This is a genomic window from Pseudomonas sp. NDM (assembly GCF_003105095.1).
Taxonomy (GTDB): Bacteria; Pseudomonadota; Gammaproteobacteria; order Pseudomonadales; family Pseudomonadaceae; genus Aquipseudomonas; species Aquipseudomonas moraviensis_A.
Genome location: NZ_QETJ01000021.1, coordinates 1 through 55,587, shown reverse-complemented (window position 1 = coordinate 55,587; position 55,587 = coordinate 1). Strand labels below are relative to the sequence as shown.

General features: G+C 59.4%; 56 protein-coding genes and 2 tRNA genes (1 of these 58 only partly in view). 33 read left to right on the top strand and 25 right to left on the bottom strand.

The window, feature by feature from the left end; translation table 11 throughout:
* From DCO47_RS07850 to DCO47_RS07835, 4 genes are all read left to right on the top strand, one after another.
* Positions 1-794, top strand: the 3' portion of a protein-coding gene (locus tag DCO47_RS07850) for an MFS transporter (protein ID WP_116657856.1). Its footprint begins 538 nt before the window's first position; 794 of the gene's 1,332 nt are visible here — the last part of the coding sequence; the start codon falls outside the window, past its left edge; its stop codon occupies positions 792-794.
* A 193-nt stretch (positions 795-987) separates the two neighbouring features.
* Positions 988-1,722: a hypothetical protein gene (locus DCO47_RS07845; protein WP_116657855.1), complete on the top strand. Its 735-nt coding sequence runs from the start codon at positions 988-990 to the stop codon at positions 1,720-1,722.
* A gap of 85 nt (positions 1,723-1,807) precedes the next feature.
* Positions 1,808-2,446 carry a LysE family translocator gene (locus DCO47_RS07840; protein ID WP_042608161.1) on the top strand — a complete coding sequence of 213 codons (639 nt, stop codon included), beginning with the start codon at positions 1,808-1,810 and terminating at the stop codon, positions 2,444-2,446.
* A 156-nt stretch (positions 2,447-2,602) separates the two neighbouring features.
* Positions 2,603-3,106, top strand: coding sequence for a DUF4142 domain-containing protein (locus DCO47_RS07835; RefSeq protein ID WP_042608160.1), 504 nt, complete (start codon positions 2,603-2,605; stop codon positions 3,104-3,106).
* Between the two features lie 170 nt (positions 3,107-3,276).
* Here DCO47_RS07835 and DCO47_RS07825 read toward each other — a convergent pair whose 3' ends face one another.
* Positions 3,277-3,687 (bottom strand): low affinity iron permease family protein, encoded by a 411-nt coding sequence (locus tag DCO47_RS07825; RefSeq protein ID WP_016771301.1) that lies wholly within the window; start codon positions 3,685-3,687, stop codon positions 3,277-3,279.
* A 176-nt stretch (positions 3,688-3,863) separates the two neighbouring features.
* On the opposite strand from DCO47_RS07825, the gene tam reads away from it, so the two are divergent.
* Complete coding sequence (tam, locus tag DCO47_RS07820) at positions 3,864-4,634, top strand: trans-aconitate 2-methyltransferase (protein ID WP_064362613.1); 771 nt, start codon at positions 3,864-3,866, stop codon at positions 4,632-4,634.
* A 130-nt stretch (positions 4,635-4,764) separates the two neighbouring features.
* Here the strand turns inward: tam and DCO47_RS07815 are convergent, their stop codons facing one another.
* Positions 4,765-5,493, bottom strand: a complete 729-nt coding sequence (locus DCO47_RS07815; RefSeq protein ID WP_116657853.1) for a trans-aconitate 2-methyltransferase — start codon at positions 5,491-5,493, stop codon at positions 4,765-4,767.
* A gap of 429 nt (positions 5,494-5,922) precedes the next feature.
* On the opposite strand from DCO47_RS07815, the gene DCO47_RS07810 reads away from it, so the two are divergent.
* Positions 5,923-6,282 carry a DUF6124 family protein gene (locus tag DCO47_RS07810; protein WP_039760852.1) on the top strand — a complete coding sequence of 120 codons (360 nt, stop codon included), beginning with the start codon at positions 5,923-5,925 and terminating at the stop codon, positions 6,280-6,282.
* Positions 6,283-6,349: 67 nt separating this feature from the next.
* Here the strand turns inward: DCO47_RS07810 and DCO47_RS07805 are convergent, their stop codons facing one another.
* From DCO47_RS07805 to DCO47_RS07760, 9 genes are all read right to left on the bottom strand, one after another.
* Complete coding sequence (locus DCO47_RS07805) at positions 6,350-6,706, bottom strand: type II toxin-antitoxin system HigA family antitoxin (protein WP_042608155.1); 357 nt, start codon at positions 6,704-6,706, stop codon at positions 6,350-6,352.
* Complete coding sequence (locus DCO47_RS07800; RefSeq protein WP_116657852.1) at positions 6,706-7,008, bottom strand: type II toxin-antitoxin system HigB family toxin; 303 nt, start codon at positions 7,006-7,008, stop codon at positions 6,706-6,708. Before DCO47_RS07800 ends, DCO47_RS07805 begins: the two co-directional genes overlap by 1 nt.
* A 175-nt stretch (positions 7,009-7,183) precedes the next feature.
* Positions 7,184-7,591 carry a type II toxin-antitoxin system HicB family antitoxin gene (locus DCO47_RS07795; RefSeq protein WP_064362606.1) on the bottom strand — a complete coding sequence of 136 codons (408 nt, stop codon included), beginning with the start codon at positions 7,589-7,591 and terminating at the stop codon, positions 7,184-7,186.
* A gap of 35 nt (positions 7,592-7,626) precedes the next feature.
* Positions 7,627-7,806 carry a type II toxin-antitoxin system HicA family toxin gene (locus DCO47_RS07790; protein ID WP_082367752.1) on the bottom strand — a complete coding sequence of 60 codons (180 nt, stop codon included), beginning with the start codon at positions 7,804-7,806 and terminating at the stop codon, positions 7,627-7,629.
* 437 nt (positions 7,807-8,243) lie between these two features.
* Positions 8,244-8,317: transfer RNA gene (locus tag DCO47_RS07780), tRNA-Gly, on the bottom strand.
* Positions 8,318-8,475: 158 nt separating this feature from the next.
* The gene (locus tag DCO47_RS07775) at positions 8,476-9,360 is read right to left on the bottom strand and encodes an alpha/beta fold hydrolase (RefSeq protein ID WP_116657851.1); all 885 of its coding nucleotides are present in this window, start codon (positions 9,358-9,360) and stop codon (positions 8,476-8,478) included.
* A gap of 316 nt (positions 9,361-9,676) precedes the next feature.
* Positions 9,677-10,369, bottom strand: coding sequence for a pseudouridine synthase (locus DCO47_RS07770; protein ID WP_083353378.1), 693 nt, complete (start codon positions 10,367-10,369; stop codon positions 9,677-9,679).
* A gap of 33 nt (positions 10,370-10,402) precedes the next feature.
* Complete coding sequence (locus tag DCO47_RS07765) at positions 10,403-10,633, bottom strand: cysteine-rich CWC family protein (RefSeq protein ID WP_064362599.1); 231 nt, start codon at positions 10,631-10,633, stop codon at positions 10,403-10,405.
* Positions 10,626-12,113, bottom strand: a complete 1,488-nt coding sequence (locus tag DCO47_RS07760) for a sensor domain-containing diguanylate cyclase (protein ID WP_042608152.1) — start codon at positions 12,111-12,113, stop codon at positions 10,626-10,628. Before DCO47_RS07760 ends, DCO47_RS07765 begins: the two co-directional genes overlap by 8 nt.
* Before the next feature lie 370 nt (positions 12,114-12,483).
* Between DCO47_RS07760 and DCO47_RS07755 the strand changes: the two genes are divergently transcribed.
* The 4 genes from DCO47_RS07755 to DCO47_RS27455 all read left to right on the top strand — a co-directional run bounded on the left by DCO47_RS07755 (position 12,484) and on the right by DCO47_RS27455 (position 20,719).
* Positions 12,484-12,888 (top strand): hypothetical protein, encoded by a 405-nt coding sequence (locus DCO47_RS07755; RefSeq protein ID WP_065615200.1) that lies wholly within the window; start codon positions 12,484-12,486, stop codon positions 12,886-12,888.
* 196 nt (positions 12,889-13,084) lie between these two features.
* Positions 13,085-14,329, top strand: a complete 1,245-nt coding sequence (locus DCO47_RS07750; protein ID WP_116657850.1) for a glycosyltransferase family 4 protein — start codon at positions 13,085-13,087, stop codon at positions 14,327-14,329.
* A 1-nt stretch (position 14,330) separates the two neighbouring features.
* A complete protein-coding gene (locus DCO47_RS07745) occupies positions 14,331-15,185 on the top strand; it encodes a hypothetical protein (RefSeq protein WP_065615199.1) in 855 nt (284 codons plus the stop codon).
* 2 nt (positions 15,186-15,187) lie between these two features.
* The gene (locus tag DCO47_RS27455) at positions 15,188-20,719 is read left to right on the top strand and encodes a calcium-binding protein (protein WP_116657849.1); all 5,532 of its coding nucleotides are present in this window, start codon (positions 15,188-15,190) and stop codon (positions 20,717-20,719) included.
* 68 nt (positions 20,720-20,787) lie between these two features.
* On the opposite strand, the gene DCO47_RS07735 is transcribed toward DCO47_RS27455, so the two are convergent.
* Positions 20,788-21,900 (bottom strand): enoyl-CoA hydratase/isomerase family protein, encoded by a 1,113-nt coding sequence (locus tag DCO47_RS07735; RefSeq protein WP_116657848.1) that lies wholly within the window; start codon positions 21,898-21,900, stop codon positions 20,788-20,790.
* 132 nt (positions 21,901-22,032) lie between these two features.
* On the opposite strand from DCO47_RS07735, the gene ung reads away from it, so the two are divergent.
* On the top strand, positions 22,033-22,725 hold the full coding sequence (gene ung / locus DCO47_RS07730; RefSeq protein WP_116657847.1) for a uracil-DNA glycosylase: 693 nt from the start codon (positions 22,033-22,035) through the stop codon (positions 22,723-22,725).
* Positions 22,726-22,815: 90 nt separating this feature from the next.
* Here the strand turns inward: ung and DCO47_RS07725 are convergent, their stop codons facing one another.
* Genes DCO47_RS07725 through DCO47_RS07710 form a run of 4 tightly spaced genes read right to left on the bottom strand, consistent with a single transcriptional unit; the run spans position 22,816 to position 26,851 of the window.
* Positions 22,816-23,850: an AbrB family transcriptional regulator gene (locus tag DCO47_RS07725; protein ID WP_064362588.1), complete on the bottom strand. Its 1,035-nt coding sequence runs from the start codon at positions 23,848-23,850 to the stop codon at positions 22,816-22,818.
* Entirely contained in the window at positions 23,843-25,357 is a 1,515-nt protein-coding gene (locus DCO47_RS07720; protein WP_042608145.1) for a tripartite tricarboxylate transporter permease, read from the bottom strand. The genes DCO47_RS07725 and DCO47_RS07720 overlap by 8 nt, the downstream gene beginning before the upstream one ends.
* A gap of 1 nt (position 25,358) precedes the next feature.
* Entirely contained in the window at positions 25,359-25,817 is a 459-nt protein-coding gene (locus tag DCO47_RS07715) for a tripartite tricarboxylate transporter TctB family protein (protein WP_039760883.1), read from the bottom strand.
* Positions 25,818-25,873: 56 nt separating this feature from the next.
* Entirely contained in the window at positions 25,874-26,851 is a 978-nt protein-coding gene (locus DCO47_RS07710; RefSeq protein WP_042608144.1) for a tripartite tricarboxylate transporter substrate binding protein, read from the bottom strand.
* Between the two features lie 448 nt (positions 26,852-27,299).
* Here DCO47_RS07710 and DCO47_RS07705 point away from each other — a divergent pair, with 448 nt between their 5' ends.
* On the top strand, positions 27,300-27,971 hold the full coding sequence (locus DCO47_RS07705) for a response regulator (RefSeq protein ID WP_034153139.1): 672 nt from the start codon (positions 27,300-27,302) through the stop codon (positions 27,969-27,971).
* On the top strand, positions 27,964-29,349 hold the full coding sequence (locus DCO47_RS07700; protein ID WP_064362586.1) for a sensor histidine kinase: 1,386 nt from the start codon (positions 27,964-27,966) through the stop codon (positions 29,347-29,349). Before DCO47_RS07705 ends, DCO47_RS07700 begins: the two co-directional genes overlap by 8 nt.
* 86 nt (positions 29,350-29,435) lie before the next feature.
* Here the strand turns inward: DCO47_RS07700 and DCO47_RS07695 are convergent, their stop codons facing one another.
* Entirely contained in the window at positions 29,436-30,257 is an 822-nt protein-coding gene (locus DCO47_RS07695; protein WP_042608142.1) for an HDOD domain-containing protein, read from the bottom strand.
* A 34-nt stretch (positions 30,258-30,291) separates the two neighbouring features.
* Positions 30,292-31,233 carry a folate-binding protein YgfZ gene (locus tag DCO47_RS07690; RefSeq protein ID WP_116657846.1) on the bottom strand — a complete coding sequence of 314 codons (942 nt, stop codon included), beginning with the start codon at positions 31,231-31,233 and terminating at the stop codon, positions 30,292-30,294.
* Positions 31,234-31,383: 150 nt separating this feature from the next.
* On the opposite strand from DCO47_RS07690, the gene DCO47_RS07685 reads away from it, so the two are divergent.
* Positions 31,384-31,638: a succinate dehydrogenase assembly factor 2 gene (locus DCO47_RS07685; protein ID WP_007911418.1), complete on the top strand. Its 255-nt coding sequence runs from the start codon at positions 31,384-31,386 to the stop codon at positions 31,636-31,638.
* Positions 31,622-32,074 (top strand): protein YgfX, encoded by a 453-nt coding sequence (locus DCO47_RS07680; protein ID WP_064362582.1) that lies wholly within the window; start codon positions 31,622-31,624, stop codon positions 32,072-32,074. The genes DCO47_RS07685 and DCO47_RS07680 overlap by 17 nt, the downstream gene beginning before the upstream one ends.
* On the opposite strand, the gene nadB is transcribed toward DCO47_RS07680, so the two are convergent.
* Positions 32,043-33,659 carry an L-aspartate oxidase gene (gene nadB / locus DCO47_RS07675; RefSeq protein ID WP_064362580.1) on the bottom strand — a complete coding sequence of 539 codons (1,617 nt, stop codon included), beginning with the start codon at positions 33,657-33,659 and terminating at the stop codon, positions 32,043-32,045. The two genes, DCO47_RS07680 and nadB, sit on opposite strands and share 32 nt — an antisense overlap.
* Positions 33,660-34,216: 557 nt before the next feature.
* Here nadB and rpoE point away from each other — a divergent pair.
* From rpoE to DCO47_RS07655, 4 genes are all read left to right on the top strand, one after another.
* The gene (gene rpoE, locus DCO47_RS07670) at positions 34,217-34,798 is read left to right on the top strand and encodes an RNA polymerase sigma factor RpoE (RefSeq protein ID WP_003172477.1); all 582 of its coding nucleotides are present in this window, start codon (positions 34,217-34,219) and stop codon (positions 34,796-34,798) included.
* A 30-nt stretch (positions 34,799-34,828) separates the two neighbouring features.
* On the top strand, positions 34,829-35,416 hold the full coding sequence (locus DCO47_RS07665; RefSeq protein WP_008077804.1) for a sigma-E factor negative regulatory protein: 588 nt from the start codon (positions 34,829-34,831) through the stop codon (positions 35,414-35,416).
* Positions 35,417-35,424: 8 nt separating this feature from the next.
* On the top strand, positions 35,425-36,390 hold the full coding sequence (locus DCO47_RS07660; RefSeq protein ID WP_065615194.1) for a MucB/RseB C-terminal domain-containing protein: 966 nt from the start codon (positions 35,425-35,427) through the stop codon (positions 36,388-36,390).
* Positions 36,391-36,598: 208 nt separating this feature from the next.
* Positions 36,599-38,032 (top strand): DegQ family serine endoprotease, encoded by a 1,434-nt coding sequence (locus tag DCO47_RS07655; protein WP_042608136.1) that lies wholly within the window; start codon positions 36,599-36,601, stop codon positions 38,030-38,032.
* 78 nt (positions 38,033-38,110) lie between these two features.
* On the opposite strand, the gene DCO47_RS07650 is transcribed toward DCO47_RS07655, so the two are convergent.
* The gene (locus tag DCO47_RS07650; protein WP_042608135.1) at positions 38,111-39,544 is read right to left on the bottom strand and encodes a M48 family metalloprotease; all 1,434 of its coding nucleotides are present in this window, start codon (positions 39,542-39,544) and stop codon (positions 38,111-38,113) included.
* 97 nt (positions 39,545-39,641) lie between these two features.
* Here DCO47_RS07650 and DCO47_RS07645 point away from each other — a divergent pair, with 97 nt between their 5' ends.
* Both DCO47_RS07645 and DCO47_RS07640 read left to right on the top strand, forming a co-directional pair.
* A complete protein-coding gene (locus tag DCO47_RS07645; protein ID WP_064362576.1) occupies positions 39,642-39,881 on the top strand; it encodes a sulfurtransferase TusA family protein in 240 nt (79 codons plus the stop codon).
* Positions 39,882-39,913: 32 nt separating this feature from the next.
* A complete protein-coding gene (locus tag DCO47_RS07640) occupies positions 39,914-40,984 on the top strand; it encodes an AI-2E family transporter (protein ID WP_041478862.1) in 1,071 nt (356 codons plus the stop codon).
* Between the two features lie 121 nt (positions 40,985-41,105).
* Here DCO47_RS07640 and DCO47_RS07635 read toward each other — a convergent pair whose 3' ends face one another.
* Positions 41,106-41,579, bottom strand: coding sequence for a peroxiredoxin (locus DCO47_RS07635; RefSeq protein WP_039760907.1), 474 nt, complete (start codon positions 41,577-41,579; stop codon positions 41,106-41,108).
* Between the two features lie 10 nt (positions 41,580-41,589).
* A complete protein-coding gene (locus DCO47_RS07630; RefSeq protein ID WP_042607411.1) occupies positions 41,590-42,150 on the bottom strand; it encodes a glycine cleavage system protein R in 561 nt (186 codons plus the stop codon).
* A gap of 328 nt (positions 42,151-42,478) precedes the next feature.
* On the opposite strand from DCO47_RS07630, the gene dapA reads away from it, so the two are divergent.
* The 8 genes from dapA (at position 42,479) to DCO47_RS07585 (ending at position 49,364) form a co-directional block, all read left to right on the top strand.
* Positions 42,479-43,357, top strand: coding sequence for a 4-hydroxy-tetrahydrodipicolinate synthase (gene dapA / locus DCO47_RS07620; protein ID WP_083353369.1), 879 nt, complete (start codon positions 42,479-42,481; stop codon positions 43,355-43,357).
* A gap of 17 nt (positions 43,358-43,374) precedes the next feature.
* Positions 43,375-44,490 (top strand): outer membrane protein assembly factor BamC, encoded by a 1,116-nt coding sequence (bamC, locus tag DCO47_RS07615; RefSeq protein ID WP_042607413.1) that lies wholly within the window; start codon positions 43,375-43,377, stop codon positions 44,488-44,490.
* Positions 44,491-44,496: 6 nt separating this feature from the next.
* A complete protein-coding gene (locus DCO47_RS07610; protein ID WP_042607414.1) occupies positions 44,497-45,258 on the top strand; it encodes an MBL fold metallo-hydrolase in 762 nt (253 codons plus the stop codon).
* A gap of 28 nt (positions 45,259-45,286) precedes the next feature.
* Positions 45,287-46,000: a phosphoribosylaminoimidazolesuccinocarboxamide synthase gene (gene purC / locus DCO47_RS07605; RefSeq protein ID WP_016771262.1), complete on the top strand. Its 714-nt coding sequence runs from the start codon at positions 45,287-45,289 to the stop codon at positions 45,998-46,000.
* An 84-nt stretch (positions 46,001-46,084) separates the two neighbouring features.
* A tRNA-Ser gene (locus tag DCO47_RS07600) sits at positions 46,085-46,174 on the top strand.
* Positions 46,175-46,293: 119 nt separating this feature from the next.
* On the top strand, positions 46,294-47,649 hold the full coding sequence (chrA, locus tag DCO47_RS07595; RefSeq protein WP_116657844.1) for a chromate efflux transporter: 1,356 nt from the start codon (positions 46,294-46,296) through the stop codon (positions 47,647-47,649).
* 243 nt (positions 47,650-47,892) lie between these two features.
* Positions 47,893-48,777, top strand: coding sequence for a manganese catalase family protein (locus tag DCO47_RS07590; protein WP_064362567.1), 885 nt, complete (start codon positions 47,893-47,895; stop codon positions 48,775-48,777).
* Positions 48,778-48,854: 77 nt separating this feature from the next.
* Positions 48,855-49,364 (top strand): ferritin-like domain-containing protein, encoded by a 510-nt coding sequence (locus DCO47_RS07585; protein ID WP_042607417.1) that lies wholly within the window; start codon positions 48,855-48,857, stop codon positions 49,362-49,364.
* A 48-nt stretch (positions 49,365-49,412) separates the two neighbouring features.
* Here DCO47_RS07585 and DCO47_RS07580 read toward each other — a convergent pair whose 3' ends face one another.
* The gene (locus DCO47_RS07580) at positions 49,413-50,402 is read right to left on the bottom strand and encodes a ribonuclease Z (protein WP_116657843.1); all 990 of its coding nucleotides are present in this window, start codon (positions 50,400-50,402) and stop codon (positions 49,413-49,415) included.
* Positions 50,403-50,620: 218 nt separating this feature from the next.
* On the opposite strand from DCO47_RS07580, the gene DCO47_RS07575 reads away from it, so the two are divergent.
* The 3 genes from DCO47_RS07575 (at position 50,621) to DCO47_RS07565 (ending at position 53,517) form a co-directional block, all read left to right on the top strand.
* Positions 50,621-52,198, top strand: a complete 1,578-nt coding sequence (locus DCO47_RS07575; RefSeq protein WP_116657842.1) for a histidine kinase famiy protein — start codon at positions 50,621-50,623, stop codon at positions 52,196-52,198.
* A 91-nt stretch (positions 52,199-52,289) separates the two neighbouring features.
* Entirely contained in the window at positions 52,290-52,520 is a 231-nt protein-coding gene (locus tag DCO47_RS07570; protein WP_064362564.1) for a hypothetical protein, read from the top strand.
* A 19-nt stretch (positions 52,521-52,539) separates the two neighbouring features.
* Positions 52,540-53,517 carry an SDR family oxidoreductase gene (locus DCO47_RS07565; protein WP_064362562.1) on the top strand — a complete coding sequence of 326 codons (978 nt, stop codon included), beginning with the start codon at positions 52,540-52,542 and terminating at the stop codon, positions 53,515-53,517.
* A 16-nt stretch (positions 53,518-53,533) separates the two neighbouring features.
* Here DCO47_RS07565 and DCO47_RS07560 read toward each other — a convergent pair whose 3' ends face one another.
* Positions 53,534-54,055 (bottom strand): DUF4142 domain-containing protein, encoded by a 522-nt coding sequence (locus tag DCO47_RS07560; protein WP_159245214.1) that lies wholly within the window; start codon positions 54,053-54,055, stop codon positions 53,534-53,536.
* A 155-nt stretch (positions 54,056-54,210) separates the two neighbouring features.
* Positions 54,211-54,402, bottom strand: a complete 192-nt coding sequence (locus DCO47_RS07555; protein WP_016771242.1) for a DUF1508 domain-containing protein — start codon at positions 54,400-54,402, stop codon at positions 54,211-54,213.
* Between the two features lie 202 nt (positions 54,403-54,604).
* Here DCO47_RS07555 and DCO47_RS07550 point away from each other — a divergent pair, with 202 nt between their 5' ends.
* A complete protein-coding gene (locus DCO47_RS07550) occupies positions 54,605-55,534 on the top strand; it encodes a LysR substrate-binding domain-containing protein (RefSeq protein WP_042607421.1) in 930 nt (309 codons plus the stop codon).
* The last annotated feature ends 53 nt before the right edge of the window (positions 55,535-55,587 follow it).

Here is a 55,587-nt window from a genome sequence, read left to right as displayed (position 1 = left end):
TCGACGGCGTATTGCAGATGCGCGGCTGGCACTGGTTGTTCCTGCTCGGTGGCGTGCCGTGCATCGCGCTCGGTTTTCTCGTGCTCACCCAGCTCAAAGACCGCATCGAGGATGCGCACTGGCTGACCGCTGACGAGAAGAAATTGCTTTCCAGCCGCATCGCCCATCACGAGCCGCACAAAAGCGGCGGCTCATTGCTCGCGGCGCTGAAAATCCCCGGTTTCCTGACGTTGGGTTTGATTTACTTCCTGATCCAGGTCGCGTCCTACGGCCTGAATTTCTGGGCGCCCCAATTGATTCGCAGCGCCGGCACCGAAGGCCCGGTGATGATCGGCCTGCTGACCGCCATCCCGTACATCTGCGGGGCGATCAGCATGGTCGTGATCGGACGCTTGTCAGACGCCACCGGTGAGCGGCGCAAGTTCGTCGCCGGGCTGGTGATCGTCGGCGCGATCGGCTTCTTCAGCGCGGGGATCTTCGCCAGCCACACGACATTCCTGATCGTCGCGCTCGGGCTGCTCGGTGCGGGCATCATCGCTTCGATCCCGAGCTTCTGGACCCTGCCACCGAAGTTGCTCGCAGGTGCCGGTGCCGGCGCGGCAGGCGGGATCGCGGTGATCAATACCCTGGGGCAGTTCGGCGGGATCGTCAGCCCGGTCATGGTCGGACGCATCAAGGACCTCACCGGCAGCACCACCCCGGCGCTGTACGTCATCGGCGTCGCCGCGCTGATCGCTGCAGCATTGCTGCTGTGGGGCTTGCCGCAGAAGTTGCGGACGCTGGACAAGTATTGAGATTGGCGGCGTCTGTGATGACGCCTTCGCCAGTCGGCTCGCTCCCATATTTGGAATGCGCTCTCCTGTGGGAGCGAGCCTGCTCGCGAATTCCGACTTCAGACGCATGAGAAGAGTGGCTGGCCTGATCTGTTGAATCCTCCGATGCAGAAAGGGAATGTGCTCGCCTGGAAATATCTTCAAGGAGCAGGAATTGACAATGAAGTCCATGTGGATCAGCGCTGCGGTGCTCTACGGATGGTTAATGACTGGGCAGGCGTGGGCCGATTGCACGCCGCCTGCGATCAGCGGGGAAGCGGATTTTTCTCTGTGCAAGGACTGGCCGGCTTATTCGCAGTTGACGATTACCGCGCTTTCGACGTTCGTGCCCGATCCCGTCAATGCCGACGGCGGCAGGGTGGGTTCATACAATCTCGATTTGGCCGTCATCTCGGCAGGCAGTGCCCAACCGCTGGCGACCTATCATCAGCCGTCGGCGTTTCTCTCCGATGCTATCGGGCTGGAGAGTCTGGAACTGGATACCGCGCGCTATAAACTCACGCCCGACCTGCGTGCATTCGGCGTACGCGCCCATTTCAAAGGCTCCTCACGCGTCAATCCGCTGGATGAAACGTTGCTGTCGCTCTATGTGAAAGAGGGCGACAAGTTGCGCCCGGTGCTGGATCGCTTGGTCGTCTACAGCTTCAGCGGCGAATGGGATGGCAACTGCGCGGGCGAGCGCTCGGAGACGGTGCGCACGCTCGAGATGGGCAAAACCGGTGCCCATGGTTATGCCGATATCATTGTCCGCTCAGTCACCACGGGCCTGGCCGGTGAGGGACCACCTGACAGTTGCGAAATGAAGACCACCCACGAAAAGCCAGTGCTGACCACGTTGCGCTACGACGGCAAAACGTACGTGTTGCCGCAAGGTTTCAAGGGCATGTGACTGGCGTTTTCACGACGCGCAGTGATCGGACGTGATCGGCTGATATAGACTTTGTGCCACGTATTCTGGCGCTTGCAGGTTTTCCATGACTCCATCATTGCTGTTGGCCGTTCTGGCTTCGGGTTTCATCTACGGGATCACGCCCGGGCCGGGTGTGCTGGCGGTGTTCGGGATTGGCGCGGCGCACGGGCGGCGGGCCGGGGCGGGGTTTCTGTGTGGGCACCTGCTCGGCGATGTGATCTGGTGCAGCACAGCGCTGGTGGCGATTGTTGGCGCGCGGGAAATCGGCAGCACTGCATTTGATGTGCTCGGCGTGCTTAGTGCGGTGTACCTGTTCTGGCTCGGCTGGCGTGCGGTGCGTGCCCAGCGTCGCAATGGCGACGAAGCGCAAGGCGCGGCGCGCCAGCCGTTCTGGCACGGCATCGTCTTCGGCCTGACCAATCCCAAGGCGTACCCGGTAGCGGTGGCGACCTTCACCGCGCTGCTGTCGAGTCGTGCCGAGTTGCTCAACTGGTCGATGCTGCCTGCGCTGATCGCCCTGAGTTTCATCGGCGGTGCGCTGGCTTACGCCATTCTTATCGGTGTGGTTGGCGCGCAACGAGTGCGTACGGTGTATCAGCGTCACGAACTGCTGATCACCCGTTTGTGCGGCGTGATGTTTATCGGTTTTGCCATCAATGCGCTGGTGCACGCGCTCCCAGGGTTGATGCCGAACAAGGGCTGATGCTGAGCAAGCACCGTTCGTCGCGCCCCGGGCGGTTTTTCTAAACCTTTGACCGTCAAAGCATTCCTAAGTGAGGCGGACGCTTGTCCGCCGCGATATTTTGAGCAGCGGGTGAAACATGGCCCGCTTGAATTTTCAACGAAGGAGGGCGCGACCATGAGCCGGATGGCCACCCGTTTACGTAACGTCAGTTTTGCAACCCTGCTGGGCCTGTGCGCCAGCACTGCGTTCGCCCAGTCGCCTGCCGAATTCATCAACGATGCCTCCGCCAAAGGCATGGCCGACATCGAAGCCAGCCGTCTGGCCCACGGCAAGACCGAATCGAAAGAGGTCAAGGATTACACGATCGTCGTCATCAACGACCGCACCACGGCCAACCAGCATCTGGCGAAAATCGCCAAGAAACTCGACCTGCCGGTTGCGCCCCGCGAGGAACTAGCCGACAAGGCCAAAGAGTTGATGCCGGAAGTGAAGGACGGCGCAACCTTCGATCAGGCTTACGCCGCCAGTCAGGTCAAAGCCACCGAAGAGGCGATTACCCAGATCGAACAACAGGCACAGACCACCGACGTGCCTGAGATCAAAGCGTTTGCCGATGAGACCTTGCCGAAATTGCAAAGTCATCTGGAGAAGGCCCGCGCGTTGCAGGCCAGTCGCTGAGTTCGCTGTATCATTGCAACGCGACCGAAACCTTCAGTTGAAATGCGATGCGTGCCCTGTGGGAGCGAGCCTGCTCGCGAAAGCTGCGTGTCAGTCAATGAGGTTTTGACTGACCATCCATCTTCGCGAGCAGGCTCGCTCCCACAAGTGTGTTTACACCCTGGATTTGTTCAGCACTCGTTCAAATCCTGCTTCGGCTTGCTCTTGTCACCCAGCCCCTCTAGATCAAACACCTGATTCTCACCCAGTGCGCGGTAATGCCGGCGCAGCGCTTCCAGCTGTTTCAAATCCAGCGCCTCCAGCCCGAGCATCGCGTTCTGCGCCTCCTTGTTCACCCGCAGCAGCTCATCGAGTTTCAAATGCAGAATGTCGGTATCGCGGTTCTGCGTGTTCTGAATCAGGAACACCATCAGGAACGTGATGATCGTCGTCGAGGTATTGATGATCAGCTGCCACGTGTCGTTGTAACCAAAAATCGGCCCGCTCAACCCCCACAACCCGATCAGAATCAACGCCCCCATGAACGTCTTCGGGCTACCGGCCCACAGGGCAAGTTTCTGGGCAATCTTGGCGAATTTCATGATGGAAGTCCTTGTTTTGGGAGCCTGAAATTCAGACATCGGCGTTGCGCTGAAAATTCTAATTACAAATAACGGGACCGGACGCTGAACGCGAAGCGAGCTCATTGGCCTGATCGCTGTATGGTATGGCCAGCTGCATTTCCCGATTGCAAGCCATGCCCCGACAGGAGAACGCAATGAGTTGGTCTGCCAAGCAATACGTCGCTTTCGAAGATGAACGCACCCGCCCGGCCCGAGATCTGCTGGCGGCAATACCCACGGCGCAGGCGCGGGCGGTGGTGGACATTGGTTGCGGGCCGGGCAATTCCACCGAGTTGCTGGTGCAGCGGTTTCCTGAGGCAAGGGTCAGCGGCCTCGACAGTTCGGCAGACATGATTGCCGCCGCGCGCAAGCGCTTGCCAGATTTGCAGTTTCAGGTGGCCGAGATCGACAAATGGGCTGACCAAGGTCCGTTCGATGTGATCTTCGCCAATGCGGTGTTGCAGTGGGTGCCTGATCACCATTCGTTGCTGCCGGCTCTGGCGAGCAAGCTTTCAGAGGGCGGCAGCCTGGCGATCCAGATGCCGGACAACCTCAACGAACCGTCCCACCGCTTGATGCGCGAAGTCGCTGCGGATGGACCGTGGGCGAGCAAGCTTGCAGGCGCTGCGGGACAGCGTACCGACATGGCAAGTGCCAGCGAGTACTTTTCGATGCTGCGGCCGCACTGCACGCGGGTCGATGTGTGGCGCACGACTTATCATCATCCACTGGCGGACGGAGCGGCGGGGGTGGTTGAGTGGTTCAAGGGCAGTGGTTTGATTCCTTTTCTGAGCCCGTTGACCGAGGAGGAGCGGGCGCAGTATCTGCAGCAATATCTCGCGGTGGTTGCAGAGGCTTATCCAGAGCTGGCCGACGGCTCGGTGCTGTTGCCGTTTCCGCGTTTGTTTATTGTTGCGACTCGCTGAATCACGCCTCTAAGTTTCTTGAGTTCGCCACGTTATCTCAGGTCGGCGCATCTCTCGAAAGCAACCCGGTCGGTTCCCTCTCCCCCGGGAGAGGGTTAGGGTGAGGGGCCTTTCGGAGCATGAAACCCGATCATCGCTGCACTGCCACCAGCATCATCATCGGCCGCTCGCGTTCTTCGGCCAACGCCGGTTGCGCTGCGACCTCTTCGTCACTCGGTCCCCACTCATTGACGTGACGAATATTGAAACCCGCTGCGATCAACGTATTGAGCAACGTGCCCACGGTCCGATGCTGCTTGATCACGCCGTCGGCCAACCAATTCGTTACCCGCTCGCCTTCCATCTGATAGCTTTCCAGCGGCCAGCGCTTGCGACCTTCGTTGTCGATCAGCCAACCCGGATTGCGTGGCGCCATGAAAATCGGATGTTCAATTGAAAAGACGAAATGCGAACCCGGTTTGAGTGCGGCATACAGTTGCGCGAACAACCCCGGGAGATCTGTTATGTAGTGCAGTGCTAGCGAGCTGTAGGCGAGGTCGAAACTGCAGGCAGGCAAGTCGAGGTGTTCGAGGTCGGCGCGTTCATAGCGCACATTCGCGACGGTCGTCGATTGCCGTGCGCGGTCGAGCATCCTCTCGGAGACGTCCAGCCCCAGCACGCTGGCCGCGCCTTGCTCGACTGCCCAGCGACTGAACCAGCCATACCCGCACCCCAGATCAACCACATTCAGACCGTGCATGACCGGCAGCAATGCCTTGAGCGCTGGCCATTCCGGCGCGGCATCGAGGCCGCCGATCGAGCGATTCATCTGGCTGTAGCCGTGGAAGAACTCGGGATCATCGTAGATGTTTTGCGTCATGTTGACGGTGTCCTTTCAATCCGTTTGCGTTGAATGTGTCGGAGAAATTTCTCTTTTCCCAGCGCTTTTACACGTGGTGCGCCATGGCTGTTTAAAGTCGAATCGCGTTACGTCCCGATGCCTACAAATCCTTGCGCCGCTGCCTACCGGTACGCCAGAATCCGCCGGCTTGTGCGCCTGGAGGGCGGTCGGTAACTTGGTTCGCGTCACTGATTTCCAGTGATCGGGTTTAGCAGCCCGGCCAGGATTGACCAACGGTTGCACATGTACCTTCCAGTCAGGCTTCGCCTGCACTTGATGGTGGCTGTGCGCATGGCACCCTCGGGTGCGCCGGGTTTTGGACTTCCTACCGGTCTGCTAACTTGCGTACAGCTGCCACCCTTTCGTATAGCAGCGGGATGGTCGCAGTTACCACTACAGGAAGATTCCATGTTCAAGGTAACGCCAAATCCGCCGGAAACCGACCCGGCCTCTCCGTACGAGTCCCTCGACTCAAAAAAACTCCACGAAGCCGCCGAACGCGCCCTCGACCACTATCTCATCCCACCGAAAACCACTTCACCGCCGTACCAGACCAGCAGCATGTTCCAGGTCAACCCGAGCACCGACACCGAGTCGCTATTGGTCAACGCCAGCGAATCCCTCGGCTCGGCCAGCGTCATGCTCGGCGATTTCGCTGCCTTGCTCGACGGCAGCCAGCGCAAAACCCTGCTCGGCATCGCCCAGGTCGTCATGCTGGGCGAACTGGCGGTGAATCAGGTTTTGGATAATGTGGTGCCGGTGGGTTAGCCGGCGTTGATTTCCGAGTAAAAAGAAACCGGTCGTTGCGACCGGTTTTTCGTGCGATATATTTTCTTCAGACACTGGCGAGCAGGCATTCATAAGGAATACGCAAACCATCGTGCAGACGTTTGATCATCGCCAGACTCAGCTTGCGTTTGCGGTTCAGCACCTCCGAAACGCGGCCACTTGTGCCAATAAAGGGCTCAAGATCCCGCGGTGTCAAACCTTGCTGATCCATACGAAATTTGATGGCTTCAATGGGATCAGAAGGCGGCATCGGAAAATGCTGCTCCTCATACTTTTCGATCAGCAGAGCGAGAATTTCCAACTCATCGCCCTCCGGCGAGTCGATTTCTGCACCCCACAGCTGTTCCATGCGCAGCAATGCTGCGCTCAGGTCTTCCGGGCTACGAATGGGTCTGATGTTCATTAAACGGTCTCCGCGTTGATCTGGTCGTATTGAGCGTTAGTCCCAACGAAGCGGATAAAGCCGAGTTGCCGTTGGTAGTCGATCGCCAGAATCACTCGATATTTATTCCCGCCGATATTGAATACCACCCTGGCTCCCTTGAGGACGCTAACCGTTCGCAGCTCAGCTTTAACCTCTTGCTGAGTTCGATAAATCGCCTTTTCCATGTGGCGGTACCATTCAACGAGAGGTGTCTGAGCATCAGAATAAGCTGGTGTGCTTTCCCAAAATTGTCTTAGCGTCGCTCTTGCAATTATCCGCATCCATGCCTCCTCCCGATATGGGAGATGCTAGTCGTTACTGAGTGGAGAGGCAATCTTGAATGTGCCTCTCGGACAGGCGTTCAACATTGAATTTCAAGACATGTACTGGATGCATTGGCGCAAACGTCAGACATGAAAAAACCGGCTACTGAGAGCCGGTTTTCGGTAAGAATTTTTAACCTTGCTGCAAAACTTTCAACGCCGCCGAAGCCAGAAACCCCGATCGGCTTTTCTCCTCTGGATGATGCAAGACGTATTCATCAATGCGATTGAGCAAATGCCCTGGCAGAGTGATGTTGAGCTTCTGTGCTTTGCCTAGGTATTTGACTACGTCGATATCCACTACCGCCCACGCACATCCGGCGTACTTCGGATTGGCGACATGCAGGCTCAATTTGCTGGCCGGTGGAATCGGCGCATCGTCGTCTGCCAGAATTTCGAAATGACCTTCGATCGCCTCGCGCGCCATGGCGACGGCGTCATCAAGGTCTTCGCCGGCAGAAAAACAACCGGGAAGGTCCGGCACCTCAACTCCCCAGGCGTGTTCCTCGTCGCCTATTGAAATCGCAATCGGGTAAAGCATGTTCGTGATCCTCCATGGCCATGCTGAGAACGGATTCAGAGCATGGCCTGTTGCAAAATACTGACGGCCGTTTTTTTGAGCAGATCCTTTTTCGGATGCGGCACTGTTACCAGTCCAGGTTTGGTTGGATGCTTGAAGTGATGATGGCTGCCCCGGATGCGCACCAGAAACCACCCGTCTGCCACGAGTTGTCCGATTAAAAAACGGCTATTCACAACACCTCCTTGTGGTGTGCTTGGTGGTTACTATACCTACTGAACTCCGTAGATCAATAGACTTTCCACCGTGCAGCCATTGCTGCAGTCCGGCCAGGTGGTCAATCCAGTCTAGGCCGTGCATATTTCTAGGAGAGATGGTTGTGTTGCAGTGTTTTGCCATGAGGTTTAACGCGGCAAAACGGCAGCGCATCGCTCAACCAGTCATTGCGACTGGATGAGCGAACGTGGCCGCCGCTACAACGAAGGAGGGCGACGTTGATATCGATCCTTCTCTGGATGATTTTCAGAGTCGCTGGGTTTTTTTTTGGAGCTAAATGCTTTTCCTTGGAAATCGTCTTTCACCAAATTCCAGACACAAAAAAACCGGCCATCAAGGCCGGTTTTTCTATTCCTGCATCCCCCGTCAGACAACCCAACGCGAGATCAATATTCGGTGGAGCGGGTAGAGGGAATCGAACCCTCATCTAAAGCTTGGGAAGCTTTCGTTCTACCACTAAACTATACCCGCTCAGAGCGGCTGACTTTGTACCAGACTCGGCCACGGATTTGAAGTTTTCTTTTCTTCGTCATGGCTTTGCCACGCAGAAATCGGTCGATCGCGAGCAAGTGCTGCGCCGGTGCAGTAAGGCACCTCAGGCTTGCAGCCTTGCCCGCGATGACGCGGTTTCAAATGGCCATTGCATGTTGATCCTGCACAAACGAGTAGCGCGTTCGGCTGGCTTGCGGCGCGGGTTTCAGAAAGCCGAGCAGGGCGTTCTGGCTGTCGCGGCAGGCGGCTTTGTGCTCCATGTCGAGGAAGTGCCCGGTGGCTTGCAGGGTGGTGAAGCTGCTGTGGGCGACGTGATTGCCGAACAGGCGCGCATCCTCGGCGGCGGTGTATTCATCCCATTCGCCGTTGAGAAACAGCACCGGCACGTTGATTTTTTCCGCCGCGTTCAGATAGCACTGTCGATCGCTGTGCAGCACGTCGTTGATGTTAAAGTGCATCTGCCCGTATTCATGCTCGGCGAGGCTGCTGACGTGGCGATAGTTGAAGCGCTTGAAAAGAGACGGCAGGTGTTTGCCGATGGTGTTATTGACCAGATGGCCGACCCGGTCGCCGTCGCGGCTGCCGAGGTAGTCGACGCCGCGCTCGAGGTAATCGAGCATGTGTGCATTGATCACCGGTGAAAACGAGCTGATCACGGCTTTTTCGATACGCCGGGGCTGCTGGGCGAGGGCGACCAATGTTGCCGCACCGCCCCATGAGAAGGACAGCACGTGCTCGGCAGCAAAGTGGTCGATCAGCTCCAGCAGAATCTGCCCTTCGACTTCCTTCGTCAGATGTTTCTCATGCCGGTTGTGGGCTTTTGACCGGCCCGCGTAGGGCTGGTCGTAGCAGACCACGTTGAATTGCGGGTGCAGGTTTTTCACGGTCTGTGCAAACGACGCAGTCGTGGCCATCGAGCCGTTGACCAGGATGATGGTCTTTTCTGCGGCGTCTGCGCGATAGAACTCCGTGTAAACCCGATACTGACCCTGTATATCCAGCACAGCGATTTCTGGCCTCATGTCATAAGACTCCTGGCAAGCAAGCGGGTATGCGCGCAATCGAGATTGCACGAGCTTTGTGACAGGTAGGCATACGCCTGGAATGTGCTGGCCCATGTCGATCCGGTACGGCAGGTCGACGGGTGTTGTTATTGGCGGGCAGATTGCCGGCTGAGGCGCAGCCCCTAAGGGCAGACGACCGACAAAAAGTTTCTTGGAAGTATGTGGTGACTAATCGGTCACATTTCGGCCGACGTCCTGATTCAAGCAGGGGAGCCAGGATCACGCAAGTGCGGTTGGTAAATTGTTCGACAACTTCGGCTGAGTGGTAGCGGGCTTAGAACAAATGGATCTCTTCGGTGCGTAAAACGCGGTACTCGCCCGGTTTTAGCGCGTGGTCGAGGGCCAGTTCACCGATGGATTCGCGATGCAGGCGCAGCACTTTGTTGTTGAAGAAACCAAACATGCGCTTGACCTGATGGTAGCGGCCTTCAACGATGCTCAGCCGCGCCGAGCGTGGACCGAGCAGCTCCAGATGCGCCGGTTGCGTGGTCAGATCCTCGAAAGCGAAGTAGATGCCCTCGGCAAATTTCAGCGCGTAGCCTGCGTCGATGTCCTGCTCGGTTTCGACGTAATAGACCTTCGGCAGTCTGGTTTGCGGCTGCGTCAGTCGCCGCGACCAGGCGCCGTCGTTGGTGATCAGCATCAGCCCGGTGGTATTGAAGTCCAGACGCCCGGCGATGTGCAGCTCTTCCTTGTCCGGTTCATCGAGCAGGTCGAGCACGGTCGCATGCTGCGGATCGCGGGTGGCGCTGACGCAACCCGGCGGTTTATGCAGCATGAAATAGCGCGCCGGTTTGCCGCTTTGCAGCACCTCATCGTCGATTTCGACCCGGCTGAATTCCAGTACCTCACTGTGCGGGTCGCTGACGATTTTTCCGTCAATCCGCACGCGCTTTTCCACCAGCAACAGGCGAACCTGCTGACGGTTGTAGCGGGGCAGATTGCTGAGGAAACGGTCGACGCGCATGGTCAGAATTCAACGTAAAAAGGGTCGCGCATCTTACGGGATCGGCCGCCGGCCTGCTTGCAGTTGCGCTTCGACCTGCGCGCAGCGCGGGCACAGGCAGGCTTGATTGCGCAGCTCGAACGGCAGCGCCTCGAGCACTGCCGGATCGATGGTTACGCCGTAACACCAGCATTCGCGGTCGGCGGTGCGCGGGTCGGCGAGGCTGCAGTCGTTGCGGGCGCCACACGCAGGGCAGTGTTCGGGTTTGACGTTGAGATCAGGCATAGGTCGAGTGCGGCATTTCCATGCAGGTGCGGTTGCGCCCGGATTGCTTGGCGCGGTACATCGCATGATCGGCCCGGGACAGCAGGCTGTGCAAGGTGTCATCGCGTTGCACGGTGGTGGCGCCGATGCTCACCGTCAGATGCAGGCTGTGGCCGTCGTAGGCATATTCGTGTTGCTCGACGTGCTGACGGATTTTTTCGGCGATTTTCTGCGCGGTCTCGCCGTCGGTGTCTTTCAACAGAACGATGAATTCTTCACCGCCCCAGCGGCAGACGATATCGGCATGGCGCAGGCAACTTTGCAGATCGCGGGCGAACCCGATCAACACCTGATCGCCGGCCATGTGCCCGTAAGTATCGTTCAACGTCTTGAAGTGGTCGAGGTCAAGCAGCAAAGCGGTCAGCGGCCGGGTTTCGCGTTGAGCCTCGTGCAGTGCCTGCGCGGCAAGAATGTCGAAGCCGCGTCGATTCGGCAGTTCGGTGAGGCTGTCGAGGGTGGCATGTGCCTGAATCTTCGCCTGGAAGCGTTTGATCACCCGATTGAGCAGCGCCAGCACTATCAGCGTCACCAGCAGGCAGATCAGCAGATTGAGATACAGCGACTGGCGGATTTCGCTCAGCGCGCCGTCCTCGCGTTTATCGACGAACAGGTACCAGTTCAACTCGGGGATAAACCGCACGTTGAGAAAATGTCCCTGGCCGTGGGTGGAGTATTCGTAACTGCCGCTGTGCGGCTTGGGCAACTGGCTGACAAGACTTTTCATGCTTTCCAGTTCGCCGAGGCCCTGGCCGATGTGCGCGCCTTCCGGGCCGCCCTCGGCACCGGTCAACACGAGACGGCCGAAGGTGTCGACGAAGTACACGCTGCGTTGATAGCGCTGTTGATACTTGTCGATCAGCTTGATCACCGCGTCCACGGTCAGGCCCACACCCGCGGCGCCGATGAAGCGGTTGTGGTAGTCGTAGACCTTGTAGTTGATGAAGAACGTCAGGTTGTCCTTGTTGGCCAGATCCGGGTCGACGTTGATCTCGTACGGATCCCGCATGTCGCGTACGCGGAAATACCAGGCATCGCGCGGCTCTTCGATTTTGACCTGCTTGAGCACGCCTTTGGCGTGGTAGTAGGTGAGCGTGGCATTGGAAACGAAGAATGCGGTGTAGGCGCCGTAATGGGTCATGACTTCGTCGAGGTAACGGGTCATCTGCTCGGGGTTCTGTTCGCCGTTGACCACCCAGTCGCGCATGAATGTGTCGCGGGACATCATCGAAGAAATCAGGATCGGCCGGACCAGGTCTTTCTGGATTTCCGAATAGACCGTGTCGGAGGTCAACGGCAGTTCGGTGTTGACGATGTTGTCGCGGATCGACGCGCGGGACGCGAAATAGCTCAACAGCGAGGTGGCGAGAAACCCGGCGCCGAGCAGGGCGACCAAGGTGAGCACCAGTGAACGTTGCGAGTACAAGGGAGAACGAAGCGGCATGGCAGATCCGTTGGCAGTGGCCCGATGGGATGCATTCTAGTGGGATGGTCGGGAAAACACTGCGGGATTTGTGCCTGAAATGGCGGGGGATATGACTCAGCGGTGTGTCAGGGAAATCGCATCCGTCTACCGGATAGAAAAGCTGATTGTGGTGATGGCGAAATTGGTGATCGGCTCGGTATCAGTCAAATGATCGCCTGTGAAACTAATCTCCGTGAGGTAAACAGGATTTCATAATCACTTGTTTCAACTTGTTGCAGGAACGCACCAGATTCGGAAAACGCTGTCTGATTTTTCGACAGTCACAGAATTGTTGACTGTCGCCTGCCAGCGTCGCTGGTGTGGCCAACCCGCGGTCCAGGAGGCCGCCATGTATCGCCGAATCGTACTGCTTGCCGTGATGCTTTTTTCCCTTGGCGGATGCGTCCCATATTCATACGGAGACAGCTACTACAGGTCAGAGGTCTACACATCACCCGCACCGGCCTATTACAGCGGTGGCGGCTCCTATTACCGTAGCGGCGGCACCTATTACACCCAGCCGCGCTATTACCAGCCAGCGCCGCGGTACTACCAGCAACCGCGCTATTACCAGGCCCCCCGTCACTATCAACCGGCCCCACGCTATTACGAAAGCCGTCGCTGGCACGGCAATGATCGCGGACGTTGGGACGGCCACCGTCGCGGCGGTTGGGACAACGACCACCGTGGCCGCGGCAGCTACGATCGCCACAGCGGTCGCCGTGACTACAACGGCCGTGGCAACCGCTGGTAATTAACCGTAAACAAACAAGCGGCGCATCAGGCGCCGCTTTTTTTTGCCCGTCGAAAAGTCGTTTCATTCGCCTTCTCCCAAGGGATTCCCGGAAGCGTCCTACAGTTTCATTTCGTGGCATTTGTTAGCGTTTGTGGATGCCGAACGACGTGAGAGATCCTCAGCTCAATAGCGGCGAAAAATGGACGTTAGCGCTATGAAGCTTCTGGTTATTCACCAAAATTTTCCGGGTCAGTTCCGCCATGTGGTGCTGGCGGCGATGGCCCGGCATGACGAGGTTGTGGCGATAGGCCGGGACACGGCACCGGGCGTCGTCGGGGTGAAAATCTATCGCTATCGAGCGACCAGCCGAGCGCCCGGCAATATGCACCCCTATCTGATTCGCTACGAACAAGCCGTGATGGATGGGCAGCAGGTTTTCGCAATCCTGAGCAGGCTGAAACGGTCGGGTTATCGACCAGACGCGATTCTCGCTCATCCCGGATGGGGAGAGACGCTGTTCGCCAAGGACGTCTATCCCGATACGCCGCTTATCCACTATTGCGAGTACTACTATCGTGCGCAGGGTGCCGATTCCGGCTTCGACCCTGAGTTTGCGCGGGCCACGGCGGATTCGTCACGGCTGCGAGTGCTCAATTCGCTGCATCTTTTGAATCTTGAACAATGTGATATCGCAATTTCGCCTACGCAGTGGCAACGCAGCCTTTTTCCGGCCGCTTACCGGTCGGCAATCCGGGTCATTCATGAAGGTGTCATTCAAGGTTCTGACCTGGCAACAGTCGGGGCAGTCAGGTTGCCCAATGGAATCGAGCTCAAAGCGGGACAGCCGATCGTTACCTACGTCGCCAGAAATCTCGAGCCTTATCGCGGGTTCCACAGTTTCATGCGAGCGATTCCGCATATTCAGGCTCAGTGCCCCGATGCGCAAATCATCGTGGTTGGCGGTGATGACGTCAGTTATGGGAGTAAGCCGGTCGGGTATGCAAGCTGGCGCCGCAGGATGGAGGCGGAAGTAAGTTTTGATCACTCCAGAGTGCATTTCACAGGAAAGCTTTCTTACCAGACTTATCGAGCGGTCCTGCAGTGTTCGAAAGTCCATGTTTATTTGACGTATCCGTTTGTTTTGTCGTGGTCGTTACTGGAGGCGATGGCGTCTGGTTGCGTGGTCATTGCGTCGGATACGGCCCCGGTCAAGGAAGTGATCGTTGATGGGATTAATGGAGTGTTGGTGGATTTCTTCGACCATCAAGGATTTGCCAGAAGTGTGTGCAAGGTTTTGAAGTCGGCGGGTGAGTACGATGGTCTTGCCAGCGCTGCGAAGTTGACGGCAAGTCGGTTCAGTGTGAAATCGGGCGTGAGCCAATACTTTGAGATTTTTGAAAGGGCGATGTCCGGGCATGACGATATATCAACCGTTCCGCAGTTTGATCGGGAGGGTTGAAATGTCCAGGAAGTGGCGTAAGCAGGCGATCAAATGGTTCAAAAGGTTATTGAAGTATGGCCTGTTCGTGTATGTCTGTTACTGCGTAGCGGAATTTTATATTCAAAAAGAACAATCCGCCGAGTCGGCGGCTATTCACCAGGCAAACGAGAAAGCCTGTCAGAACAAGCTGGCGAGCATGAAGCAGGTGCCGATATTAGGCGGTGCCTATGTGGATAAGACGCTGGTCCCGGAGTTTTACGTTGGCATGCCTGAAATGGTGAATAAGAAGGCTTGCCTGGCAATTGCTCTGAAGGGGTTTTTCTGGTGGACCGGCGCGGGACTGCACCGTTACCAGGATCTGCGCCTGGAGCCGATACCCAAAAGTTGGCGGCTTTATAAATTGAATGCCGGACTTTTTACCAGAAAAGAAACCACCGAGCCCCATGAGCGCGGTTATCGGCACGTCAACTGGCCGGATGAGTTGATCGTGAAATTGAAAAATTATCCGGGGCTGGAGATTTGGCTGGATGCACCTCCGCCGCATTTCAAGAATGAAGATTCGGTCAGAACGTTTGTCATTACTGGCTGGCCGCGGCGAGATGGAACCCCTCGGTTGATCAACTGTGATGGCTTGATTCGTCCGGCTTCGGAGGAACAACTGACTGACGAGAAACTGGCACGGTTCAGCAGAGCTGAATTGGAAAACCTTGATTTCGGAAAATTGAATTTTTTCTGCACTATCAATCTGGATAACTTCGACTTCGCTGGGGGACACGGGAGCGTAGGTCTCGGACTAGCGTCATTACGCGAAGCACCTGAGATGCTCAAGTATCTCAGTGATTATCTTTCACGCTCTGTTATTACAAGGAAGTAACAATGAGTTATGTTTTTAGCGATATGGAAAAAACAGAAATTTTCAACGCAGCCAATATTTGCAAAGGAATGAGGCTGCGCTCAAAACAAATTCAGTACGATGCGCTGAAACTAGCAGGAGCCAGCTGCGCTCCTCTGTATCAAAAGCTGTTCGATATTATTGGCGAAAAAATTTCTGAGGTTTTCGCTGTCGATAAAGAGGCTGGAGAAGTGCTGAAAAATGCCAGGCTCTGGCTGGCCGTGGCTATTGATGCCAACGGTGGAAACGGTGCCTACTCGGCGCTGATTCGTGGTTACACCTCGCGGCAAGGTGAACTCAGACTGAATACAATTTTCAGTGAAGACCTGATGCAGCTTTCATCTAACCAGGTTGCCGTCAATTTCATCAATACCCTGATCAACGGGTCCCTCGCCGGTCAACTGGCGCCCTGGACCGTTCCGTCGATCAGCCAGATCGCAGAAATCGATGCCAGCGCCATTGGCGAGGCACTGTTCAAGGAGGTTTGCGGCGAGGAAGACACGGCCGTTAAGCGTAATGCCGGTTGGTCCGGAACGGTCGGGTTCAGCCTGCTGGGCGGCAAACCTCCCTATGAAACGTGGAGACTGATCTCTGCGGGCGAACCGGATACGGAAGTTGACGGCCCACCCATTCAGGCAAAGGCCAACCGGCTCGACGACTATAAAAACATTCTCTTCGCCATCGACTCCTACAGCGTCGGCCTGCGAGCGGCGATCAGCAATTTCGGCATCAACCCACTGCAAAGTCTGCTTTCAGTGGTGCCGGAGCAGATCAACATTGCTCTAGCCAGTGGCAGTGTGAATCCACTGATCCAGCATGTAGTGAAAGGCACACCTGTCGCCGCCGTGGTCGACCTGATCTTGCGCTACGGCCAGAACGAATTTCTCGACACATTCAGGCGCACTTACGACGGCGATTCTGCTGCTTCACCCACCTCCAACGAGACCTTCGCCAGCAACGCTTACGCATTCTTCTCGGCATTCTCCCCAGAGCAGTCGCAAAGCATCGTCACCCGAACAATCGGCGAGTTTGGCAATGCGAGTGCATGGGCGAAACTGGCAGGCGAGGAGACACCGCTCGGCCTGGCGTTGCGCAATTCCTTACAGCAACTCAGTGAAGTCGTCATAGAACGTGCCGACGGTTATCCCGGTCGCAACCTCGAGCTTTACCATCCTCACACTGGCGAAGGCTTTATCACCGCGCAGTGGCTGGCGGATCGTGCGCAGATGCTGGCGCGGTTGATTGCCCGAACCCAGGGCTCGTTCGGTGAACATTCGCTGCAGAGGTTTTCCTACTCCGATCTCGCCTCAGGCAGACAGGCGACAATGACCACCGGTGTGTTGAACCCGCTGGTCACGTTCGGTGATGACGATGGGCGATCTTTCGCCGGCGGCAGCAATGCCGATCATCTGTATGGCGGCGAGGGCAAAGACTCGATCGCCGGATTGGCGGGTAACGATGTCATTGAAGGCGGTCGCGGCAATGACTCGCTGAGCGGAGGCGATGGCAATGATGCGCTGTACGCAATGGGCGGTGATGATGTGCTGATCGGAGGTAAGGGCAACGACACTTTGATCGGAGGCGAGGGCAGTGACCGCTACGAGTTCTTCAGCGGCGATGGCATTGATGAGATTTTCGATGCCAATGCCAATGGGCAGCTGTGGATCAACGGTGTGCCGATCCCCACGCTGAAGCGCCGCACACCTTCGAGCAACATTTGGTCTACCGAGGATCAGGCAATCACCCTGACGCTCATTGAAGACACGCTCAACATCAAATACGGCCAGAGCGATCTGGTGGTGATCAAGAACTTCCAGCCCGGGATGCTTGGCATCCGACTCCCCGACCATGAGCGGCAGCCGGTCAGCGTTGCAGATCTGACACTTCAGGGCGACTGGAAAGCCAAAGACGCTGATCCCACTACCCCCGGCGATCAACCCTCCTTTGATGAGCTGGGCAACGTTGTGCTGCTGCCCAAGGTAAAACAGCGCAACAAGGCCGACGTACTTTACGGTTCCGCTGCAGACGACGTTGTTCTCGGCCTGGGTGGTTCTGATCGATTGTTCGGCAAGGCTGGAGACGATCGATTATTCGGCGACAAAGAGACGACAATCGAAAAGGCCATGGCCGACGGTGACGCCAAGGGCAAGGCAAGTCGCGGCGACTGGCTCGACGGCGGGCAAGGCGACGATTTGCTTATCGGGACGGCATCGCGAGACGTTCTGCTCGGTGGCAATGACCGGGATACCTTGATCGGTGGCGCTGGCGACGACGTTTTATCCGGAGACGAAACCACCGGTGCGCTGGAGCAGGGTTGGGCGGTCAAGCGCGCTGACGTCGCCATAGCTGGCGGTGTCACCAGTCATCGAACGGTCTATTCAAAGGCCTCGACAAACAGCGCATCCGAGGGCGGTGATGACGTGCTGTATGGGCAAGGTGGCAAGGACTTCATCGACGGCGGCTGGGGTCAGGACCTGCTCGACGGCGGGGCTGACGACGATTTGCTCGAAGGCGAGCAAGGGAACGACACCCTGGCCGGTGGCAGCGGCGATGACACGATGCTCGGTGACAATCTCGATTGGGGCGGTGGTCTACCCAGCAAGCATCATGGCAACGATGTGCTGGACGGCGGTAGCGGTGATGACTTGCTCGCCGGTAACGGTGGCAGCGACGCGTTGTATGGCGGCCTTGGCAACGACACTTTGCAGGGTGATGACGACGTAATCGACGGCGTCAACGGTAACGCCGCAGATTTTTTTGGCGATGATCTGCTAGACGGTGGTCCCGGTGACGACAGGCTCTGGGGCGGCGGTGGCGATGATCTGATCTTCGGCGGCGAAGGTAATGACGATCTGATCGGCGATAGCCCTGACCATCCTGTTCGTTATCAGGGTAACGACTTCCTCGATGGCGGTGCGGGGGACGACACGCTGCGTGGCATGGGGGGGTCGGACACGCTGCTGGGTGGGGCAGGAGCGGATTTCCTGGATGGCGATGTGTCTGACCTGCAGCCGGGCGGAATCAACAATGACCTGCTTCAGGGCGGCGAAGGAAACGATACCTTACAGGGTGGCTTCGGTGCCGACACACTGTACGGCGGCGCGGGCGACGACATTCTTGCCGGCGATTACGAAAATAGCGCTGAAACCGAGCTGAATGCCGATTATCTGGACGGTGGCTCAGGTAACGACACGTTGCTCGGTGGCGCCGGCAACGACACGTTGCTGGGCGCAGAAGGCACGGACTACCTTCGCGGTGATTCCGGCGACAACGTGTTTGATGGCGGTCCCGGTCACGACGTGTTGGACGGGCTGGAGGGTGCTGACATTTATTATTTCGGCACTGGCGATGGCCTGGATGTTGTTACCGATTCTGGTGGCCGCAACATCATCAGGTTCGGTGCAGGGTTTTCCGCGCAAAGCCTGAAGGCCGACGTTATCGAAGTTACCGTCGGCACGGTGTTGCGACTGGCCAATGGCATGGGCGACGCGATACTCATCAAGAATCACGAGAAGTGGAAGGACTCCACATTCAGTTTCAGCGACGGCGTGGTACTGGGTTATGACGATGTCTTGCACAAAACATTGCCGCAGATGGAGGTGCCTGAGTTACCCGTACCGGAAGGTGTAACCGCCCCAGGAACCGTTGAAAGCAGAGTTGAGGACCCGCTTCAGTCAGACGATGTAACTGCTCCGAAGCCACGCCCAGTGGCATCTGTTCAAACGGTTGACTGGACCGAGGAATTCCTCGCGCAAATCAATTCAAAACGCTCCGCCCGCAGACACGCCACTGGTTTTACCCTGAATGAACAAGGGTTCTGGGTTCGCAGTCATATCACCACCAGCGACACCGGTTACACCACCCACACTGAGCTGATCGATCACAGCGTCGAAGCAGGTTCACTGTCTGAAACGCCGCAGTGGATGAAAGCTGATGGCGGGCGAGCCGTAGTCAGTGAAAGGCAGTCGAAAACCACAACGCGGGTCGAACATAAACAGGTGAAAGCCGAGGGAACAATGCCCTCCTCAAGCTTGGCGCCTCGCTATTATCGATCCGGTTCTGCCAACGGTTTTTCATTCAATATCGCAGATGTATTGGTTGAAGACCGGCAGGAGTCCGGCGCCCTTGAAGGCTGGTACGTTTATCCGGCGGCAAGTTTCAGTTCGAGCGAAACCGTGCGCAGGGAATTCCGTTGGGATGCCGAGAGCACAACGTTCAAAAACAAAATCGTCCAAGGCGACGACGTCGGTGGGCGAGTCAATATCGAAGTGGAGAACGTTTTTCACGGCGGTGCGGGAGATGATCTGATCGTCGCTTATGCAGGCTCCCCACTCGACTACGGTACTGTCGGTGACAGAACACCGGGCGCGTATTTATCCGCAGGGGCAGGGGACGATACCTTGCTGGGCTCCGAGGGCGCCGACTATCTGCTCAGCGGCTCAGGTGACGATTGGCTCTACGGCGAAGACGGTGCCGACACCTACATCGTCCAAGCGCACGCCGGAGCGACCACCACGATTGCGGATGTACCGAACCCGGTTTTCCACCGAGCAGAAGTTGGCGCTGCGGGGTGGAAAGACGAGTTCGGATTGATCGATCAGGACACGGTCGTTCTGCCAGCAGATGCACAGCGCGATGCACTGCACTTGAGCTGGGGTGCTGCGTTGATAGAAACCACCCATGTCGAGCTGGAGCCCAACCCAGGTCGCGCGGCTTACCGCAATCCGCCGAGGGCGAAAATGCTCCATCCGACTCTCGATATCCAATGGGGCGGGACGCAGAAAGTCCGCATCGTCTTGCCCCTCAACGGTGAACTTGAGGGGGCCGGGATTGAGCTCGTAAAGTTCGGCGATGGGTCGGTCGTAAGTGTGAAGCAACTCTTGGAATCAAGTCAGCTGAGCCCCGCGCCCGATACTTCTCATACTGGCGTCATCGTCAGCAATCCCACGCGTTTCACTGCCTTGCGAGACGGACGAGCACTTCCCTTGGTGGGCGGTCGTGGCAACGACACGATAACCGGCGCCGGAGAGATTCGCGGCATGCAGGGTGATGACCTGCTCACGGGCAGCCCCGCTGATGATCTGCTGCTGGGGGGGGCGGGCAACGACACACTGTCCGGCGGCGCTGGAAATGATATCTACCGATACGATGGCCTCGGCAGAGATGTGGTCATCAACAGCGGAGGTGGCCTGGATGGAATCGATTTTTCCGAGCGCAGGCTGACCATCGACAACCTGAAATTTCACCGTGATCGCGATGATCTGGTGATCGTGGTGGATTACGGCATGGCACCGAAAATCCGGGTTTCCAATCATTTCGCCGCAGGTGAAAGCGCTATCGGCTTCATAAGAGTCAGCCAAGGAGCAACGATTCAGGACTACACCGCAGGGCAAATTGCTGAACGTCTGCACCCGCTTCCGCCATTGAGGGATGTCGAAGACATTTTGATAAAGGGCGACGATGAAGCGCAGCGGGCGATGATGGAAATCATCCAGTTTTACGAGCTGAATGTCTGAGTCGTATGGCGCCCGATTGAGCCAGCTCGCGATGGAAAGCCAGTCGCCATCGCGAGCAACGCGTCAGCTCAATACTGGATCAGATCTGCCAAGGGATGTCGCCCCTCCCAGACTTTATGGAAGTGCGCCTCGACCACCGCATCCGGCACGTTATTGATATCCGGCCAGTGCCAGTGCGGCTTCTGATCCTTGTCGATCAAACGTGCGCGCACGCCTTCGCTGAATTCCGGGTGCCGGCAGCAGTTGAGGCTCAGGGTGTATTCCATCTGGAATACTTCGGCCAGCGACATATGCCGCGCGCGAAGGATCTGTTGCCAGACCAGATGCGCGGTCAGCGGCGAGCCCTCGGCCATGGTTTTCGCCGCGCGGGCAATCAACGGATCGCTGCTGTCACGGTGCAGGCTGATGGCTTTCCACGCACAGGTGACGTCGCTGACGTCGAGCAATTCGTCGATCTGCTGGCGACGCGGCAGCCATTGCGCTTCGGGCATTTGCTCAAGAGCCTCCTGCTGCAGAGCCTTGAGCAGGCTGTTGAGCTGCATGGCGGTCTGTTCCTGCCAGTTCAATTGCAGCAGGCCTTCGATCAGTTGCGGTTGCTGTTCGTCGAGCAGGAAGCGGTCGGCCAGATCCAGATCCAGCGCATCGCGACCGTTGATGTGCGCGCCGGTCAGCCCGAGGAACAAGCCGAGCTTGCCCGGCAACCGTGCGAGAAACCAGCTGGCGCCGACGTCCGGATACAGGCCAATGCTGATTTCCGGCATCGCCAGACGGCTGCTCGGCGTGACGATCCGCGTGCTGGCGCCCTGCAACAGGCCCATGCCGCCGCCCAGCACGTAGCCGTGGCCCCAGCAGATCAGCGGTTTGGGATAGGTGTGCAGGCTGTAATCCAGGCGATATTCCGCGCTGAAAAACTGCGCGGCCAGTGGCGGCACTTCGCCGGGATGAGCGCGGCAGGCTTCGACCAGGCTGCGCACCTCGCCGCCGGCGCAGAAGGCCTTGGCACCGTTGCCGCGCAGCAACACGCAGACGATTTGCGGATCATCGGCCCAGACTTTCAATTTGTCGCTGAGGGCGTTGATCATCGGCAGGGACAGCGCGTTCAGCGACTTTTCGGCATCCAGGCTGGCGATGCCGATGCGGGCGCCGTCGGTGCCGGTGCGTTCTTCGAAGTGCAGATTCATCGTGACCTCGATCGGAAATTTGAGCGATCAGTATGATCGCTGTGGGGGAAAGTGCCGGATCTGCGTCAGATCAATTGACAAGCGTGGCCGGCTTTCCTAGGGTTCGCCCCATTGTTTTTGCCGGAAATGACCATGACTGCTGACGACCGTATCAAACTCGAACCGAGCTGGAAGGAGGCACTGCGTGCTGAGTTCGACCAGCCTTACATGGCAGAGTTGCGCAGCTTTCTGCAGCAGGAGCGGGCGGCCGGCAAGGAGATCTACCCGCCTGGGCCGTTGATTTTCAATGCGCTGAACTCGACGCCGCTGGACAAGGTGAAAGTGGTGATTCTCGGTCAGGATCCCTATCACGGTCCGGGCCAGGCCCACGGTCTGTGCTTCTCGGTGCAACCGGGCGTGCCGGCGCCGCCATCATTGGTCAACATCTATAAAGAGCTGAAGCGCGACCTCAACATCGACATTCCCAACCACGGCTACCTGCAGAGCTGGGCCGATCAGGGCGTGCTGCTGCTCAACACCACCATGACCGTCGAACGCGCCAATGCCAATGCGCACAAGGACAAGGGCTGGCAACACTTCACCGACCGCATCATCGAGGTGGTCAGCGAACGGCAGCCGCATCTGGTGTTCATGCTCTGGGGCGCCCATGCGCAGAGCAAGCAGAAGCTGATCGACGCCACCAAGCACCTGGTGCTGACCTCGGTGCATCCATCACCTTTGTCGGCCTATCGAGGGTTTTTGGGCTGTGGGCATTTCAGCCGGACCAACAAGTTCCTCGAACAGAATGGCGAAACGCCGATCGACTGGCGGTTACCACCTCTCTAAAAGCATCGCGAGCAGGCTCACTCCTACTTTGCAATACATTCCCCTGTAGGAGTGAGCCTGCTCGCGATTGGGGCGACTCGGTCTTAAGACTCATGCGGCATTGCGATTCCAGTACCTGAACAACGGCTCCGCCAGAAACAGCACAAACAACAACCGCATCACCTGCATCGCCGTCACCAGTGGCACCGACAATTGCAGGGTCTCTGCCGTCAGGCTCATCTCGGCAATCCCCCCCGGCATCATGCCCAGGGTCAGCGAACGCAGATCCAGATGGGTCAGCGCACTCAAGCCCAACGCCGCCAGCGACGCGATCAACATGGTCAGCGCCGTGCCGATCAACGTCCGGCCCATGAACGACGGCGCGCGTCGGAAGAATTGCCGATTGAAGTGACAGCCCAAACCGCTGCCGATCAGCCATTGGCCGATCTGGCTGCCGCCGTTGGGCAAACCGATGTGCAAATCCCAGGTGATGCTCACCGCCGCGCTGACCAGCAACGGCCCGAACAGCCATGGATTGGGTTGGCGCAGACGCTGCCAGAGCCAGGCGAGCAGGGCACCCGCCGGAAACAGAATCGCCAACCAGCGCCAATCGACGCTGCCGGCATGAGAAATCGGCGTGCCGTCACCAAGCAGATACTTGAACGCCGCCGGCACGCACAACACCACCACCAGTACCCGCAGACTTTGCCCCGCCGCGACATGGCTGAGCAAAGCACCGTTGCGCGCGCCGAGGTTGACCATCTCTCCGGAACCGCCGGGCATGCTCGAGAAAAATGCGGTGGCGCGATCTTCGCCGGTGCGGCGCATCAGCCACACCCCGACCACCGCCGACAGGCTAGTGACCAGCGCACCGAAGAAGATCAGACCGAAATGACTGAGCACCTGCTCCATCACCAACGGGGTGAAGTGCAGGCCGATACCGATGCCGACGATCCACTGGCCGCACTTGCGCCCGCCAGGGATTTCCGCCAGTTGCCACGGGGTCAGGCAGCGCACGAGGATGATCGCCAGCAATGAGCCGACCATCCACGGCAGTGGCCAGCCGATCTGACTGGCGATGAAACCACCCAGCAGACCGACCAGCGGGGTGCCCCACCAGGCTTTCAGGGACGAGCGATCAGACATCGGCGATAGCGCGACGAGCGACCGCGCGTTTGCGCCAGATGCGAATCAGCGGGAACAGCAGCATCAGCGCGGTCAGCACCCACACACCGAAAGTGATCGGGCTCGACCAGAGGATTTCCAGCGCACCGTTGGAAATCGACAGCGCGCGACGCAGGTTCTGCTCCATCAGACCGCCGAGGATGAAGCCCAGCAATACCGGCGACAACGGGAAGTCGAGCTTGCGCAGGATGTACCCGAAGATGCCGATGCCGACCATCAGGAACAGGTCGAAAGTGGTGGCGTGAACCGCGTAGACGCCGATCCCGGTGATGATCGCGATGACCGGCACCAGTGCCCAGTTCGGCACGGCGAGGATGCGCGTGAAAATGCGGATCATCGGGATGTTGAGGATCACCAGCATGATGTTGGCGATGAACAACGACGCGATCAGGCCCCAGACGATATCCGGTTGTTGCTGGAACAGCAGCGGGCCTGGGGTGATGTTGTACAGCGACAGCGCGCCGATCATCACCGCCGTGGTGCCCGAACCCGGTACGCCCAGTGTCAGCATCGGCACCAGCGCGCCGCAGGCCGAAGCACCGATCGCCGTTTCCGGTGCAGCCAGGCCACGGGCATCGCCCTGGCCGAACTTGCCGCTCGCACCGGCGATGCGCTTTTCGGTCATGTAGGCCACGGCGCTGGCCAATGTCGCGCCCGCACCCGGCAACACGCCCATGATGAAACCGAGCAGGCCGCAACGAATGTTCACCACGAACACCGAAGCCGCTTCCTTGAAGTTGAACATCATGCGCCCGGTCGCTTTTACCGCTTCCTGGCCGCGATGGGTTTTTTCCAGCAGCAAGAGGATTTCGCTGATCGAGAACAGGCCCAGCACCAGTACCACGAATTGAATGCCGTCGGTCAGGTGAATGTTGTCGCCGGTAAAACGGTACACGCCGCTGTTCGCGTCGATGCCGACGCTGGACAGGAACAGGCCGATCAATGCCGCGATAAAGGTCTTCAATGGTCGATCACCGGCCATGCCGCCGAGACAGACGATCGCAAACACCATCAACACGAAGTATTCCGCCGGTCCGAAAGCAATCGCCCACTTCGCCAGCAGCGGCGCAAACAACACCATCCCGCACGTGGCGATGAACGCGCCGATGAACGAACTCCACGCCGACAGCGACAACGCCACACCGGCCATGCCTTGGCGGGCCATCGGGTAGCCGTCGAGGGTGGTCATGACGGTGGATGCTTCGCCGGGAATGTTCAGCAGGATCGAGCTGATCCGGCCGCCGTATTCGCAGCCCAGATACACCGCCGCGAGCAGGATCAACGCCGACTCCGGCGGCAAACCGAGTGCGAACGCAATCGGGATCAGCAGCGCCACGCCGTTGATCGGGCCGAGGCCCGGCAGCAGGCCGACGACGGTGCCGATCAAGGTGCCGGTCAGCGCCGTGACCAGGTTGTACGGGCTCAGCGCGACGCCGAAGCCTTGACCCAAATAACCGAGGGTATCCATATCAGTTCTCCAGCACGTCGAGCAGGCCAAGGGGCAGCGGGACTTCCATCACCCGATCGAACAACAGGTACAGACCAATGGCCATCAGCGTGGTGACGACGATGCTCGGCACCCAGCGCCCGCCGTACAGGCGTGCCATCGGAATGCCGATCACGATGCTGCTGAGGATGAAACCCAGCGGTTCGAACAGGCCGGCGAACACCAGCAACAGTGCGACGCAGATTGCAATCTTGGTCAGGGTTTCGCGGTCCAGCGGCGGCTCGTCTTCACTGTGTTTGATCGGCGCCGGCCGGAACACCATGTACAGCAGCGCCAGGCCCATCAGGCCAAGCATCAGCAGCGGGAAGGCGCGCGGGCCGACCGGTTCGTAGGAAAAAGCCGCCTGGTACGGCCACGCCATCAGTGCCAGACCGGCGCAAACCAGCAGCAACACCGAGGCGAAAATGCGTTGAATAAGCATGAGAACTCCTGTGCCGCGCCCCCGAAGCGGGGAGCGCGGCCACTAGACAGAGACGATCACTGGATCAGGCCGAACTCTTTGGCCAGCACTTTGTAGTCGGCTACCTGCTTCTTCACATAGGTGTCCAGTTCCGCGCCAGTCATGGCGAACGGGAACAGTTCACGCTGATCGCGCAGTGTGGCGAACTCGTCGGAGGCCAGCAGTTTGTCGAACGCGTCTTTCCACCAGGCGTAGTCTTCGTCGCTGACTTTCGGCCCGAGGTAGAAGCCGCGCACCACCGGCCAGACGATGTCGTAGCCTTGCTCGCGGGCGGTCGGGATGTCTTTCATTTCCGGCTCGTCGAGACGCTTGTCGGCGAACACCGCGAGCAGGCGCATGTCACCGCTCTGGATGTGCGGCATGGAGTCGGAGATGTCGGTACTGCCGACCTGGATGTGACCGCCGAGCAGAGCAGTGGCGATTTCGCCGCCGCCTTCGAGTGCCACGTAACGCAGCTCACGGGGATTGATCCCGGCGGCCTTGGCGATCAATGCGGTTTGCATCCAGTCCTGGCTGCCGACGGTGCCGCCGGAGCCGATGACCACCGAGCCTGGATCTTTCTTCAAGGCCTGCACGAGATCGTCGAGGGTCTTGTAGGGCGAATCGCTTTTCACCGCGATGGCGCCATAGCTGGTGCCGACCGCCGCGAGCCAGCGCACGTTGGTTTCATCGAAGCGACCGAACTTGCCCTGAGCCAGGTTCAACAGCGAACCGCTCGACCAGGCTACCAGCGTGCCGGCATCCGCCGGACGTTGCGCAACTACTGCGTTGTACGCGACCGCACCGACACCGCCGGGCATGTAGGTCACGCGCATCGGCTTGCTCAGCAGCTTCTGGTTGACCAGTGCGCTCTGCACCAGTTTGCAGGTCAGGTCGAAACCACCGCCGGGGGAGGCGGGGGCGATGCATTCAGGCCGTTTCGGTTCGGCCAGCAGTTGCCCGGCAAACAGCATCGCGCCTGCGGCGAGCGCAACTTTACGCAGTGATAAGTTCATCTGAGTCTCCTTGGGAGTTGTTGTTATGGACGTGCAGAATTACCAAAGGGCAACACTTTGCTCAGCAGCGGGCGCAGGTGTTCGTTGCGCGGACGCATTGACTGGAATATCGGAAGGAAAAACGGCGTAGCCCGTCACGGAAAAACCGGCGAGGGCGGGGTTGCAGCGAAGGGTGTCGGCCTGTGAGAAAGCCCGGTTGTGCATGTACGACATGCGGGGTACTCCGATTATTGTTCTTATTGGTCGAAAACGCTTCGTGGCGTTTTGCGTTGCGCTGTGTGGCAGCAGCGGCGACAGTCGAAACTGTCCGTGAACCTACTCTAACCGGCTAACCTTTCAGCAACCTTTCAGTTGTCTTTCACGGTTTTCAGGCTTCACAGCGGCGGTTGCGGCTGTAAACTCCGCGGCAAAGCGCGGCGTCGGCCGACCCTGAACGAGGTAACAATCCATGCGTGTCCTGCTCGTCGAAGACCATCTGCAACTGGCCGAAAGCGTGGCTCAGGCGCTCAAGAGCACCGGTCTGACCGTGGATGTGTTGCACGATGGCGTGGCCGCCGACCTGGCGCTCGGCAGTGAGGAATACGCCGTGGCGATCCTCGACGTCGGCCTGCCGCGCATGGACGGTTTCGAGGTACTGGCCCGTCTGCGTGCCCGCGGCAAGAACCTGCCCGTCCTGATGCTGACGGCGCGCAGTGACGTGAAGGACCGCGTACATGGTCTCAATCTCGGTGCTGATGATTATCTGGCCAAGCCGTTTGAACTGACGGAACTGGAAGCGCGGGTCAAAGCCTTGCTGCGCCGCAGTGTCCTGGGCGGCGAGCGTCAGCAGCGCTGTGGTGTGCTGGCGTATGACCTCGACACCCGACGCTTCACCCTCGGCGAAGAACTGCTGACTCTGACCTCGCGCGAGCAAGCCGTCCTCGAAGCGCTGATCGCGCGGCCGGGGCGAGTGATGAGCAAGGAACAGCTCGCCGCCCAGGTATTCGGCCTCGACGAAGAAGCCAGCCCCGACGCGATCGAAATCTACGTGCACCGCTTGCGCAAGAAGCTCGACGGCCAGCCCGTGGCCATCGTGACTTTCCGCGGCCTCGGCTACCTGCTGGAAAGCCGCGATGCATAAGCCCAGCAGCCTGCGCTGGCGGTTGCTGTGGAACCTCGGATGGTTGCTGGTGGTGCTGATGCTCGCCAGTGGCTTGAGCGCTTACTGGAATGGTCGCGAAGCCGCCGACACCGCGTATGACCGCACACTGCTGGCCTCGGCGCGGACCATTGCGGCCGGGTTGTCGCAGCGCGATGGCAGCCTCAGCGCCGACGTGCCTTACGTGGCACTGGACACCTTCGCCTACGACAGCGCCGGGCGCATTTACTATCAGGTCAACGACATCCACCAGAAGCTGATTTCCGGCTACGAGAATCTGCCCGGGCCACCGCCCGGCACGCCGCGCACGGACAGCTATCCGGCGCTCGCCCGCTTCTATAACGCCAAGTACAACGGCCAGAACGTACGCGTGGTCAGCCTGCTCAAAGCCGTGAGTGAGCCGAACATGAACGGCATGGCGGAGATTCGCGTGGCCGAAACCGACGAAGCGCGGGTCAGCATGGCGCGCAGTCTGGCGGCGGATACCTTGCTGCGCCTGGGCATGCTGGCCGTGGGTGCATTGTTGCTGGTGTGGTTTGCGGTCAGTGCGGCATTGCGCCCGCTGGAACGCTTGCGCACTGCAGTGGAAGAGCGCCAGCCCGACGACTTGCGGCCTCTGCCGCTGGTCGAAGTCCAGCATGAACTCGGGCCATTGGTTCGCGCGCTCAACCACTTCACCGAGCGCCTGCGCGGCCAGTTCGAGCGACAAGCGCAGTTCATCGCCGATGCTGCCCACGAATTGCGTACGCCGCTGGCGGCGCTGAAAGCTCGGCTGGAATTGGGCCTGCGTTCAAACGAGCCGGAGACCTGGCGCACAACCCTCGAGTCATCCGCACAAAGCACCGATCGCCTGACGCATCTGGCCAATCAGCTGCTGTCGCTGGCCCGCGTCGAAAACGGTGCGCGGGCGATCGCCGAGGGCGGCGCGCAACTGCTCGATCTGAGCCAATTGGCGCGCGAGCTGGGTATGGCCATGGCGCCTCTGGCGCACAAGCGCGGCGTAGCGCTGGCCTTGGAGGCGGATGAGCCGGTGTGGCTGCGTGGCGAACCGACCTTGCTTAACGAACTGTTGAGCAATCTGGTCGATAACGCACTGGCGCATACCCCGCAGGGTGGCAATGTGATTTTGCGGGTGACGGCACCGGCGGTGCTTGAGGTAGAAGACGACGGGCCAGGCATTCCGCAGGAAGAGCGCGATCGCGTGTTCGAGCGGTTTTACCGGCGTAATCAGCAGGTCGCCGGATCAGGCCTGGGCCTGGCGATTGTCGGCGAGATCTGCCGGGCGCATCTGGCGCAGATCACCTTGCATGACGGTGAGCAGGCGGGGTTGAAGGTGCGGGTGAGTTTTATCGCTGGGTGATCGTGGTGTCTGCACGGACCTTTTCGCGAGCAGGCTCACTCCTACATGGGATTGCATTCCAGGTGAGGGTACGCCTCGGTCCCGGATCAGTAAAACATCGACCGCGACTCTTCCAGATCCGCGCAAAACTGTTTGTTCTCCGGATCAATCCCCAGCTTTCTGAACGCTGGAACACTCAGCGGATCAATCCGCGCGAAAGGATGGTCGGTACCCTTGCGGCAATACAGGTTCGCTACTTGCACCAAATCGACGTAATCGATTTTGGCCGAGTCGCGCTGAAAGTCCTCGTACAGCAATGGCAATTGCACCAGCCGTTCGGGAAACTCCCAGACCCGCAGCAACTTCTCGCCCAGCAATGGATGAATCTGCTCGATCACATGGGTGAGGCTGACCGCATCCGAGAGCAACTCGTTGTGGTCTTCGGCGTAGGTCAAAATCGGCAACACACCAATCTGATGCACCAGGCCGCCGAGCGCCGCCTGATCCGGCTTGAGCTGAGTGTGACGACGACACAGCGCATAACTCACACCGGCGATCTCCAGGCTGCTGCGCCAGACTTCGCGCATCTTCTGTTCGACCACTTCGGAGCGGGCGTTGAAGATCTGCTCCATGACCAGACCGATCGCCAGGTTGCTGCTGTAGTTGATGCCCAGGCGGGTGATGGCGGTGTGCAGGTCAGTAACTTCCTGCGCGGCGCGTAGCAGCGGGCTGTTGACCACTTTGATCAGGCGCGCCGACAGCGCAGTGTCACGGCCGATGACTTTGCTCAGATCGCTGACGCTGATTTCCGGATCCTCGGCGGCCTTGCGGATTTGCAGGGCCACTTCCGGCAACGTTGGCAGAACCAGGTCATCGTTATCGATGGCCGCAACCAAATCCTGTTGGACCTTTTCCGCCAGTTCGCTCATTTGGACTCTCTAGGGTGTCGCAACAATGCTGCGATCAGCGCTGGATTTCGCGGTCGCGATCCAGTTCGTAAGGCAGGTCGAGCAGGTGCAGTGCGGGGCCTTCGAGGGCGCCCAGATGCAAGTCACCGGCTTCGGCAGCTTCGGCCTGCAACACGGCCAGGAGTTCAATGTTTCCCTCGGCATTGGCCGCCAGCACCACTTCGCCGATCGAGCTGTTGTGGCTTGGCGCGAACAACTGAGTGCCGGGCTCCGGCAGCTCAGCCGCGTCAAGGCGCAAGCGATACAGGCGACGCTTGAGCTTGCCCAGGTACTGCATGCGCGCAACGATCTCCTGGCCGGTGTAGCAGCCTTTCTTGAAACTCACGCCGCCGACCGCCTGCAGATTGAGCATCTGCGGGATGAACAGCTCGCGAGTGCTCGGCATGACCTGACCGATACCGGCGCGGATCTGGCCGAGTAGCCATTGATTCAGATCGCCCTCGGACAGCGTCGAGGACAATTGGCTCTGGATGTTTTGCGCCTGGGCGGCGGGCACCCAGAGTTCGGCGCGCTCGGGCGAGACGCGAATCGCAATCAGGTTATGATGGCGCACGACGCTATCGGTTTCCGCCGGCAGGGCCAGACCTAGGCTGGTCAAGGCTGCGTTGCCATGCTCCAGGCCGAAGCGCACCCAGGCGGCGCTTTCATCGGTCAGTTTCGATTTGGAGAACACCGCGTACTTTTTCAGGTCGGCCAGTTGTGGCTCGAGCAGCTCGCTGGCCATCGCCATCACCACACCGTCACCTTCCAGCAGGATACGGAAGCTCGACTGCATCCGGCCTTTCTGCGTGCAGCGGGCGCCGAGGCTGGCGCGGGTGTCACTCAGGTAATTGATATTGCAGGTCAACTGGCCTTGCAGGAATTTTCCGGCGTCCGCACCGCGAACCGCGAGTACGCCTTCATGAGACAGGGTGCAGAAAAAAGCAGAATCGGCCATGGGTCATCGCAGGGTAAATAGACTGGGGCACATCATAAGGGGGCAGGGTTGAAATGGGTAGTTGATAAAGGATCAAGGGTGCCCGACCAAAGCCGACTGTGCGGCCCGCGCCGGGGCTGTATACTGCCCGGCAAATTCGAGGAGGGCTCCATGGTCGAACAAGTTGAACTGAATCGCCTCTTTTGGCACAGCCGTCGCGGGATGCTTGAGCTTGACGTGTTGCTGGTGCCGTTCGTGCAGGAGGTTTACGCAACGTTGAATCAGGTGGATCGCGATCTCTACGTGCGTTTGCTGACCTGTGAGGATCAGGACATGTTCGGCTGGTTCATGGAGCGCAGCGAGTCGGAAGACCCTGAGCTGCAACGCATGGTCCGGATGATTCTGGATCGTGTTCAGCCCAAGTAATACGTTCGAATGCCGCTGGCATGCCTCACGGCAGTTGCTGGCGGCGTATCTGTTGGCCCAGGCGTTCGCCGTGGGCTCGTTGTGTCTACTGTCGATTCCGCTGTGGGCCAGTCTGGCCGGTGTTTCCGGCTGTCTGTTGCATGGCTTTTGGGTGATGCCCCGGCAGATTCTGCTGAGTCATCCGAATGCATTTTGCGGATTGCGACGCGACGGCGATGGCTGGCAGGTCTGGAATCGGGCGTGCGGTTGGCAGGCCGCGCAGTTACGACCGGACAGCCTGGCGCTGCCGCTGATCGTGGTTCTGCGTTTTCGCTTGCGCGGGCAATGGCGGGTCAGATCGATCTGCGTGCCACGGGATTCGCAGGCGGCGGATCTGCACCGACGCCTGCGAGTGCGGCTCAAGTTCAGCCGGCGTAGGTGGGCGGCACCAGAATAGTGTCGAGCGCTTCCGGCAGCAGGTCCGGGTAGTCGAGGGTGTAATGCAGGCCGCGACTTTCCTTGCGTTCCATGGCCGAGCTGATCATCAACTCGGCCACCTGCGCCAGATTGCGCAGCTCGATCAGGTCACGGCTGACTTTATAGTTGCTGTAGAACTCGTCGATCTCGTCCAGTAGCAAGCGCACCCGATGCTGTGCCCGTTGCAGGCGCTTGTTGGTGCGCACGATGCCGACGTAGTCCCACATGAATCGACGCAATTCGTCCCAGTTGTGCGCAATGATCACGTCTTCGTCCGAGTCGGTGACCTGGCTGGCGTCCCAGACGGGCAGGGCGCTCGGCGCCGCGACATCATCCAGCTGCGCGAGAATGTCTGTCGCTGCCGAACGGGCATAGACGAAGCATTCCAGAAGCGAGTTGCTGGCCATGCGGTTGGCGCCGTGCAGACCGGTGAAGCTGGTTTCGCCGATGGCGTAGAGTCCGGGCACGTCGGTGCGACCGTGCTGATCAACCATCACACCGCCACAGGTGTAGTGCGCTGCGGGAACCACCGGGATCGGTTGACTGGTGATGTCGATGCCGAAGCCCAGGCAGCGCTCATAAACAGTCGGGAAGTGGCTTTTGACGAACGATTCGGGCTTGTGACTGATGTCGAGATAAACGCAGTCGATGCCCAGGCGCTTCATTTCATGGTCGATGGCCCGCGCGACGATGTCACGCGGCGCCAGCTCGGCGCGTTTGTCGAAGCGGTGCATGAAGCGCTCGCCGTTGGGCAGCTTCAAATGCGCACCTTCGCCACGCAGGGCTTCGGTGATCAGGAAGCTTTTGGCTTGCGGGTGATAGAGGCAGGTCGGGTGGAACTGGTTGAATTCCAGATTGGCCACCCGGCAGCCGGAGCGCCAGGCCATGGCGATGCCGTCACCGCAGGCGCCGTCCGGGTTGCTGGTATAAAGGTAGACTTTGGCGGCGCCGCCCGAGGCGAGGATCACGAAGCGTGCGCCGTAAGTATCGACTTCGCCGGTGGCGCGGTTCAGCACGTAGGCGCCGAGACACCGCTCGCCTTGCAGGCCCAGACGGCGCTCGGTGATCAGATCGACGGCGACACGCTGTTCCAGCAATTCGATGTTCGCGCGCTCTTTGGCCCGGGCCAACAAGGTCTTGAAGATCGCAGCGCCGGTGGCGTCGGCCGCGTGGATGATCCGCCGATGGCTGTGGCCGCCTTCGCGGGTCAGGTGAAATTCGAAACCGCCATCCTCGGTGCCGGACTTTTCGTCACGGGTAAACGGCACGCCCTGGTCGATCAGCCATTGAATGGCTTCGCGGCTGTGCTCGACGGTGAAGCGCACGGCATCTTCGTGGCACAAACCGCCGCCGGCATTAAGGGTGTCGTCGACGTGGGATTCGACAGTGTCAGTGTCGTCGAGCACGGCGGCGACCCCACCTTGAGCCCAAAAGGTCGAGCCGTTGGCGAGATCGCCCTTGCTCAATACGGCAATGCGCAGATGACCGGGCAAGGTCAGCGCGAGACTCAAACCGGCAGCACCGCTGCCAATCACCAGAACATCGTGTTGGAACTGTTGGCTCATTTCAGGATTCCGCTCAAAGCGACCCGGATCGGGGTTGGCGCAAGACAGCTGGATCGGCGAGTCAAGACAGCCACACAGCCCACTAGTATATAGAGGGGTTGGACGGCACAATAGCCGGGCCCAGATGGCATTGTGAGACTACAGCGGGGTAAAAAGCGCTGTGCTTCGTCGGAAGATTTTTTCCCAGTGTGTGGGAAAAGACACCTGTATCGGCGCTGAAACAGACTTTTCCGCCCACGTTTGCGCAATGTCAGGTGGGTCCGGCTATAAATAATTGGAACTTTTGCCAAAGGCCCAAGATCAATAGACGGTGCCAGAAACCACGGACAGTGTCGGCTTCAGTGCGGAATCTGCGTTTGGATTCCTGCCGGCGAAACCGATAACAAGATTATTCGCGCAGCCGGTTTATCCCGCGCTGCGTTTTTCGTGCGTGCCAAATCAGAGCCCGCAGGAAACTTGCTTGGAGGGGGAGAACTTTTGCGAAAAGCCCGAGTCTATGTTTGCAAGTCTGGTCGTTTAGTAATGCAAGTCTCCTCCGGGCTTATCGAGGAGTGTTCATGCTAACCCAGGAAGAGGATCAGCAGCTGGTCGAACGCGTTCAGCGTGGCGACAAGCGAGCTTTCGATCTGCTGGTGCTGAAATATCAGCACAAAATTCTCGGGTTGATCGTGCGTTTTGTGCACGACACCCATGAAGCCCAGGACGTTGCTCAGGAAGCCTTTATCAAGGCGTATCGGGCACTTGGAAATTTCCGCGGTGACAGTGCGTTTTATACGTGGCTGTACCGTATTGCCATTAACACGGCGAAGAACTACCTGGTTTCCCGCGGCCGTCGGCCGCCGGATAGCGATGTAAGTTCGGAGGATGCAGAGTTCTACGATGGCGATCACGGCCTCAAGGATCTCGAATCACCAGAACGTGCGTTGCTGCGGGATGAGATCGAAGGCACTGTCCATCGGACCATCCAGCAACTGCCAGAGGATTTGCGTACGGCTTTAACTTTACGTGAATTCGATGGTCTGAGTTACGAGGACATTGCGAGCGTCATGCAGTGTCCGGTGGGTACCGTGCGCTCCCGGATTTTCCGCGCTCGGGAGGCCATCGACAAAGCCCTGCAACCGTTGTTGCAGGAAAACTGAGACAGCGGCGACAGCCAAGAGAGGAACGCCATGAGTCGTGAAGCCCTGCAGGAATCGCTGTCCGCAGTGATGGATAACGAAGCGGACGAACTGGAATTGCGTCGAGTGCTCAGCGCACTGGATGATGTTGATACCCGTGAGACCTGGGCTCGTTACCAGATCGCTCGGGCAGCCATGCACAAGGATCTGCTGCTTCCGCGTCTGGATATCGCTGCGGCAGTGTCTGCTGCGCTGGAAGACGAAACGGCTCCGGCCAAAGTATCCCGCAGCCCATGGCGTAACCTGGGTCGCCTCGCTGTTGCCGCTTCGGTGACCGTGGCCGTACTGGCCGGTGTTCGCCTGTACAACCAGGACGAAATCGCTGGCGTCGAATTGGCGCAGCAGTCGAACCAGCCAACTCTGGCCACTCCACAGGTCAAGGGTCCGGCAGTTCTGGCTGGTTACAGCGAAAGCTCGGAAGCGACTGGCCCGATGGCCAATGGCGTTCTGCAAGGTCAGCCAGGCTGGCATGATCAGCGTCTGCCAGGCTATCTGCGTCAGCACGCTCAGCAGGCTGCACTCAAGGGAACTGAAAGCGCGCTGCCATACGCACGTGCTGCAAGCCTGGAAAACCGTTAAGGAGGATCATGCGCGCCATCCCTCTACTTTCGCTTCTGCTCAGTGGCTGGTTCGTTGTTCCAGCCCACGCTGATGAGGCCCAGGACTGGTTGACCCGTCTGGGCCAGGCCGAGCAGCAGCAAAGCTTCAACGGTACTTTCGTTTACGAGCGCAACGGCAGTTTTTCCACGCACAACATCTGGCATCGTGTCCAGAATGGTCAGGTCCGCGAGCGGCTGTTGCAGCTCGACGGCTCGGCTCAGGAAGTCGTGCGCATTGATGGCCGTACTCAATGCGTCAGCGGCACCCTGATTGCGGGATTGGGTGATTCACCCAACGCTGCCGCCCGTGCGCTGGATCCCAAAAAGCTGAAGAACTGGTATGACCTAGCGGTTATCGGCAAGTCGCGCGTTGCCGGCCGTGACGCGGTGATCGTGTCGCTGACCCCTCGTGATCAGCACCGTTACGGTTTCGAACTGCATCTGGACAAGAAAACCGCGCTGCCGCTCAAGTCGTTGCTGTTGAACGATAAAGGTCAGTTGCTCGAACGTTTCCAGTTCACCAGTCTCGACACTGATGAAATCCCTTCTGACAAAGAATTGCTGGCAGACGCCGATTGCAAGCCGATCAATATCGGCAATGACAAGGCTTCCGCAGCGAAGACCGTGCAGAACTGGCGTTCGGACTGGCTGCCGCCAGGCTTCGAGCTGACCAGCAGCAGTTCGCACAAGGATGCGCAGACCAAGACCCAGGTCAGCAGCCTGATGTACGACGATGGCCTGGCGCGGTTCTCGGTGTTTCTTGAGCCGTTGAACGGTGCAACCGTCACCGACACCCGCACTCAGTTGGGTCCGACCGTCGCGGTATCGCGTCGCCTGACCACGCCGCAAGGTGAAATGATGGTCACGGTGGTGGGCGAAATCCCCATTGGTACTGCCGAACGAATCGCTCTATCGATGCGTAACAACGATGGCGCTGCGACCAGCAAGCAGTGAGCTGATTTCAGTCATTTCCACTTCGTCGTCGAGACGTCGAAATGTTTGCTGAGCATTTTCATTTGCAAAACCCCTGAAAATTTTTTATAGGTCAGAGCCTCACGGCTCTGGCCTTGTTTGTTGTTCCCGGAACAAAAATGCCGGTCTGTGGTTTCCGGTGTTCCTTTGCTCCATATCGCTTAACCCTGCTCGTCGTAACGGGAGCTGTATGTCGATACCTAGTTTGAAGTCTTACCTTTCCATCTTCGCCACTGTGCTGTTGCTCGGTCAGGCGGTGCCTGCTGCGCAAGCGGCCGATCTGCCTGATTTCACCCAGTTGGTCGAACAAGCTTCGCCAGCGGTGGTGAACATCAGTACCACGCAGAAACTGCCGGACCGCCGCGTCAATCAGCAGATGCCAGATCTGGAAGGCCTGCCACCGATGTTGCGCGAATTCTTCGAGCGCGGCATGCCGCCTCAGCAGCGCTCGCCACGTGGCGACGGGCGCCAGCGTGAAGCGCAATCGCTGGGCTCGGGTTTCATCATTTCGCCGGATGGCTACATTCTCACCAACAACCACGTGATCGCCGATGCCGACGAAATCCTCGTCCGTCTGGCTGACCGCAGTGAGATGAAGGCCAAGCTGATCGGCACCGATCCACGTTCCGACGTGGCATTGCTGAAAATCGAAGGCAAGGATCTGCCGGTGCTCAAGCTCGGCAAATCCCAGGACCTGAAGGCCGGCCAGTGGGTCGTCGCGATCGGTTCGCCGTTCGGCTTTGACCACACCGTGACCCAAGGCATTGTCAGCGCCGTCGGTCGCAGCCTGCCGAACGAAAACTATGTGCCATTCATTCAGACCGACGTGCCGATCAACCCGGGCAACTCCGGTGGTCCGCTGTTCAACCTGAACGGTGAAGTGGTCGGCATCAACTCGCAGATCTACACCCGCTCCGGCGGATTCATGGGTGTGTCGTTCGCGATCCCGATCGACGTGGCGATGGACGTTTCCAACCAGCTCAAGAGTGGTGGCAAAGTCAGCCGCGGCTGGCTGGGCGTGGTCATTCAGGAAGTGAACAAGGATCTGGCCGAGTCGTTCGGTCTGGACAAGCCGGCCGGCGCCCTCGTTGCGCAGATCCAGGATGACGGCCCTGCGGCCAAGGGCGGCCTGCAGGTTGGCGACGTGATCCTGAGCATGAACGGTCAGCCGATCGTCATGTCGGCTGATCTGCCGCATCTGGTCGGCGCGCTGAAGGCTGGCGCCAAGGCCAATCTGGAAGTGATTCGTGAAGGCAAGCGCAAGAACGTCGAGTTGACTGTCGGCGCGATCCCGGACGAAGACAAAGAGCTGAACGCGTTGCCGAAGTCCGGCGCTGAAAGCAGCAGTAACCGCCTCGGTGTTGCGGTCGGCGAATTGACCGCTGAGCAGAAGAAAACCTACGACCTCAAAGGTGGTGTGGTAATCAAGGAAGTGCAGGACGGTCCTGCGGCCCTGATCGGTCTGCAGCCGGGTGACGTGATCACCCACCTGAACAACCAGGCCATTGGCTCGGCGAAGGAGTTCACCGACATCGCCAAGGCGTTGCCGAAGAACCGGTCGGTGTCGATGCGCGTACTGCGTCAGGGTCGTGCCAGCTTCATCACCTTCAAACTGGCTGAATAAGCCCGCAACAGGGTAAAAAGAAACCGCCTCGAAATAGGCGGTTTTTTTGTGTCTGCACTTTATGTCTTGCGGGAAGACTCAGCCCATCATGTCCTTGACCATGCGCTCCTGCTCCATCAGCTCGCGCTGGCGGGCATCGATGCGCGAGGACAGCGGGAAGTTGCTGCCGGCCTTGCGCTTGGCGAAGTCCAGTTGCTGAATGGCCTGCCGATAGTCGCCGACCAGCGCAAAGTATTCGGCCCGCGCCTGATGCAGGCCGATGATGTTGCCCGACAGGCCGCGGGTTTCGGCAACCTGATACCAGACGTCCGGATCATCCGGGCGTGACTTGAGCAGACTGTCGAGCGCCTTCTCGGCATCGGCGGCGCGATTCTGTTTCAGCAGCAGATCGACGCGCACCTGGTTCAGCGGATAGTTGCCCGGGTATTGCGTGAGCATGCGGTCGACTCGCGACTGCGCATCGGGCAGACGATTGTTGGTGATGTCCAGATCGACCTGCGCGAGGTTGTAGATGATCTCGTTCGGCGATTTGGTCAACAACTGCTTGAGGTTCTCCCGTGCTTCGTTGAGTTGGCCTCCCTTGATCTGGGCGATGGCCAGGCCGTAACGGGCGACATCGTTTTTCGGATTCTCATCGAGCAGGGCGCGGAACCGCTTGGCACCCAGGCCCGGGGTTTCCTCGTAGATCAACTGCACCCGCGCGCGGATCAACTGGTAGCGCATGCTGTCTTCGATGCCGCCCGGTTTCGCCTGTTCGGCGCGGTTGCGGGTGTCGGCGATCCGCGATTCGGTAACCGGGTGAGTCAGCAGGAATTCCGGCGGCTTGGCGTCGAAGCGGTACTGGCGCATCAGGCGTTCGAACATGGTCGGCATCGAGCGCGGGTCGTAACCTGCCTTCTCCAGGTTGAGAATGCCGATGCGGTCGGCTTCCTGTTCATTCTGCCGCGAGAAGCGCCGTTGTTCCTGCAACGCCGCTGCTTGGGTGCCGGCGATGGTAGCGATGCCGGCATCCCCACCACCGGCCGCCGCAATGACAATGCCGGCCAGCAGCGCGGCCATCATCGGCACCTGCATGCGTTGTGAGGCTTCCACTCCGCGAGCAAAGTGACGTTGCGACAAGTGCGCCAATTCGTGAGCGAGCACCGAGGCGTATTCGCCTTCGGTCTGGGCGTTGAGGAACAGGCCGCCATTGACCCCGACAACGCCGCCCGGTGCTGCAAAGGCGTTGAGTTGCGGGCTGTTGATCAGGATGAATTCCAGGCGTCGGTCGGAGACCTGGCTGGTCTCGACGAGCTTGTACACGCTGGATTCAACGTAATCCTTGAGCTGTGGATCGTTGAGCTGGGAAACCTGACTGCGCAGCATGGCCAGCCAGGCGCGGCCGAGCTGGTATTCCTGTTGCGGCGAGACGATGGCAGAACTGGCGTCGCCAAGTGACGGCAGATCGTCGGCAAAGCCTGGTGAGGCGAGCAGGCAAGCGAGCGTCAGCAGGGTAGGGCGCAGAAAAGTCATGCACAAAGCCTTGAAGGACAAAGACCTTACTGTAGCCGGACACCGAAGCCGCGACCAGATATTCTAGGCAGCTCGATAACCCGAACGGAGTGACGCAATGACTGACGCTGTAGCCCATGACGTGGAACTGGACGCCAGTGGCCTGAACTGTCCGTTGCCGTTGCTCAAGGCAAAAATGGAACTCAATAAACTGCCAAGTGGTGCCGTGCTCAAGGTGATCGCCACGGACGCCGGTTCGCAGCGCGACTTCCGTACCTTTGCCAAACTGGCCGGTCATGCGCTGCTGCGTGAAGAGGACGAGGCCGGAATCTACCGTTACTGGTTGAAGAAAGCCTGAAGCGACCGCGTTAACAATCGAAGGGATTATTGATGTTCAAAGTGTTACGCGACTGGATTCAGCGCTACTTCTCCGATGAAGAAGCCGTGGTACTGGCGGTGCTGCTGGTTCTCGCCTTCACCGCCGTGCTCACCCTCGGTGGCATGCTCGCCCCGGTGCTCGCCGGCATGGTGCTGGCGTATCTGATGCAAGGCCTGGTGGTGACACTCGAGCGGCTGCGCGTGCCCGGCGGCGTGGCGGTGGGGCTGGTGTTCGCGCTGTTCATGGGCGCGCTGATGCTGTTTATCGTCGTGGTTCTGCCGCTGTTGTGGCACCAGTTGATCACGCTGTTCAACGAACTGCCAGGCATGCTCGCCAAGTGGCAGTCGTTGCTGCTTCTATTGCCGGAGCGCTATCCGCATCTGGTGTCCGACGAGCAAGTCTTGCAAGCGATCGAAGCGGCGCGGGGCGAGATCGGCAAGTTCGGCCAGTGGGCGCTGACGTTCTCGCTGTCGAGTTTGCCGCTGCTGGTGAACATCATGATCTACCTGGTGCTGGTGCCGATTCTGGTGTTTTTCTTCCTGAAGGATCGGGCGATGATCGGCGAGTGGGTGCGCGGCTATCTGCCCCGCGAGCGCGCGTTGATCACCCGCGTAGCGCAGGAAATGAACCGGCAGATCGCCAATTACATCCGTGGTAAAGGCATCGAGATCGTGATTTGCGGCGGCGTGACCTACATCGCTTTTATCGCCCTGGGTCTGAACTATGCGGCACTGCTGGCGTTGCTGGTCGGCTTGTCGGTGGTGGTGCCGTATGTCGGCGCCGTAGTGGTGACCGTGCCGGTGCTGCTGATTGCGCTGTTCCAGTGGGGCTGGAGCGATCAGTTCATTTATCTGATGGCGGTCTACGGAATCATTCAGACGCTGGACGGCAACGTGCTGGTGCCGCTGTTGTTCTCGGAAGCGGTCAACCTGCATCCGGTGGCGATTATCTGTGCGGTGTTGTTGTTTGGCGGGTTGTGGGGATTCTGGGGTGTGTTCTTTGCGATCCCGCTGGCGACGCTGTTCAAGGCTGTGCTGGATGCATGGCCGCGCAAGGAACCGGTGGTGGCGCCGTTGCTTTAGCGGTTGATCCGGATTTTGCAGAGAGGCTATTTGCGAGCGGGCTCGCTCCCACAGTTGATGGCATTCCAACTGTGGGAGCGAGCTTGCTCGCGAAGGCGTCTTCAAAGACGCAACAGAAACATCAGGCTTTATTCAGAGCTTCAGCTGCCGCCAGCACGGCATCAACATGCCCCGGCACTTTCACACCACGCCATTCCTGACGCAGCACGCCGTCCTTATCAATCAGGAATGTGCTGCGATCAACGCCCAGGTATTCCTTGCCATACAGCTTCTTCAGCTTGATCACGTCGAACAACTGGCAAACCGCCTCGTCCTTGTCGCTGATCAGCTCGAAGGGGAATTGCTGCTTGCCTTTGAAGTTTTCGTGCGACTTCAAGCTATCGCGGGAAATGCCGAAGACTTCGGTGTTGGCAGCCTTGAAAGCCGCATATTGATCACGAAAGCCCTGACCCTGAGTGGTGCAGCCCGGGGTGCTGTCCTTCGGGTAGAAGTAGATCACCACTTGCTTGCCCTTGAGTTCGGACAGGCTGACGGTCTGCCCGCTGGTCGCAGGCGCGGTGAAATCCGCAACCGGTTGGTCGATGACAACGGCCATGAAAGCTTCCTTACATTGGGTTTTGTGGGCGCCAGGGCTCGATCAGGGCATCCAGGTTCATTGCGTCGGCGAAGTCGAGGAACTGATCGCGCAGCCAACTGATCTGGGTGCCGGCCGGCAGAGTCACGGTGAACGTGGCGTTGAGCATGGTGCCGCCGGTCTGGGGCGCCTGGTAGGTGTCGCAGGTGAGGTTTTCCAGTTCGACGTTGTGGTCCATGAAGAACTGGCACAGCTCATTGATGATGTCCGGGCGATAGGCCGAGCTGACGTAGGCCACGTAAGGCAGGGCCTGCGGACGATTTTCCAGCGCCGCGCTGCGCACCACGTTGACGGTGAACGCATGACGCTTGGCCAGCAGCGGCAGGCTGCCTTCGAGGCGCGCCAGGGCGTCCCAGCTACCGGAAACTTCCAGCACCAGGGCGCTGCACTCGCCGTGGCGGGTCAGGCGGGAGGTGACGACGGCGCAGCGGTTTTCATGGCTGGCGCGGCACAGGACGTTGGTCAGCTCCATGGGGTTGGCGCCGAGGGCACTGATGACAAGGAATTGTTCGCGAACTGTGGGGGTGGACATGCAGCATTCCTAAAGCGATGAGCGGTCGGTAGGTTGACGGGCGTTGCTGGTCGGGAGTGCCTGTTCTGGCGGTCCGTAATAAGAGACCCGGCCTGCGCTCGCGGCTCGCTCCACTGTGCGGGAGCGCGTCGATGCGACGCAGGAACGGGGCCTGGGAGGCCGAAAAGGGAGGCTGGAACCCGGCGTACAAGCTGATCTGTACCGATCAAAGTCTGAAGGGTAGCGAAAAGCGGCGCCAAGGGGAATGGCGGCGGCGCAGTACTTCGCTTGTGCAAGCATCTTGGCGCCAGTACCATTACCGCTCTCTTTTTCCGGCAGGAGCGGTTTCATGATTGCGGGCAGTATGGTGGCACTGGTCACTCCCATGGATGCACAAGGGCGTCTTGACTGGGACAGCCTCAGCAAACTCGTGGACTTCCACCTCAAGAACGGCACCCATGCCATCGTCGCCGTCGGGACTACCGGCGAGTCGGCCACCCTTGATGTAGAAGAGCACATCGCCGTCATCAAAGCCGTGGTCAAACAGGTTGCCGGGCGCATTCCGGTCATCGCCGGCACCGGCGCCAACTCGACCCGCGAAGCCGTCGAACTGACCCGCAACGCCAAGGCCGCCGGCGCCGATGCCTGCCTGCTGGTGGTTCCTTATTACAACAAGCCGACCCAGGAAGGTCTGTACCAGCACTTCAAGCACATCGCTGAAGCGGTCGACATTCCGCAGATTCTCTACAACGTTCCCGGCCGCACCTCCTGCGACATGCAGGCCGAGACCGTGATTCGCCTGTCCAGCGTGCCGAACATCATCGGCATCAAGGAAGCCACCGGCGATCTGAAACGCGCCAAGGCGATCATCGATGGCGTGAGCAAGGATTTCATCGTGTTGTCCGGCGATGATCCGACCGCAGTCGAGCTGATCCTGCTCGGCGGTAAGGGCAACATCTCGGTCACCGCCAACGTCGCCCCGCGCGAAATGGCTGACCTGTGCGAGGCCGCGCTGAAAGGCGACGCTGACACCGCACGCGCAATCAACGAAAAACTGATGCCGCTGCACAAGGACCTGTTCATCGAAGCCAACCCGATTCCGGTGAAGTGGGCTTTGGTCGAAATGGGCCTGATGCACGAAGGCATCCGCCTGCCACTGACCTGGCTGAGCACTCCTTGTCATGAAACGCTGCGCTCGGCCCTGCGCCAGTGCAGCGTCCTGGTTTAATTGAGGAAGTACAACGCATGAAGCGAATGGCCGGACTTTCCGCACTTGCCTTGATTATCTCCAGCACCAGTGGCTGCGGATGGGTCTGGGGGCCGGAAGGTTATTTCCGCGACCGTGGAAGCGATTACCTGCAAGCGCAACAGACTGCACCGATGCAATTGCCACCGGATGTGAGCACTGCCAAGCGTCTCGATCCGCTGTTGCCGATCCCGCGCAACGTGGCCGACGACACCGCGACGGGCGAATACGTGGTTCCGCGCCCTCAGCCGCTTTCGGCGGTTGCCGATGCCACCGATTACTCGCTGCAGAAAAGCGGTGATTCGCGCTGGGTCGTGGCTCAGCATCCACCGGCCGAAGTCTGGCCAGTGGCGCTGCAGTTCTTCCAGGACAACGGTTTCCGTCTGGATGAACAGCGTCCGCAAACCGGTGAGTTCACTACCACCTGGCAGCACTCCGACGAACTGTCCGCTTCGATGGCCAAGCGCCTGAGCGCGGCCGGTATCGCCAGCGACAGCGAAACCCGCGTGCGCGTGCGCATCGAGCCGGGCGTGCAGCGCAACACCAGTGAAATCTACGTGGTCAGCGCCGAGCGTCCTGCCGGCAGCACGGCCGACGTGGCTTTCACCAACCGTTCGGTCAACACTGGCCTGGACGCTGCGCTGGTCGACGACATGCTCGCGAGCATGAGCCGCACCTCCGAGAAGGGTGGTTCGGTGTCGATGCTGGCCTCGCGTGATTTCGATGCGCCGAGCCGCGTCAGCCTCAGCGAAGACGGCAGCGGCAATCCGGTGTTGAACGTCGGTACCGATCTGGACCGCGCCTGGTCGAGCGTCGGCCGTGCGCTGGAACAGGGCGAATGGCGCGTTGAAGACATCAACCGCAGCCTGGGCCTGTACTACATCAACCTGGCCGAAAAAGCCGAGAACAAAGACGACAAGCCTGGCTTCTTCAGCGGCCTGTTCGGCAGCGCGCCGAGCAAGGAAGAAGTCGAAGCCCGCGCCGAGCGTTATCAGGTTCGCCTGAGCAAGGTGGGCGAGAACATCCAGGTCACCGTCGAAAAGAACATCAACACCGTCGCGCCGGCCGATGTCGCGCGTAAAGTGCTGAGCGTGATTCAGGACAACCTGGGCTGATCCGATATGCGTTTTGCCGTTCTCGGCAGCGGTAGCCAAGGGAACGGCACGCTGATCGCCAGTGCCGATACGTACGTGCTGGTGGATTGTGGTTTTTCCCTGCGGGAAACCGAAAGACGTCTGTTGCGCCTGGGTGTGCACCCGGCGCAACTGAGCGCGATACTCGTGACCCACGAACATGCCGACCACGTGCATGGCGTGGGTCTGCTGTCTCGGCGCTACAATCTGCCGGTGTACCTCAGTCGCGGCACGCTGCGCGGGATGCGCAAACCGCTTGAACCGGCAGGCTTTCTGGCCGGCGGCGAGCAGATGCAGATCGGCGCACTGAACGTCGGGGTCATTGCCGTGGCCCATGACGCGCAGGAGCCGACCCAGTACGTCTTCAGCGATCAGGAACAGCGGCGCTTCGGCCTGCTGACCGACCTGGGATCGTTCTGTGAGCGGGTGCTGGATGGCTACCGGGACCTCGATGCATTGATGATCGAGTCGAACCATTGCCGCGACATGCTCGCCCGTGGTCACTACCCGTACTTTCTCAAGCAGCGGGTGGGCGGCGAACGCGGACATCTGAACAACCATCAGGCGGCATTCCTGGTGGCCGAGTTGGGCTGGCAGGGCTTGCAACACCTGGTCCTGGCCCATCTGAGCAGCAAGAACAACCTGCCGCAGCTGGCCCGGCAATGTTTTGTCGACACCCTCGGGTGCGACCCGGACTGGCTGCAACTGGCCGATCAAGATTCAGGGCTCGACTGGCGCCACATCGCCTAGCCCACCTACTTAGCAAGCGGAGCCCATCATGGAAAAACGTGAAGAACTCTACCGCGGCAAAGCCAAATCGGTTTACAAGACCGACGACGCTGACCGCTTGATCCTGCTGTTTCGCAACGACACTTCGGCGTTCGACGGCAAGCGCATCGAACAGCTTGATCGCAAAGGTATGGTGAACAACAAGTTCAACGCCTTCATCATGCAGAAGCTCGAAGCGGCCGGCGTACCGACCCAGTTCGACAAACTGCTGGGCGACAACGAATGCCTGGTGAAGAAGCTCGACATGATCCCGGTCGAATGCGTCGTGCGTAACTACGCTGCCGGCAGCCTGGTCAAGCGTCTGGGCGTCGAGGAGGGCATGAAGCTCAACCCGTACACCTTCGAACTGTTCCTCAAGGACGACGCCAAAGGCGACCCGTTCATCAACGAATCCCACGTCGTGGCGTTCGGCTGGGGCACCGCCGAGCAACTGGCGCGCATGAAGGAACTGTCGCTCAAGGTCAACGAAGTCCTGAGCAAACTGTTCGACGACGCCGGCCTGCTGCTGGTCGACTTCAAGCTTGAATTCGGCGTGTTCAGCGACGGCTCCATCGTCCTCGGCGACGAGTTCAGCCCGGACGGCTGCCGTCTGTGGGACAAGGACACCAAGAAGAAGATGGACAAGGACCGCTTCCGCCAGGGCCTCGGTGACGTCATCGAAGCCTACGAAGAAGTCGCCGCTCGTCTGGGCGTACCGCTTTAATCGACGCAAGCATCTGATAGCACGGAAAAAATTTCGTTTGGGGGGTTCGCAACCAACGAAAGTGTTGTTATGATGCGCGCCGTTGGAGAGATGCCAGAGTGGCCGAATGGGACGGATTCGAAATCCGTTGTACCTTCACCGGTACCTAGGGTTCGAATCCCTATCTCTCCGCCATTATTGAACAAGACAAAGCCCCCGTAATCATTGCTGATTACGGGGGCTTTTTCGTTTCTGGCGTTTTGTTCGTTGCGCTTTTCGGGTACAACCTGCCGACTGCACTAAAGGACAGCTCGATGAGTGAAGTTCAGCCGTTGGCGGGTGGTGGCGAGGTGAAGCCGCAGGCCGTGAGTTTGCGCGAGGCGTTCTGGTTCTGGTTGAAGCTGGGGTTTATCAGTTTCGGCGGGCCGGCCGGGCAGATTTCGATCATGCACCAGGAGTTGGTCGAGCGGCGGCGCTGGATTTCCGAGCGGCGTTTTCTGCACGCGTTGAACTACTGCATGTTGCTGCCCGGGCCGGAGGCGCAGCAATTGGCAACCTACATCGGCTGGCTGATGCATCGAAGTTGGGGCGGGGTGGTGGCCGGTGCGTTCTTCGTGTTGCCTTCGCTGTTCATCCTGATTTTCCTGTCATGGCTGTACATCGCTTTCGGTGAAGTACCGGTGGTGGCCGGTTTGTTTTATGGGATCAAGCCTGCGGTAACGGCCATTGTTGTGCAGGCGGCGCATCGCATCGGTTCGCGGGCGCTGAAGAATAATTGGCTGTGGGCGATTGCGGCGGCGTCGTTTACCGCGATCTTTGCGCTCAATGTGCCGTTCCCGCTGATCGTGCTGGGCGCGGCGGTGATCGGCTACTTCGGCGGTCGACTGGCGCCTGAGAAGTTCAGGGTCGGCGGGCATAGCGCGGCGAACAAGTCTTTCGGCCCGGCATTGATCGATGACGACACGCCATCGCCAGCACATGCCCGCTTCAGTTGGACGAAACTGGCGATGCTCGCCGTGATCGGCGCCGCGCTATGGGCATTGCCGATGGGCGTGTTGACTGCGCTGTTCGGCTGGCATGGCACGCTGACGCAGATGAGCTGGTTCTTCACCAAAGCTGCGCTGCTTACCTTTGGCGGGGCGTATGCGGTGCTGCCCTATGTCTATCAGGGCGCAGTCGGTCACTACGGCTGGCTGACCCCGACGCAGATGATCGATGGGCTGGCACTGGGCGAAACCACCCCCGGACCGCTGATCATGGTAGTGGCGTTTGTCGGGTTTGTCGGGGCTTATGTGTCGCAGGTGTTTGGCGCCGATCAGGTGTTTCTCGCCGGCGCGGTCGCCGCTGCGCTGGTGACGTGGTTCACCTTTCTGCCCTCATTTCTGTTCATCCTCGCCGGCGGTCCGTTGGTGGAGTCGACCCACGATGAACTCAAATTCACTGCACCGCTGACCGCGATCACCGCCGCGGTGGTTGGCGTGATTCTCAATCTGGCGTGTTTCTTCGGCTACCACGTGCTCTGGCCGCAGGGCTTCAACGGCAGCCTGGATTGGCCGTCGGCATTGATTGCCATTGCCGCGGCCATTGCGCTGTTTCGCTTCAAGCGCGGGGTGATTCAGGTGCTGCTGGGCTGTGCGCTGATCGGGTTGCTGGTGCATTTGCTGCGTTGACCCAGGCAGGCCCGGCCAGCTCGAACTCGCGGGCGGACAACCCGATCTTTTGTCATTGGTTCCATTTAACCAAGTGCGAGTCGTACCAGCGGCAAGCCGCCGTTTCACTTGCCCATACGGTTCAAACCATTTGTCCTGTTACCGCAATTTTTTTGAAATTTCCGCAAAGACAATGCTTCACAAAAGGGTAGGCAGGCTTTCACCCGACGACTTGCCACGCTTATCCGACTGAGGAGATTTGTCATGTTTCTACATAACAAGCGACTTCAATACACCGTTCGTGTTGCCGAGCCCAATCCGGGGCTGGCCAATCTGTTGCTCGAGCAATTTGGCGGCGCACAAGGTGAACTGGCGGCGGCTTCGCGCTATTTCACTCAAGCCCTGGCCGAGGAAGATCCGGGACGCAAAGACCTGCTGATGGACATCGCCACTGAAGAACTCAGTCACCTGGAGATCATTGGCTCGATCATCGTCATGCTCAACAAAGGCGCAAAAGGCCGGATGGCCGAAGGCGTCGAGCAGGAGGGCGAGCTGTATCGTTCGCTCAATGGCAACGGCAATGACTCGCACATCACCAGCCTGCTCTATGGTGCCGGTTCGCCGTTGACCAACTCGGCAGGTGTGCCATGGACGGCGGCGTACGTCGATACCATCGGCGAGCCCACCGCTGACATGCGCTCCAATATCGCCGCCGAAGCACGGGCGAAGATCGTCTATGAGCGCTTGATGAACGTGACCGATGACCCCGGCGTGAAAGAGGCGCTCGGCTTTCTGATGACCCGCGAGATCGCCCACCAGTTGTCGTTCGAAAAAGCCCTGCACTCGATTCAGCCCAACTTCCCGCAAGGCAAGCTGCCGGGCATGCCGGAGTTCACCAACGTGTACTTCAACATGTCGCAAGGCACCGAAAGCATGCGCGGTCCCTGGAACCAGGGAGACGATTGGGAGTTTGTCGAAGACCCGACGCCAGCAGTCGACGGCGGCGATGGTCTGGCCACCGTGCAACTGGACAGCGCCGACGAAGCGCTGCTGGAAAACATGAAGATGCGCACCATGTCCGACCCCAACAGCGAGCCGGTCACTGGAGCGGATCTGGGCTCCGGCGCGCAAGCCAAGCCTGGGTTGTGAGGCACGTGGGGCGCGCCTGACATGCGACGGCGCGCCCCGGTTGATCATTGGGAAATCATCAAGAAGAGGACTCGACAATGGCTACTCCACAGGAAAATCTGCTCGACTGGCTGCGTGACGCCCACGCCATGGAGCAACAGGCCGAGCAGATGCTCAAGGCGCAGTCCAAGCGTCTGGAGCATTACCCGAAGCTCAAGGCGCGCATTGATCAGCACATCGAAGAAACCCTCGGCCAGCAGAAACTCATCGACGAATGCCTGCAACGCCTGGGCGGTGATTCGTCGACGATCAAAGACCTGGGCGGCAAGCTGATGGCGTTCGGTCAGGCCGTCGGCGGCTCCTTGATGAGCGACGAGGTGATCAAGGGCGCCATGGCCGGTTATGTATTCGAAAACATGGAAATCGCCAGTTACACCGTGCTTATTGCAGCGGCGAAAGCGGCGGGGGACAAGCAGACACAGAAGGCCTGCGAAAAGATTCTGCCGCAGGAAGTGGCCATGTCCGAATGGCTGCTCAAGCATCTGCCGCAACTGACCGAAGCGTTTCTCGAACGCTCGGCGGATCCGGACAAGGAAGCCAAGAAGTAAGCTCGCGTGCCAGCGTCCGCCTGTCAACCGGGCGGACGCGGTAGCGGATTATGGCGCGACCTGCAGCGGTTTGCGCTCAGTCGCCACCGGCTGCAAATGCCCCGACCGATCCAGGTGATAACGCCGCAGGTCACGCGCCAGAATCAGCTGGCCGTGATACAGCGACGCCGCTTCACTACGCACATCTTCGATCGACGGACTCACAGCCGGATTGGCCTGATAGCGGGCGCTGAAATGCGTCAGCACCAGGTTGCGTACGCCGGCGGACTCGGCAAAACCGGCGACAGCGGCGGCGCTGCTGTGGCCGTAACTGGCGCGAGCGCGGTCGATCGCTGCTTGCACGAATGTCGCTTCATGCACCAACACATCCGCCGATTGCGCCACTTCGGCCAGCAGTGCCGGGCGATCGTTATCGCCGCAGACAATGATGCGCCGATCAGGTCGTGAGCTGAGCAAGTAATCCCGCGCATGCAACAACTGCCCGTTGTGTTCTACGTCCTGACCATGGGCCAGCTGACCCCAGAGCGGGCCGCGCTCTATGCCTTCGGCCTCGAGGCGCTGCACGTCCAGACGCGGCTCCGGATCGGACTCGGTAAATACATAACCATTACACGGCACACGGTGGGACAGCTCGACGGTCTGCACTTGAACGTTGACGTTGCGCCATTCTGTGAGCGTTTCCACGGCGTGCAGGTTGATCTCAAAGGGCAGGTGCGATTGCGTCACCTCAAGGCTCATTTTCAGCCACGGATGCAGCGCTGTCGGCAGCACAATATCCAGCGGCCGCGTGCGCCCCGACATGCCCGTGCTCGCCAGCAACCCCGGCAGGCCGAGGCAGTGATCGGCGTGCACGTGAGTGATGAAAATCCCCCGCAGCTCACTGAGCGACAGCGGTGTGCGCAACACCTGATGCTGGGTGCCTTCACCGCAATCGATCAGGTACCAGCCCTTGCCCGCAGACGCGATCAATGCCGTGGCGCTGACATTGCGCTGGCGGGTCGGCACGCCGGCTGACGTGCCCAGAAACAACAAATCCACGGTGGTTCTCCCTGGCGGTTCGGATTTGACTATGCAGGCTGCCGAACGCGATAACCGCGTGCAGTGCTCGGTGTGCTTTCGACAATCAGCGACACGCTTCGGATCCCTCGACAGTCTGCGGCAACTCATCGGACACCTGCGCTGCCGGCGTTCGATCGCGGCACTCCGATCGGTGATGGTGGTCTCAGCGAAACGGAAGTAACTCAGCGGAGGTCAACTTGCCTAGAAATTCCAGGCCGATCGTCGACCGAGCCGATGTGGCGGTCCTTTCGCAAGAGCGCAAAGATGTGTTCTTCGCGGCGGTGCAGGTCAGCCGCATGGCCATGATCGTCACCGATCCTGCGCAGGCCGATGATCCCATTATTTTTGCCAACAATGCCTTTCTTGAACTCAGTGGCTACGAGCGGGAAGAGGTGCTCGGGCGCAACTGCCGATTTCTGCAAGGCGAGCAGACCGATCGCGCCGTGTTGCAACAGGTCAAACAAGCGTTGAGACATCACCACGAAACCTGCGTGGAAGTGCTCAACTATCGCAAGGACGGTTCATCGTTCTGGAACGAGCTGTTTATCGCGCCGTTATTCAACGAGCGCGGGCAACTGGTGTATTTCTTCGCCTCGCAAATGGACGTCAGCCGACGCCGTGACGCCGAGGACGGTTTGCGTTACAGCGAGAACATGGAAGCACTGGGGCAGTTGACCGGTGGCATCGCCCACGATTTCAACAACCTGCTGCAAGTGATGATCGGCTACATCGAGCTGATCCAGCACACCGCTAAACGCCCTAGCATCGACCCGCAGCGCATCGTGGTCGGCGCTGGTCACGCCCGTGCGGCGGCGGAAAAAGCCCGTCTGCTGACTCAGCATCTGCTGGCGTTTTCCCGGCGGCAACGGCTTGAGGGCCGGGTGATCAATCTCAATGCCTTGCTCGAGCGGTCAACGCTGCCGGCAACGGAATCCTGCGATCCGGAGCCGCAATTCGAGTTGGCCGAGGATTTGTGGAATTGCCGCCTCGACCCGGCGCAGGCGGAGATGGCGCTGAACCATTTGCTCTCCAACGCCTGTGATGCGCTGGTTGACCAGCAGCAACCTGTGGTCACCGTGCAGACCCGCAACGTCGATGTACCGGATCCGACGGATCCGCATCAGGGCGGACTGGCGGCGGGGCGTTACGTCTGCATCGCGGTTGCCGATAACGGCGTGGGCATAGCCGCCGACGATCTCGACAAAGTGATGGAGCCTTTTTTCACCACCAAAGAAGAAGGCAACGGTGCCGGTCTCGGGCTTTCGATGGTCTACGGCTTCGTCAAGCAATCCGGCGGCGTGGTCAAAATCGAATCGACGCCGGGACTCGGCACTACGGTGCGCCTGTTCTTCCCGGCGGACGACAGTCAGCCATCGGCAACTGGTGCGCCTTACGCCGCCGAAAACCTCAAGGGTACCGAGCGCATCCTGATCGTCGAGGACCGCGCCGAAGTCGCTGAACTGGCGCGCTTTGTATTGTCTGAACAGGGTTATCACACTGACCTCGTTGCAGATGCGAGCGAGGCACTGGCCGTGCTGCAGAGTAGCGAATACGACCTGGTATTCACCGATCTGGTCATGCCTGGCGAGATGAACGGGCTGGCACTGGCGCGGGAGGTCAGCCAACGCTATCCGGCCATTAAAATCCTGCTCACGACCGGGTACTGCGCGGACGAGTCGACGCCGGATGTGCTGACTGACAATGAATTCGAATTGATCGCCAAGCCCTACGCACCGGTGGACCTGTTGCGCAAGCTGCGCTCGATGCTCGATTAAAAAAACGAACTGTCGTCGCGCGGCAGGCGTCCATCCTTAAGACCCCATTGAGCAACCAGTGAGGGGACTGATCCCCGAGGAGATGTTGGTCATGAGCGATTACCCGATGGACGAAACCGATTCCGATCACCGCAACCGTCAGTTCGGCCAGGCGCTGGGGCTGGACGCCGACGAGGTCGAGCTGTGGGTCAGCGCGATCGAGGAGGACGGCAGCGGCATGGGCTATGTCGTGCATTTTTCCAGCGAAACGCCGGTGGATGTGCTGGCCAAGGTGCAGGGGCTGGGTGACGACCTGATGATCAATATCGGGCCGATTGACTGAGCGTCAACGAGGACGGTTCATGCAGGAGCAACCTTTGGTGGTGATAAGCGGCGCCAGTGCTGGCGTCGGGCGCGCGGTGGCGCATCGGTTTGCCGCTGGCGGGTATAGCATCGGCTTGCTGGCGCGCGATCCCGCAGGATTGGCCGCTACGCAACAGGAGCTGGAAATGTATGGGGTCGAGGTGGCTGCCGTCAGCGTCGACGTTGCCGATGCGCTTGCCGTGCAGGAGGCCGCGCAGCAAATGGAAGCCAGGCTCGGGCCTTTGACGGTGTGGATCAATGCGGCGATGGTCACAGTGCTCTCGCCGATAGAGCAATTGTCCGCCGCCGAGATTGAGCGCGTCACCCAGGTGACCTATCTCGGCACCGTCCACGGCACGTTGGCAGCGCTGTCGTTGATGCGCCCGCGCAACAAGGGGCTGATCATTCAGGTCGGCTCGGCGCTGGCATATCGCGCCATTCCGTTGCAGGCCGCTTACTGCGGGGCAAAATTCGCCGTGCGCGGTTTTACCGACGCGTTGCGCTGCGAGTTACTGCATGAGCGCAGCGGTATCCGCGTGTGCATGGTGCAACTGCCGGCGATCAACACGCCGCAGTTCGACTGGGCACGCAACAAATTGCCCAGACGCCCGCAACCTGTGCCGCCGATCCATGACCCGGACGTGGCAGCGCGAGCGATTTTCAGCGTGGTCAAACACCCGCCGCGAGAGTTGTGGCTGGGATGGTCGACGATCAAGGCGATCGTTGGCCAGTCGGTCATGCCAGGTTTGCTGGATCGTTTGCTGGCGCGCAGCGCCTGGACCGGTCAGCAGACCAGTGAACCTGAGGACAACGAGCACCCGGACAACCTGTTCGAAGCGCAGCCAGGTTTACATCAGATTCGTGGCCGCTTCGTCGGCCGTTCCAAGGAGGCGGCGCTGGCGTTCACCTCGACCCAAGTGATGGCGGTATCTGCGGTAATCGCCGTATTGGTGGGTGTGATTCTTTTGCAGTTTTGATCGTTCCGCGGTTCGCTCAAGGGTTGACGGACTTCAGCGCGCCCGCTGACGGTTTGAGTTTTTCCTGCAGGTCCCGAGCAGTTTTCGCCTGTTTTTCAATGCCCGGCAAGACTGCTTGAGCGAAAGCCTTGAGCTGCGGATCTTGCGACGACATGGCTTCTTTCTTGAACAGCATCAGTTTTTGCTCGAGGGTTTCGGCCTGGCTGTCGATGTAGATACGGTCGAAGGAATCGTCGCGAGACTCGAGGCGCAGTTGCTTGGCTTTCGAGGCTACTGAAGGTTCTGTCGGCACCGCCATGCGTTGGCTCTCCCCCAGCTGCCGGAGCTGTTTATCGAAACGCTCATGGTCGGCAATCATTTGTCTGGCGAACGCTTTGACCTCGGGCAGGGTGGCCTTTTCCAGCGCGATATGTGCGCTGTTGTTCTGGAACAGGCTCTGCTGGGCCGCTTCTTCGACGAATGCATCGAGGGTGTCCGCGTGGCCGGGCTGGGCGCTCAGGGCCAGTATTGCAAGGCAGATTGCGGCAAGTGATTTCATCGCGCGTAACCTCTGCGGGATCAATGGACGGTCAGGTGCATGGCAGCGGCAATCGCAGCACATGCACCTTTGATGAGCATAGCGGATGGGTATTCAAGTAACCGTTCTGAATGGCGACCAACGGCCCGTCTTTCCAACAAGGACGGTCGCCTGGCTCAAATCTCCTTGATCGGCGTCTCGCCCTGTACGGCTTTGATCAGGTTGATCACATGCAGGCAATCGGCCTTGTTCACGTACGACTCACCACTGGCCACCGTCTCGTGGTTGCGCGCACGCAGGCGCCAGCGCCATTGGCCTTTGCCGGTGCTCGGGGTGCCTCGGGTTTGTCGGTAGATTTCGAAATACATACGGTTCGCTCCCTGCGATCGATAGGCGCGCCAACCTGTGTGGCGCATCGACGCAAGCCTAGCGCAGAGGGTTTTTTTGGCTATCGCGGATTTGTTTCCAATCGTTCGCGGATGTTTCTGCAACGCTGTCTCGGAAACGTTTATGGACGCAATGCCCAAGGCCTTTCTACACTGCCGCTATTCCGGGGAGCAGGGGCAATGGATGAACCGCAATGAACTTCGCAAGGCCGACATCAACCTGATGGTGGTGTTTGAGACTCTGATGCTCGAACGCAACGTGACCCGCGCGGCGGAGAAGCTGTTCCTCGGCCAGCCGACCATCAGCTCGGCGCTCAACCGTTTGCGCACGATGCTCAACGACCCGCTGTTCATCCGCGTCGGTCATCGCATGGAACCGACGGCCCGTGCCGAAGATATCTACCGCCATCTCAAACCGGCACTCGACTCGCTGTCGGCGGCGCTGAGCCTGACCCGCGATTTCGACCCCGCCACCAGCACCATGACCTTTCGCATCGGCCTGTCCGATGACGTCGAATTCGGCCTCCTGCCGCCGCTGTTGCGCGCTCTGCGCCAGGAAGCACCGAACGTGGTGTTCGTCGTGCAGCATGTCGATTACTGGCGGATTCCCGATCTTCTCGCGGCTGGCGATATCACCGTCGGCATCAGCCAGACCCGTGGCCTGCCGGCCAACGCCAAACGCAAACTGCTGCGACATATCCAGCCGAGCATCCTGCGCGCCGACGCCTCTGATACGCCGCTGACTCTCGACGAATATTGCGCTCGCCCGCATGTACTGGTGTCGCACACGGCCAATGTCAGTGGCTATGCCGATGAATGGCTGGCGGAGCTGGGCCGGACGCGCCAGGTGGTGTTGTCGGTGCCGCAGTACAGCGCGCTGCCGGCGCTGCTGGCGGGCACCGACCTGATCGCCAGCCTGCCGGACTACACCGCAGCGGCGATGGCGGCGTCCGGGGCGCTGTTCCAGGAACCATTTCCGTTCAAGACGCCGACGCTGGACCTGTCGATGGTCTGGCTCAGCCATGTCGACAGCGACCCGGCCGAACGCTGGCTGCGTTCGCGACTGGAAGCATTCATGAGCGAACGGCCAACTGAGCGCCACGATCCCTTGTAGGAGCTGTCGAGTGAAACGAGGCTGCGATCTTTTGATTTTGATCTTCAAATGAA

Bases quoted from the DNA above. Each gene is read 5' to 3' on its own strand.
- DCO47_RS07840 (WP_042608161.1), top strand. From the start codon at position 1,808: ATGACTCCATCATTGCTGTTGGCCGTTCTGGCTTCGGGTTTCATCTAC.
- DCO47_RS07835 (WP_042608160.1), top strand. From the start codon at position 2,603: ATGAGCCGGATGGCCACCCGTTTACGTAACGTCAGTTTTGCAACCCTG.
- DCO47_RS07825 (WP_016771301.1), bottom strand. From the start codon at position 3,687: ATGAAATTCGCCAAGATTGCCCAGAAACTTGCCCTGTGGGCCGGTAGC.
- tam (WP_064362613.1), top strand. From the start codon at position 3,864: ATGAGTTGGTCTGCCAAGCAATACGTCGCTTTCGAAGATGAACGCACC.
- DCO47_RS07815 (WP_116657853.1), bottom strand. From the start codon at position 5,493: ATGACGCAAAACATCTACGATGATCCCGAGTTCTTCCACGGCTACAGC.
- DCO47_RS07810 (WP_039760852.1), top strand. From the start codon at position 5,923: ATGTTCAAGGTAACGCCAAATCCGCCGGAAACCGACCCGGCCTCTCCG.
- DCO47_RS07805 (WP_042608155.1), bottom strand. From the start codon at position 6,706: ATGAACATCAGACCCATTCGTAGCCCGGAAGACCTGAGCGCAGCATTG.
- DCO47_RS07800 (WP_116657852.1), bottom strand. From the start codon at position 7,008: ATGCGGATAATTGCAAGAGCGACGCTAAGACAATTTTGGGAAAGCACA.
- DCO47_RS07795 (WP_064362606.1), bottom strand. From the start codon at position 7,591: ATGCTTTACCCGATTGCGATTTCAATAGGCGACGAGGAACACGCCTGG.
- DCO47_RS07775 (WP_116657851.1), bottom strand. From the start codon at position 9,360: ATGAGGCCAGAAATCGCTGTGCTGGATATACAGGGTCAGTATCGGGTT.
- DCO47_RS07770 (WP_083353378.1), bottom strand. From the start codon at position 10,369: ATGCGCGTCGACCGTTTCCTCAGCAATCTGCCCCGCTACAACCGTCAG.
- DCO47_RS07765 (WP_064362599.1), bottom strand. From the start codon at position 10,633: ATGCCTGATCTCAACGTCAAACCCGAACACTGCCCTGCGTGTGGCGCC.
- DCO47_RS07760 (WP_042608152.1), bottom strand. From the start codon at position 12,113: ATGCCGCTTCGTTCTCCCTTGTACTCGCAACGTTCACTGGTGCTCACC.
- DCO47_RS07755 (WP_065615200.1), top strand. From the start codon at position 12,484: ATGTATCGCCGAATCGTACTGCTTGCCGTGATGCTTTTTTCCCTTGGC.
- DCO47_RS07750 (WP_116657850.1), top strand. From the start codon at position 13,085: ATGAAGCTTCTGGTTATTCACCAAAATTTTCCGGGTCAGTTCCGCCAT.
- DCO47_RS07745 (WP_065615199.1), top strand. From the start codon at position 14,331: ATGTCCAGGAAGTGGCGTAAGCAGGCGATCAAATGGTTCAAAAGGTTA.
- DCO47_RS27455 (WP_116657849.1), top strand. From the start codon at position 15,188: ATGAGTTATGTTTTTAGCGATATGGAAAAAACAGAAATTTTCAACGCA.
- DCO47_RS07735 (WP_116657848.1), bottom strand. From the start codon at position 21,900: ATGAATCTGCACTTCGAAGAACGCACCGGCACCGACGGCGCCCGCATC.
- ung (WP_116657847.1), top strand. From the start codon at position 22,033: ATGACTGCTGACGACCGTATCAAACTCGAACCGAGCTGGAAGGAGGCA.
- DCO47_RS07725 (WP_064362588.1), bottom strand. From the start codon at position 23,850: ATGTCTGATCGCTCGTCCCTGAAAGCCTGGTGGGGCACCCCGCTGGTC.
- DCO47_RS07720 (WP_042608145.1), bottom strand. From the start codon at position 25,357: ATGGATACCCTCGGTTATTTGGGTCAAGGCTTCGGCGTCGCGCTGAGC.
- DCO47_RS07715 (WP_039760883.1), bottom strand. From the start codon at position 25,817: ATGCTTATTCAACGCATTTTCGCCTCGGTGTTGCTGCTGGTTTGCGCC.
- DCO47_RS07710 (WP_042608144.1), bottom strand. From the start codon at position 26,851: ATGAACTTATCACTGCGTAAAGTTGCGCTCGCCGCAGGCGCGATGCTG.
- DCO47_RS07705 (WP_034153139.1), top strand. From the start codon at position 27,300: ATGCGTGTCCTGCTCGTCGAAGACCATCTGCAACTGGCCGAAAGCGTG.
- DCO47_RS07700 (WP_064362586.1), top strand. From the start codon at position 27,964: ATGCATAAGCCCAGCAGCCTGCGCTGGCGGTTGCTGTGGAACCTCGGA.
- DCO47_RS07695 (WP_042608142.1), bottom strand. From the start codon at position 30,257: ATGAGCGAACTGGCGGAAAAGGTCCAACAGGATTTGGTTGCGGCCATC.
- DCO47_RS07690 (WP_116657846.1), bottom strand. From the start codon at position 31,233: ATGGCCGATTCTGCTTTTTTCTGCACCCTGTCTCATGAAGGCGTACTC.
- DCO47_RS07685 (WP_007911418.1), top strand. From the start codon at position 31,384: ATGGTCGAACAAGTTGAACTGAATCGCCTCTTTTGGCACAGCCGTCGC.
- nadB (WP_064362580.1), bottom strand. From the start codon at position 33,659: ATGAGCCAACAGTTCCAACACGATGTTCTGGTGATTGGCAGCGGTGCT.
- rpoE (WP_003172477.1), top strand. From the start codon at position 34,217: ATGCTAACCCAGGAAGAGGATCAGCAGCTGGTCGAACGCGTTCAGCGT.
- DCO47_RS07665 (WP_008077804.1), top strand. From the start codon at position 34,829: ATGAGTCGTGAAGCCCTGCAGGAATCGCTGTCCGCAGTGATGGATAAC.
- DCO47_RS07660 (WP_065615194.1), top strand. From the start codon at position 35,425: ATGCGCGCCATCCCTCTACTTTCGCTTCTGCTCAGTGGCTGGTTCGTT.
- DCO47_RS07655 (WP_042608136.1), top strand. From the start codon at position 36,599: ATGTCGATACCTAGTTTGAAGTCTTACCTTTCCATCTTCGCCACTGTG.
- DCO47_RS07650 (WP_042608135.1), bottom strand. From the start codon at position 39,544: ATGACTTTTCTGCGCCCTACCCTGCTGACGCTCGCTTGCCTGCTCGCC.
- DCO47_RS07645 (WP_064362576.1), top strand. From the start codon at position 39,642: ATGACTGACGCTGTAGCCCATGACGTGGAACTGGACGCCAGTGGCCTG.
- DCO47_RS07640 (WP_041478862.1), top strand. From the start codon at position 39,914: ATGTTCAAAGTGTTACGCGACTGGATTCAGCGCTACTTCTCCGATGAA.
- DCO47_RS07635 (WP_039760907.1), bottom strand. From the start codon at position 41,579: ATGGCCGTTGTCATCGACCAACCGGTTGCGGATTTCACCGCGCCTGCG.
- DCO47_RS07630 (WP_042607411.1), bottom strand. From the start codon at position 42,150: ATGTCCACCCCCACAGTTCGCGAACAATTCCTTGTCATCAGTGCCCTC.
- dapA (WP_083353369.1), top strand. From the start codon at position 42,479: ATGATTGCGGGCAGTATGGTGGCACTGGTCACTCCCATGGATGCACAA.
- bamC (WP_042607413.1), top strand. From the start codon at position 43,375: ATGAAGCGAATGGCCGGACTTTCCGCACTTGCCTTGATTATCTCCAGC.
- DCO47_RS07610 (WP_042607414.1), top strand. From the start codon at position 44,497: ATGCGTTTTGCCGTTCTCGGCAGCGGTAGCCAAGGGAACGGCACGCTG.
- purC (WP_016771262.1), top strand. From the start codon at position 45,287: ATGGAAAAACGTGAAGAACTCTACCGCGGCAAAGCCAAATCGGTTTAC.
- chrA (WP_116657844.1), top strand. From the start codon at position 46,294: ATGAGTGAAGTTCAGCCGTTGGCGGGTGGTGGCGAGGTGAAGCCGCAG.
- DCO47_RS07590 (WP_064362567.1), top strand. From the start codon at position 47,893: ATGTTTCTACATAACAAGCGACTTCAATACACCGTTCGTGTTGCCGAG.
- DCO47_RS07585 (WP_042607417.1), top strand. From the start codon at position 48,855: ATGGCTACTCCACAGGAAAATCTGCTCGACTGGCTGCGTGACGCCCAC.
- DCO47_RS07570 (WP_064362564.1), top strand. From the start codon at position 52,290: ATGAGCGATTACCCGATGGACGAAACCGATTCCGATCACCGCAACCGT.
- DCO47_RS07565 (WP_064362562.1), top strand. From the start codon at position 52,540: ATGCAGGAGCAACCTTTGGTGGTGATAAGCGGCGCCAGTGCTGGCGTC.
- DCO47_RS07560 (WP_159245214.1), bottom strand. From the start codon at position 54,055: ATGAAATCACTTGCCGCAATCTGCCTTGCAATACTGGCCCTGAGCGCC.
- DCO47_RS07555 (WP_016771242.1), bottom strand. From the start codon at position 54,402: ATGTATTTCGAAATCTACCGACAAACCCGAGGCACCCCGAGCACCGGC.
- DCO47_RS07550 (WP_042607421.1), top strand. From the start codon at position 54,605: ATGAACCGCAATGAACTTCGCAAGGCCGACATCAACCTGATGGTGGTG.